This is a genomic window from Micromonospora sp. NPDC049204, from assembly GCF_040647935.1.
Taxonomy (GTDB): Bacteria; Actinomycetota; Actinomycetes; order Mycobacteriales; family Micromonosporaceae; genus Micromonospora.
In genome coordinates this window covers 173015-230685 of record NZ_JBEZDC010000008.1, presented here as the reverse complement: position 1 = coordinate 230685, position 57671 = coordinate 173015, and the positions used below count along the sequence as shown (strand labels likewise).

The 57671-nt window shown below is 71.3% G+C and carries 51 protein-coding genes (1 of these 51 cut by a window edge); 22 read left to right on the top strand and 29 right to left on the bottom strand.

The features are described from left to right. A protein-coding gene (locus tag AB0A90_RS17935) for a carbohydrate ABC transporter permease (RefSeq protein WP_357248588.1) crosses the window boundary here: on the top strand, positions 1-630 show its 3' portion. Its footprint begins 303 nt before the window's first position; the window shows 630 of its 933 coding nt (coding positions 304-933); its start codon lies off the left edge, out of view; the stop codon is at positions 628-630. Positions 631-634: 4 nt separating this feature from the next. Here the strand turns inward: AB0A90_RS17935 and AB0A90_RS17930 are convergent, their stop codons facing one another. Then, positions 635-2332 carry an ABC transporter ATP-binding protein gene (locus AB0A90_RS17930; protein WP_357248800.1) on the bottom strand — a complete coding sequence of 566 codons (1698 nt, stop codon included), beginning with the start codon at positions 2330-2332 and terminating at the stop codon, positions 635-637. A gap of 50 nt (positions 2333-2382) precedes the next feature. Next, positions 2383-4110 carry an ABC transporter ATP-binding protein gene (locus AB0A90_RS17925; protein WP_357248797.1) on the bottom strand — a complete coding sequence of 576 codons (1728 nt, stop codon included), beginning with the start codon at positions 4108-4110 and terminating at the stop codon, positions 2383-2385. Between the two features lie 120 nt (positions 4111-4230). Here AB0A90_RS17925 and AB0A90_RS17920 point away from each other — a divergent pair, with 120 nt between their 5' ends. From AB0A90_RS17920 to AB0A90_RS17905, 4 genes are all read left to right on the top strand, one after another. Further along, on the top strand, positions 4231-5940 hold the full coding sequence (locus tag AB0A90_RS17920) for a bifunctional 3'-5' exonuclease/DNA polymerase (protein WP_357248585.1): 1710 nt from the start codon (positions 4231-4233) through the stop codon (positions 5938-5940). A gap of 147 nt (positions 5941-6087) precedes the next feature. After that, positions 6088-6579, top strand: a complete 492-nt coding sequence (locus AB0A90_RS17915) for a hypothetical protein (protein WP_357248582.1) — start codon at positions 6088-6090, stop codon at positions 6577-6579. A 205-nt stretch (positions 6580-6784) separates the two neighbouring features. Beyond that, positions 6785-7378 carry a nucleotidyltransferase family protein gene (locus AB0A90_RS17910; RefSeq protein WP_357248579.1) on the top strand — a complete coding sequence of 198 codons (594 nt, stop codon included), beginning with the start codon at positions 6785-6787 and terminating at the stop codon, positions 7376-7378. A 57-nt stretch (positions 7379-7435) separates the two neighbouring features. Further along, positions 7436-8194, top strand: coding sequence for a hypothetical protein (locus tag AB0A90_RS17905; protein WP_357248576.1), 759 nt, complete (start codon positions 7436-7438; stop codon positions 8192-8194). 82 nt (positions 8195-8276) lie between these two features. On the opposite strand, the gene AB0A90_RS17900 is transcribed toward AB0A90_RS17905, so the two are convergent. Beyond that, positions 8277-9338 (bottom strand): LacI family DNA-binding transcriptional regulator, encoded by a 1062-nt coding sequence (locus AB0A90_RS17900; protein ID WP_357248573.1) that lies wholly within the window; start codon positions 9336-9338, stop codon positions 8277-8279. Positions 9339-9354: 16 nt separating this feature from the next. Here AB0A90_RS17900 and AB0A90_RS17895 point away from each other — a divergent pair, with 16 nt between their 5' ends. Then, positions 9355-10560 (top strand): MFS transporter, encoded by a 1206-nt coding sequence (locus AB0A90_RS17895; RefSeq protein WP_357248570.1) that lies wholly within the window; start codon positions 9355-9357, stop codon positions 10558-10560. A gap of 40 nt (positions 10561-10600) precedes the next feature. Here the strand turns inward: AB0A90_RS17895 and AB0A90_RS17890 are convergent, their stop codons facing one another. Beyond that, complete coding sequence (locus tag AB0A90_RS17890; RefSeq protein WP_357248567.1) at positions 10601-11248, bottom strand: DJ-1/PfpI family protein; 648 nt, start codon at positions 11246-11248, stop codon at positions 10601-10603. A 42-nt stretch (positions 11249-11290) separates the two neighbouring features. Further along, on the bottom strand, positions 11291-12244 hold the full coding sequence (locus tag AB0A90_RS17885; RefSeq protein ID WP_357248564.1) for a helix-turn-helix domain-containing protein: 954 nt from the start codon (positions 12242-12244) through the stop codon (positions 11291-11293). A gap of 291 nt (positions 12245-12535) precedes the next feature. Between AB0A90_RS17885 and AB0A90_RS17880 the strand changes: the two genes are divergently transcribed. Then, positions 12536-13822, top strand: a complete 1287-nt coding sequence (locus AB0A90_RS17880; RefSeq protein ID WP_357248794.1) for a choice-of-anchor A family protein — start codon at positions 12536-12538, stop codon at positions 13820-13822. A 58-nt stretch (positions 13823-13880) separates the two neighbouring features. Here AB0A90_RS17880 and AB0A90_RS17875 read toward each other — a convergent pair whose 3' ends face one another. The 11 genes from AB0A90_RS17875 to AB0A90_RS17825 all read right to left on the bottom strand — a co-directional run bounded on the left by AB0A90_RS17875 (position 13881) and on the right by AB0A90_RS17825 (position 30156). After that, complete coding sequence (locus tag AB0A90_RS17875) at positions 13881-15290, bottom strand: GH1 family beta-glucosidase (protein ID WP_357248561.1); 1410 nt, start codon at positions 15288-15290, stop codon at positions 13881-13883. Continuing rightward, positions 15287-17518, bottom strand: a complete 2232-nt coding sequence (gene yicI / locus AB0A90_RS17870; protein ID WP_357248558.1) for an alpha-xylosidase — start codon at positions 17516-17518, stop codon at positions 15287-15289. The genes AB0A90_RS17875 and yicI overlap by 4 nt, the downstream gene beginning before the upstream one ends. Then, positions 17515-18399, bottom strand: a complete 885-nt coding sequence (locus AB0A90_RS17865) for a carbohydrate ABC transporter permease (protein WP_357248555.1) — start codon at positions 18397-18399, stop codon at positions 17515-17517. Before AB0A90_RS17865 ends, yicI begins: the two co-directional genes overlap by 4 nt. Position 18400: 1 nt before the next feature. Beyond that, positions 18401-19369: a sugar ABC transporter permease gene (locus AB0A90_RS17860; RefSeq protein ID WP_357248550.1), complete on the bottom strand. Its 969-nt coding sequence runs from the start codon at positions 19367-19369 to the stop codon at positions 18401-18403. Positions 19370-19436: 67 nt separating this feature from the next. Further along, complete coding sequence (locus tag AB0A90_RS17855) at positions 19437-20741, bottom strand: extracellular solute-binding protein (protein ID WP_357248547.1); 1305 nt, start codon at positions 20739-20741, stop codon at positions 19437-19439. Between the two features lie 77 nt (positions 20742-20818). Beyond that, a complete protein-coding gene (locus AB0A90_RS17850) occupies positions 20819-21850 on the bottom strand; it encodes a LacI family DNA-binding transcriptional regulator (RefSeq protein WP_357248791.1) in 1032 nt (343 codons plus the stop codon). Between the two features lie 379 nt (positions 21851-22229). Next, the gene (locus tag AB0A90_RS17845; protein ID WP_357248543.1) at positions 22230-23039 is read right to left on the bottom strand and encodes a metal-dependent hydrolase; all 810 of its coding nucleotides are present in this window, start codon (positions 23037-23039) and stop codon (positions 22230-22232) included. Between the two features lie 103 nt (positions 23040-23142). After that, positions 23143-24777, bottom strand: a complete 1635-nt coding sequence (locus AB0A90_RS17840) for a serine/threonine-protein kinase (RefSeq protein ID WP_357248540.1) — start codon at positions 24775-24777, stop codon at positions 23143-23145. A 119-nt stretch (positions 24778-24896) separates the two neighbouring features. Beyond that, entirely contained in the window at positions 24897-26657 is a 1761-nt protein-coding gene (locus AB0A90_RS17835) for a protein kinase (RefSeq protein ID WP_357248537.1), read from the bottom strand. Between the two features lie 83 nt (positions 26658-26740). Further along, positions 26741-28075 carry a glycosyltransferase family 4 protein gene (locus tag AB0A90_RS17830; RefSeq protein ID WP_357248534.1) on the bottom strand — a complete coding sequence of 445 codons (1335 nt, stop codon included), beginning with the start codon at positions 28073-28075 and terminating at the stop codon, positions 26741-26743. A gap of 137 nt (positions 28076-28212) precedes the next feature. Further along, entirely contained in the window at positions 28213-30156 is a 1944-nt protein-coding gene (locus tag AB0A90_RS17825) for an amylo-alpha-1,6-glucosidase (protein ID WP_357248531.1), read from the bottom strand. An 81-nt stretch (positions 30157-30237) separates the two neighbouring features. On the opposite strand from AB0A90_RS17825, the gene AB0A90_RS17820 reads away from it, so the two are divergent. Continuing rightward, complete coding sequence (locus AB0A90_RS17820; RefSeq protein ID WP_357248528.1) at positions 30238-32904, top strand: glucosidase; 2667 nt, start codon at positions 30238-30240, stop codon at positions 32902-32904. 120 nt (positions 32905-33024) lie between these two features. Here AB0A90_RS17820 and AB0A90_RS17815 read toward each other — a convergent pair whose 3' ends face one another. Then, the gene (locus AB0A90_RS17815) at positions 33025-34077 is read right to left on the bottom strand and encodes an NAD-dependent epimerase/dehydratase family protein (RefSeq protein WP_357248525.1); all 1053 of its coding nucleotides are present in this window, start codon (positions 34075-34077) and stop codon (positions 33025-33027) included. 18 nt (positions 34078-34095) lie between these two features. After that, on the bottom strand, positions 34096-34551 hold the full coding sequence (locus AB0A90_RS17810) for a MerR family transcriptional regulator (RefSeq protein WP_357248523.1): 456 nt from the start codon (positions 34549-34551) through the stop codon (positions 34096-34098). A gap of 242 nt (positions 34552-34793) precedes the next feature. On the opposite strand from AB0A90_RS17810, the gene AB0A90_RS17805 reads away from it, so the two are divergent. Beyond that, the gene (locus AB0A90_RS17805; protein ID WP_357248520.1) at positions 34794-36866 is read left to right on the top strand and encodes an IPT/TIG domain-containing protein; all 2073 of its coding nucleotides are present in this window, start codon (positions 34794-34796) and stop codon (positions 36864-36866) included. Between the two features lie 92 nt (positions 36867-36958). Here the strand turns inward: AB0A90_RS17805 and AB0A90_RS17800 are convergent, their stop codons facing one another. Continuing rightward, entirely contained in the window at positions 36959-37615 is a 657-nt protein-coding gene (locus tag AB0A90_RS17800) for an HAD family hydrolase (protein ID WP_357248517.1), read from the bottom strand. A gap of 86 nt (positions 37616-37701) precedes the next feature. Here AB0A90_RS17800 and AB0A90_RS17795 point away from each other — a divergent pair, with 86 nt between their 5' ends. Both AB0A90_RS17795 and AB0A90_RS17790 read left to right on the top strand, forming a co-directional pair. Next, positions 37702-38505 carry a hypothetical protein gene (locus AB0A90_RS17795; RefSeq protein WP_357248514.1) on the top strand — a complete coding sequence of 268 codons (804 nt, stop codon included), beginning with the start codon at positions 37702-37704 and terminating at the stop codon, positions 38503-38505. Positions 38506-38588: 83 nt separating this feature from the next. Beyond that, complete coding sequence (locus tag AB0A90_RS17790; protein ID WP_357248513.1) at positions 38589-39035, top strand: hypothetical protein; 447 nt, start codon at positions 38589-38591, stop codon at positions 39033-39035. A gap of 181 nt (positions 39036-39216) precedes the next feature. Here AB0A90_RS17790 and AB0A90_RS17785 read toward each other — a convergent pair whose 3' ends face one another. After that, positions 39217-40419: a low temperature requirement protein A gene (locus AB0A90_RS17785; protein WP_357248510.1), complete on the bottom strand. Its 1203-nt coding sequence runs from the start codon at positions 40417-40419 to the stop codon at positions 39217-39219. A gap of 141 nt (positions 40420-40560) precedes the next feature. Between AB0A90_RS17785 and AB0A90_RS17780 the strand changes: the two genes are divergently transcribed. Together AB0A90_RS17780 and AB0A90_RS17775 are read left to right on the top strand one after the other, a co-directional pair. Then, positions 40561-41178: a WHG domain-containing protein gene (locus AB0A90_RS17780; protein ID WP_357248507.1), complete on the top strand. Its 618-nt coding sequence runs from the start codon at positions 40561-40563 to the stop codon at positions 41176-41178. A 68-nt stretch (positions 41179-41246) separates the two neighbouring features. Continuing rightward, the gene (locus tag AB0A90_RS17775) at positions 41247-41825 is read left to right on the top strand and encodes a TetR/AcrR family transcriptional regulator (RefSeq protein ID WP_357248504.1); all 579 of its coding nucleotides are present in this window, start codon (positions 41247-41249) and stop codon (positions 41823-41825) included. A 12-nt stretch (positions 41826-41837) separates the two neighbouring features. On the opposite strand, the gene AB0A90_RS17770 is transcribed toward AB0A90_RS17775, so the two are convergent. Further along, a complete protein-coding gene (locus tag AB0A90_RS17770; RefSeq protein WP_357248501.1) occupies positions 41838-42464 on the bottom strand; it encodes a hypothetical protein in 627 nt (208 codons plus the stop codon). A 168-nt stretch (positions 42465-42632) separates the two neighbouring features. On the opposite strand from AB0A90_RS17770, the gene AB0A90_RS17765 reads away from it, so the two are divergent. Both AB0A90_RS17765 and AB0A90_RS17760 read left to right on the top strand, forming a co-directional pair. After that, the gene (locus AB0A90_RS17765; RefSeq protein WP_357248498.1) at positions 42633-43343 is read left to right on the top strand and encodes an HAD family hydrolase; all 711 of its coding nucleotides are present in this window, start codon (positions 42633-42635) and stop codon (positions 43341-43343) included. Between the two features lie 349 nt (positions 43344-43692). Beyond that, on the top strand, positions 43693-44478 hold the full coding sequence (locus AB0A90_RS17760) for a L,D-transpeptidase family protein (RefSeq protein WP_357248497.1): 786 nt from the start codon (positions 43693-43695) through the stop codon (positions 44476-44478). 13 nt (positions 44479-44491) lie between these two features. Here the strand turns inward: AB0A90_RS17760 and AB0A90_RS17755 are convergent, their stop codons facing one another. From AB0A90_RS17755 to AB0A90_RS17735, 5 genes are all read right to left on the bottom strand, one after another. Continuing rightward, the gene (locus tag AB0A90_RS17755; RefSeq protein WP_357248494.1) at positions 44492-44767 is read right to left on the bottom strand and encodes a hypothetical protein; all 276 of its coding nucleotides are present in this window, start codon (positions 44765-44767) and stop codon (positions 44492-44494) included. A gap of 47 nt (positions 44768-44814) precedes the next feature. After that, positions 44815-45246, bottom strand: coding sequence for a hypothetical protein (locus AB0A90_RS17750; RefSeq protein WP_357248491.1), 432 nt, complete (start codon positions 45244-45246; stop codon positions 44815-44817). A gap of 185 nt (positions 45247-45431) precedes the next feature. Then, the gene (locus AB0A90_RS17745) at positions 45432-46136 is read right to left on the bottom strand and encodes a VOC family protein (protein WP_357248488.1); all 705 of its coding nucleotides are present in this window, start codon (positions 46134-46136) and stop codon (positions 45432-45434) included. 122 nt (positions 46137-46258) lie between these two features. Then, entirely contained in the window at positions 46259-46441 is a 183-nt protein-coding gene (locus AB0A90_RS17740) for a DUF397 domain-containing protein (RefSeq protein ID WP_357248788.1), read from the bottom strand. After that, positions 46435-47235, bottom strand: coding sequence for a helix-turn-helix transcriptional regulator (locus AB0A90_RS17735; RefSeq protein ID WP_357248485.1), 801 nt, complete (start codon positions 47233-47235; stop codon positions 46435-46437). Before AB0A90_RS17735 ends, AB0A90_RS17740 begins: the two co-directional genes overlap by 7 nt. A 277-nt stretch (positions 47236-47512) precedes the next feature. On the opposite strand from AB0A90_RS17735, the gene AB0A90_RS17730 reads away from it, so the two are divergent. After that, entirely contained in the window at positions 47513-47767 is a 255-nt protein-coding gene (locus AB0A90_RS17730) for a flavin reductase (protein ID WP_357248785.1), read from the top strand. 64 nt (positions 47768-47831) lie between these two features. Here the strand turns inward: AB0A90_RS17730 and AB0A90_RS17725 are convergent, their stop codons facing one another. Further along, positions 47832-48527: a hypothetical protein gene (locus tag AB0A90_RS17725; protein WP_357248482.1), complete on the bottom strand. Its 696-nt coding sequence runs from the start codon at positions 48525-48527 to the stop codon at positions 47832-47834. Between the two features lie 3 nt (positions 48528-48530). Next, on the bottom strand, positions 48531-48908 hold the full coding sequence (locus tag AB0A90_RS17720) for a PadR family transcriptional regulator (protein WP_357248480.1): 378 nt from the start codon (positions 48906-48908) through the stop codon (positions 48531-48533). 214 nt (positions 48909-49122) lie between these two features. On the opposite strand from AB0A90_RS17720, the gene AB0A90_RS17715 reads away from it, so the two are divergent. The 5 genes from AB0A90_RS17715 (at position 49123) to malQ (ending at position 55898) form a co-directional block, all read left to right on the top strand. Next, the gene (locus tag AB0A90_RS17715) at positions 49123-50409 is read left to right on the top strand and encodes an ABC transporter substrate-binding protein (protein ID WP_357248477.1); all 1287 of its coding nucleotides are present in this window, start codon (positions 49123-49125) and stop codon (positions 50407-50409) included. Positions 50410-50464: 55 nt separating this feature from the next. Beyond that, complete coding sequence (locus AB0A90_RS17710) at positions 50465-51448, top strand: sugar ABC transporter permease (RefSeq protein ID WP_357248474.1); 984 nt, start codon at positions 50465-50467, stop codon at positions 51446-51448. Position 51449: 1 nt separating this feature from the next. After that, entirely contained in the window at positions 51450-52286 is an 837-nt protein-coding gene (locus AB0A90_RS17705; protein ID WP_357248472.1) for a carbohydrate ABC transporter permease, read from the top strand. A 10-nt stretch (positions 52287-52296) separates the two neighbouring features. After that, complete coding sequence (gene ugpC, locus AB0A90_RS17700; protein ID WP_357248469.1) at positions 52297-53505, top strand: sn-glycerol-3-phosphate ABC transporter ATP-binding protein UgpC; 1209 nt, start codon at positions 52297-52299, stop codon at positions 53503-53505. Between the two features lie 257 nt (positions 53506-53762). Beyond that, entirely contained in the window at positions 53763-55898 is a 2136-nt protein-coding gene (gene malQ, locus AB0A90_RS17695) for a 4-alpha-glucanotransferase (protein ID WP_357248467.1), read from the top strand. 72 nt (positions 55899-55970) lie between these two features. On the opposite strand, the gene AB0A90_RS17690 is transcribed toward malQ, so the two are convergent. Continuing rightward, the gene (locus AB0A90_RS17690; RefSeq protein WP_357248464.1) at positions 55971-57080 is read right to left on the bottom strand and encodes a winged helix DNA-binding domain-containing protein; all 1110 of its coding nucleotides are present in this window, start codon (positions 57078-57080) and stop codon (positions 55971-55973) included. 138 nt (positions 57081-57218) lie between these two features. Between AB0A90_RS17690 and AB0A90_RS17685 the strand changes: the two genes are divergently transcribed. Beyond that, positions 57219-57611 carry a hypothetical protein gene (locus AB0A90_RS17685; protein ID WP_357248461.1) on the top strand — a complete coding sequence of 131 codons (393 nt, stop codon included), beginning with the start codon at positions 57219-57221 and terminating at the stop codon, positions 57609-57611. Positions 57612-57671: the final 60 nt, after the last annotated feature.

Sequence of the window (57671 nt, the reverse complement as noted above, 5' to 3'; positions counted from 1 at the left end):
CTCAACAGCGTGCTCGTGGTCGGGGCGAGCACCTTCTGCACCATGCTCTTCGGCTCGATGGCCGCGTACGTGCTGGCAAGGTACAAGTTCATCGGCAACCGGGCCGTCTACTACCTGTTCGTCTCCGGCCTGGCCTTCCCGGTCTTCCTCGCCCTGGTACCGCTGTTCTTCGTGGTGAAGAACCTGGGTCTGCTCGGCACCCACACCGGGCTGGTGCTGGTCTACACCGCGTACTCGCTGCCGTTCACGGTGTTCTTCCTGGCCGCGTTCTTCAAGACGTTGCCGACCTCGGTGGCCGAGGCCGGGATGATCGACGGCTGCGGGCACACCCGACTGTTCTTCCAGGTCATGATGCCGATGGCGAAGCCGGGCCTGATCAGCGTGGCGATCTTCAACATCATCGGTCAGTGGGCGCAGTACCAGCTACCACTGGTGCTGCTGCCCAGCGGCTACGAGGACAAGTGGGTCCTGACCCAGGGCATCGCGAACATCTCGGTGAACGCCGGCTACGAGGCGGACTGGTCCGGGCTGTTCGCCGCGCTGACCATCGCCATCCTTCCGATGATCATCGTGTACGGGGTCTTCCAACGCCAGATCCAGGCCGGCCTCACGGCAGGCGCCGTCAAGTAACCGGTCACCTCGGGCGCTCGTCGGCCGGACTGTGCCAGGAGTGCCAGAGGGCCGCGTACGCCCCGTCGGCAGCCACGAGGTCGTCGTGGCTGCCGATCTCGGTGATCCGGCCGTCGGCCAGCACGGCGACCCGGTCGGCGTCGTGCGCGGTGTTGAGCCGGTGCGCGATCGCGATGACGGTCCGCCCGACCAGCACGGCGGCCAGCGCCCGTTCGGTGCGGCGGGCCGTGCTCGGGTCGAGCGCGGCGGTCGCCTCGTCGAGGATCAGCGTGTGCGGGTCGGCGAGCACCAGCCGGGCCAGCGCGAGCTGCTGTGCCTCGGCGGCGCCGAGCTGCCGGGCACCGTCGCCGAGCTGGGTGTCCAGCCCGTCGGGCAGCGCGGCACACCAGTCGGCGCCCACGCTCGCCAGCGCGGCGCGCATCTGCTCGTCCGACGCGTCCGGCGCGGCGAAGGAGAGGTTGTCGCGCACCGAGCCGATGAACACGTGGTGTTCCTGCGTGACCAGGGCGATCCGCCGTCGACGTTCGGCGGGGTCGAGGTCGGTGACCGGGCAACCGCCGATGCTGACCACGCCCTGGCGTGGCGCGTCGATCCCGGCCAGGAGCCGGGCCAGGGTGGACTTGCCGGCACCCGACGGACCCACGACCGCCAGCCGCTCACCCGGCTGCACCTCGAGGTCGATGCCGTGCAGCACGTCCGGCCCACCGGAGTAGGAGAACCGCGCCCCGCGGACGACGACCCGTTCGCCCCGTGACGTGGCCGCCCGACCGGGTGGCTCCGGCGGGACCATGCCGACGCCGAGCACCCGGGCGTACGACGCGAAACCGCGCTGCGCCTGCTCGGTCCACTGCAACAGCCGGTCCATCGGGTCGATCGCCTGTTGCAGGTAGAGCGCGGCGGCGACCACCGCGCCGAGGGTGACCACGTCCCGGGAGAGCAGGTAGCCGCCGACGAGCAGGACCAGGGCGATCGGCAGCGGGTAGCTGGCCTCGACGACGGAGAAGTACACCGTACGCAGCGCCAGGGTCGCCCGTCGGGCCTGCCACAGCCGGGCGATCCGGTTGGTGCCGTGCCGGATCCGGTCGTCGGTCAGCCGCAGCGCCTCCACGGTGCGGGCGCCCGCGGCGGTGGTGGTCAGCGCCTCGGTCAACTCGGCTGCCGCCGCGCCCTCGGTGAGGTAGGCGGAACTGGCCCGGCGCAGGTACCAGCGGGTGGTCCCCACGATCGACGGGAGCCCGGCCAGCGCCGCCAGGCCGAGCAGCGGATGCAACAGGAAGATCGCCCCGAACAGCAGGGTCAACTGCACCGAGGCGATGACGATCGTGGGCACCACGTCCCGCACGGTGGTCCCGACCGTCGACACGTCGACCGAGCTGCGGGTGGCCAGGTCGCCCGAGCCGGCGCGCTCGACGACCGAGACCGGCAGGCCGAGGGTCCGGTCGACGAACTCCTCCCGCAGTTCGGCGACGGCCCGTTCACCGAAGCGGTGGCCGGCGTACTGGGCGTAGCGGGACAGCAGCGCGCTGACCAGGACGCAGCCGGCGATGGCCAGCGCCAGCCGGTCCACGGTGGCCGCTCCGGCGCCGGCGGTGACCCGGTCGATGATGGTGCCCAGCAGCCACGGCGGGGCGAGCCCGGCGATCGCGGCCGCGCCGTTGAGCGCCAGCACGACACCGACGGCCCGGCGATGCCGGCTGATCATGGCCCGCAGGGCGCGACGGACGGTGCTCCGGTCGGCCACCGGCAGCCGGCTCACCGGTAGATCTCCTCGGTGTCGGTGGGCCTGTCGAGATCCGCACTGCCCCGGGCCACCAGGTGCCGGTAGCCGGCGTCGGAGTCGAGCAGGTCGGCATGGCTGCCGGTGGCGGTGATCCGGCCGGCGCTCAGGTGTGCGACCAGGTCGGCCCGGCCGAGCAGCAGCGGCGACGTGGCGAGCAGCACGGTGGTCCGCCCGGCCCGGGCGGTCCGCAGCCGCTCGGCGATCCGCGCCTCGGTGTGCGCGTCCACCGCCGACGTCGGGTCGACGAGGATCAGCACCTCCGGTTCGGCGAGGAGCGCCCGGGCCAGTCGGACCCGTTGGCGCTGACCGCCGGAGAGGGTCCGGGCTCGGGCGTCCAGCGGCGTGTCCAGCCCGCCGGGCAGGGCGTCGACGATGTCGTCAGCCGAGGCGGTCCGCAGGGCCGCCCGGATCCGTTGGTCGTCGCCCCCGGGGCACAGCACGTCCCGCAGTGTCCCGGCGAACAGGTACGAGTCGTGGTCGGCGACCAGGATCCGGGAGCGGACCTCGTCCAGGGCGACACCGGCCAACGGCACGCCACCCCAGGTGGTCTCGCTGACGGCGTACCGGCCGAGCCGGTCGGCCAGCGCCACAGCCGCCGCCGGGTCGTCGGCGGCCACCCCGGTCAGCCGCCCGGCGGGCACGGTCAGGCCGGTCTCCGGGTCGTGCAGGTCGGCGGGGCCGACCGGTGCGGCCAGGGCATCCGGCCGGCGGGCGACGGGCACCGAGCCCGACCACCGACGACCCGGGCCACCGACGTCGTCCGGGGTCACGGTGAGCAGGTCGGCGATCCGTCGGGCGGCGACGCGTCCCCGGATCAGCTGGTGGCTGCCCTCCAGCAGGAACCAGACCGGCACGATCAGGGTCGCCACGTAGCCGTAGACGGCGACCAGTTCGCCGATCGTGACGGCGCCGGTCACCGCCATCCGCGCGGTCAGCCACACCACGGCGGCCAGGAACAACCCGGGGATGGCGACGGTCGCCGCGTCGATCCAGCTGTTCACCGCGCCGACGCGGTAGCCCTCGGCGCGCAGGTCCTGGGATCTGGCCGCGTACCGCCGGGCGAACAGGTCCCGGCCACCCACGCCGGCGAGCACCCGCAGCCCCGCCACGATGTCCCCGGAGCGGGCGGTGAGCGCACCCTGCTGCCGGCGGTAGACCGATTCGGCCCGTTCCAGGCGGCGCAGCAGGGGCCCGACGACCAAGCCGACCGCCGGCACTCCCAACAGCACGCAGAGCGCCAGCAGCGGGGAGATCGACCAGAGCACCACGGCGATGATCACGTACGCGACGACCGCGCCGACGCCCGGCCCGGTCAGCGTCAGCACCTGCGCGGCCCAGTCGATGTCGGAGCCGCCGATGGTGGACACCTCGCCCGCGCCAACCCGGCGTGGCAGCACCGCGCCGATCCGGGACAGGTGGCGCAGCAGCACCTCCGCCGAGCGCGCCTTGGCGTCCTCCCGGATGAAGGTCATCGTGCGGTGCCGCATGATGCCGAGGTAGGACAGGGCCACCCCCGCGACGACGATCGCCGCGACCCAGAACACCAGGGCGCGCGTGTCGCCGGTGCGCAGCCCGTCGTCGACGGCGCGGTAGATCAGGTAGGGCCGGGCGGAGAGCCCGACCATCCAGGCCGTGCCGAGCAGACTGCCGCGCAGCACCCGCCAGGGTTGGCACCGGACCAGCCACCACAGGTATCGCATCGGTCCCCGGGTGTCGGGGGTGCCAGGATCGGGATGGGGGATCTGTGGGGGCACCCGACCACGCTACCGAGCGCCTCCGACGCCCGACCGGCCCGACACCGGTGAGGTGCGCCTCCGGTTTTGTCGCAAGGGAGAGGCAGAATCACGTTCGTGCTGGTGGCGGTGGTGTCCGACGAGCGAGGTGGGGGAGTGCTGTGCCCTCTGGGTGCCGGCGGCCAGCCCGCCGGCCCGCCCGAGGTCGTCGTCGACCTGGTCGCCGCGGTCGCCGCCCGCGAGGCCGCCCAGCACCCGCGTTGGGTCTGGTCCACGGCCACCTCCGTCTACCCGCCGCTGCTGCGTGCCGGCGTCCGGGTCGACAGGTGTCACGACGTGGAGTTGACCGAGGCGTTGCTGCTGGGGCAGGCGGGCCGCTGGGGTGAGCCCCGCTCGCTGGCCGCGGCCTGGGCACGGTTGACCGGCGCGCCGGTGCCGCCCGACCCACCGCCGCGCGCCGCCGCGCCCCCCGGGCACGGCCAGGGCGCGCTCTTCGACACGCTGCCCGGCCCGTCGGGGCCGGGCATCGACGCACTGATCCGGGTGTACGCCGACCAGCTCGCCCGCATCGCCGCGACCGAGCACCCCGGCCGGTTCCGGTTGCTGGTGGCCGCCGAGTCGGCCGGCGCGCTGATCGCGGCGGAGATGGGTGCCGCCGGGCTGCCCTGGCGCGCCGACGTGCACAACGAGATCCTGCACGAGCTGCTCGGCGAGGCGTCCCCGGTCGGTGGTCCGCCACGCCGACTCGCCGAGCTGGCCGCCCGGATCGCCGACGCGCTCGGCGTCCGCGGCCTGCACACCGACTCCCCGACGGAGCTGCTGAGGGCGTTCGCCCGCGTCGGGGTGGAGCTGCCCAACACCCGGGCCTGGGTGCTGCGCGGGGTCGACCATCCGGCGGTGCCGCTGGTGTTGGAATACAAGGAGCTCTACCGGATCTGGACGGCGCACGGTTGGGGCTGGCTCGATCAGTGGGTGCGGGGCGGCCGGTTCCAACCGGAGTACGTGCCGGCCGGTGTCGTCTCCGGCCGGTGGGCGACCCGGGGTGGTGGCGCGTTGCAGATCCCCAAGGTGATCCGTCGGGCGGTGGTGGCAGATCCGGGCTGGCGGTTGGTGGTCGCGGACGCCGGTCAGTTGGAGCCGCGGGTGCTGGCGGCGGTGTCCGGCGACGCGCGGCTGGCGGCGGCGGGCGGGGCCGGTGACCTCTATGCCGCGCTGGCGCGCGACTCGTTCGGCGGTGACCGGGCCAAGGCCAAGGTGGCCCTGCTCGGTGCCATGTACGGGCAGACCGGCGGTGCGGCGGTGCCCGCGTTGGCGGTGCTGAAGCGCAGCTACCCGACGGCGTTCGCCTTCGTCGAGGCGGCGGCGCGTACCGGCGAGGCGGGTGGGCTGGTGCGGTCGTGGCTGGGGCGGACGTGTCCGCCCGGTGCCGTGGGGTTCGGTGATCCCGACGACGCGCCCTCCGACCCGGACGCGGCGGCCGATCCGCAGGGTCCCCGGGCGCGGGCCGCGCGGTCGAGGGGTCGTTTCACGCGCAACTTCGTCATCCAGGCGACAGCTGCCGAGTGGGCTTCCACGTTGCTGGCCACGTTGCGGACCGAGTTGGCCGGCACCGACGCGGAGCTGGTCTTCTTCCAGCACGACGAGGTGGTCGTGCATGCGCCCGCCGCGCAGGCGGATGCGGTCGCCGAGGCCGTCAACCGGTGTGGCGAGCAGGCCTCCGCACTGCTCTTCGGTGCGACGCCGGTCCGCTTTCCGCTTGATGTGTCCATCGTGGACTGTTACGCCGACGCGACCTGACCGACCGCGGGGGCGCGGGCCGGCGGTGTCCGGGCCGCCGCCTCCGGACGGATCGGGGCACCGCGCGACAAGGGACCGCGCCGGGGCACCCGCTCGGTTAGCCTCTCTGGCGCGCGTCGTGTAGTTGTCGGAACGGGGAGGTGTGCCGTGATCGCCGGAATCGCCCGTCACCTGGCCGGGATGGCCGTCGCCTGGTTGGTCTTCGTCGCCGAGGCGGTCGTGGGCTACCTCGGTCTGCTGGCGTACGCGGTGGCCACCGGGTCCGACGTGGGTGGTCCGCTGGCCGGGCCGGTGCTCGTGTTGATCGCCGCGGTGCTCGGCGTGGCGCTGATTCCGCTGCTCTTCCTGCCGGCGGTGGCGGTCGGGGAGGCCGCCGGTCGACGGCGGGGGACCGGCCGGGTGGTGGCGGTGGCCGTGCCCGTCGCGGTCGTGCTGGCCGCCGTGTACGCCGTGGCCGGGGCGGTTGCCACGCAGGTGTCCGCCGGGTATGTGCCCCTGGTCGCGGCGATCGCGGCGCTCGTCGTCGTCGCTCCGGTCGTGTCGTACGCGCTGACCGCGCGCGGCGTCGGCTGGGTGGCTCGACGGGTGCCCCGGCGGTGGGGCGGCTCGGCGGCCTCGCTGTCTCCCGAGGTGGGTTGACCGCCGCTCGGCGCTCGGCGTCGCCGTCGCGGCGGACCGCGTCGGGGTGCTGGCAGAGTTGCCGGGCGTGTAACGGTTGTGCTATTTCTCCTTTTCGCCCCGCTACTCCCGGCCTGCCGTCCTCGTTGCAGTGTCCGTAGGAGGGGGCGGATCGGTCGCGGTCGCTCCCATGCTTGAGGGGGCGCAGCTGAACGGGATCGCAGGAATGATCATCGCCGCGGGCGGGGGACGACGGATCGGTGGTCCCGAGGCGCTGCTGCACCACGGCGAGAAGCCGCTGGTCAACCAGATGATCGACACGATGACCGAGGCGGGCTGCGAGCAGATCGTGGTCGTGCTGGGTGCCGCCGCCGAGCAGGTCCGGGAAACCGCCGACCTGGGCCGGGCCACCGTCGTGATCAACAAGGCGTGGGGCACCGGGGTCGGCTCGTCCATCCGGGCCGGCCTGGCCGCCATGGGCGACGAGGGGATCGAGGCGGTGGTGGTGGTCCCGGTCGACATGCCGGGCCTGACCGCCGTCGCGGTCCGACGGGTGGCCGCGCTGCCGTACCCGGACGTGCTGGTCTGCGCCACCTACGACGGCCTGCGCGGGTACCCGATGCTCTTCGGCCGCCGGCACTGGCCCGGCATCGCGACCCTCGCCAGCGCGGACGTGGGTGCCCGACCGTACCTGCTGGCGCACAAGGACCAGATCGTCGACATCGCCTGCGACTCGGTGGCAGACGGCAGCCGGGTCGACACCCCCGAGCTGATGGCGCTGTACGGCCTGACCGTCCCGCCCCAGCGCGTCGGGGTCTGAGGTGGACTGAGTATCCGTACGGATGTGCCGGGCCGCGCAGCGGCGATACTCGTTGCCATGCGTCGACTCGTCACCGCCCTGCTGTGCCTGGCCGTGCTCGTCGGCTGCGCCAGGCCGGGCGAGACGCCCGTGCGGGACGGCCCTCCCGCGGACACCGACTGGAGCACCTACCAGGCCGATGTCACGGCCGTCACGGTCAGCACGGACCCGCGCTCGCTCGTGCTGACCGTGGCGCTGCTGGGTGACGCGGACGGTTGCTCCCGGAACCCACGAGTCGAATACTTCGTCGAGGAGAACAACCTCATCTACGCCAACGTGGTGCAGGATTCGCGCCTGTCCGCGGTGGTCGGGGCCTGCCCCACCCACACACCGGGCGAGACGACGTTGACGGCGCCGGGTCCGATCGCCGGCCGGACCGTCGTGCTCAACCAGGAGCCGTGGAAACTCGACGGCGCGGAGTACCACCGCTGCGACCCGACGTTCGGTTGCGGTCCGATGCCGAAGGACCACTGTGACCACAAGTGGGTCGATGTCGTGGTCCGCGGCATGGACGTGTCCCGGCACTCGGTCGGCTCGGTCGAGGGTTGCGACGGCGCCTGGTTGGTCATGACGGTGCCGTTCGATCCGGTGCCGTGTGGCGTCGAGGCTCGGCCCGGTTGCGACGCGTCGGTAAACGTGCGCCGCTACTTTCTGCGGTGGGCCGGCCCGGGCGGCTGGGAGAGGATCGCCAGCTCGACAGAGGCCGGCTGCGGACGCGTCCACACCACCGCGCCGGCCTTCCCGAGGAAGCTCTGCGCCGACCTGCCCAGGCCGTGATCGGGGTCGGTCCCTCTCCGGTGACTCCGGGCCGAGCCGATCGGCCAACACCCTCCCCACCACTGTCCGGGCACGGCCCGGATCAGGGCTGGCGACGGGTGCTCGCGCGCACCACCACGCGCCAATCGTGGCGTGTCGATGCCGTGGCGGGGCCTCCGAGCGCCGCACGGGCGCAGTGCGCGCCCTGCTCGCGCAGTGACTGCGCCAGGGTGGTCAGGCCGGCGTCCGCGGCCGCGTCCGCGTCGTCCCAGCCCGTCACCGCGACGTCCTCGGGAACGCGCAGCCGGGCGCTCGCCGCGGCGCGCAGGGCGCCCAGGGCGAGTTCGTCGCTCATCGCGGCGATGGCGTCCGGCGGGTCGGTGCCCTGGAGCAGTTCGGCGGCGAAGGTCTCGCCCTCGGCGACGTGGTTGACCGGGCAGACCGCCAGTCGCAGGTCCGCCGCTCGCTGACCCGCGTGTGTCCAGGCGTCCCGGAATCCCTCCCACCGGTGCCGGGTCACCGGGAACCTCACCTCGGGCTCCTGGTCGCCGGTGAGCAGTCGGCGTGCGCGACTGCGGTCGAGCGGAAAGCCGAGCACGAGCGGGCGTCGCGCCTCGGCGAACGCCACCCGTCCGACCGCGGCGGCGGCGGCCCGGTCGTCGATGCCGATCACCGGCAGGTTCCGTCGGTGCGGGCCGGCGTGGACCACCGCGGACAGGCCGGTGTCGGCCACGGCGTCCAGGACCGGATCGTCGTCGCTGGTGGTCCAGACGACGAAGCCGTCCACGGCCGCCTGCGCGACGCGCTGGGCGTCGGAGGGTGCGCCGGTGATCGGTATCAGGGTGAGTCCGACGCCCTCCGCCGCGCACACGTCGGAGACCCCGGCGAGGAAGCGCGCCGCCTGCGGGTCGTCGAAGGCGTAGCTCAACCTCTCACCGAGTACGACGCCGAGCGTGCCCGCGCGCCCGCGTCGCAGCGAGCGGGCGGCCGGGTGCGGCCCGGGGTAGCCCAGCTTCCGCGCCGCCGCGCGCACCTTCGCCGCGGCCTCGGCGGAGACCCTCCCGGGCTGGGAGTACGCGTAGGAAACCGTCATCGGCGAGACGCCGGCGGCGGTGGCCACCTGGCGCAGAGTCGGCCGCTTGGGGTTGTCCGCGGGGCGGTTCATGGCACAGACTCTATCTGTGTATCGATACACAACGCGGCAGCGGCAGACCCCGTCACGACGGCAGACCGAGATCGAGACCTTCGTCCGGGACGCGCCGACCAGGCTGTCGTACGCCGTCCTGGCCTGCTGGACGTTCTGGCTGTACGCCTTCGGCCCGGCGCTGACCCTCCTCCGCGCGGAGTTGGGCTTCTCCTACACGCTGCTCGGCGTCTACGAACTGTTGTGGGCGGGGGGCGCGGCGCTGTCCGCGGTCGGGTTCGTGTGGGCGGCACGCCGCCTGGCCCGGGGTGCGCTGCTGTGGTGCTCGGCCGTCGCCACCGTGGTCGGTGCCGGTCTGTTCACCCTGGGCGGCAGCACAGCGGCCACCCTGCTCGGAGCCGTCGTGTTCGGTCTGGCCGGGACCACGATGCTCACCGTGGTCCAGGCGGTGCTGTCCGACCGGCACGGCGACCGGCGCGACCGGGCGTTGACCGAGGCCAACGTGGGCGCCGGCGCGTCCGCGGTGTTCGCCCCGCTGGTCCTCGGCGCCCTGGCGGCCAGCGCGTTGGGCTGGCGCGCCACCTTCGTGTTGCCGGCCGCCGTCCTCGTGCTGCTGTACCTGCGCTACCGCCGCCAGCCGCTACCGGCGGCGCCGCGACCCGCCACCGCGAAGAAGGCCGGGGGCCTGCCGCTGGCCTGCTGGCTGTTCGCCATGCTGACCGCTGTCAGTTCGGCGATCGAGTTCTGCCTGGTGTACTTCGGTCCCCAGTTGCTCATCCACGCCGGCATGTCCGCCGCTGCGGCCAGCACCGCGCTGAGCAGCAACTACCTCGGCATCCTGATCGGACGCCTGCTCGGCGCGCGGCTCACCCGCCGCCCCGGTCGCGCGGTGGTGCTGCTGTACGCCTCGCTGGCGGTCACCGGCCCCAGCTTCGTGCTGTTCTGGCTGACCGACAAGCCGGCCCTCGCCGTCCTCGGGCTGTTCCTCTGCGGGGTGGGCGTCGCCAACCTCTATCCGCTCGCGCTCTCGCTCACCCTCGGCGCGGCCGGCGGACAGGAGGACCGGGCCAACGCCCGTTCGCAACTGATCCTCGGCGTGGTCGCCGGCGTGTCCCCCTTCCTGCTCGGCGGCCTGGCGGACCGGTACGGGCTGGTCACCGCCTTCGCCCTGGAACCGGTGCTGATCGGCTGCTGCGTGCTGCTGCTGTGGGGTGGGCTCCGTGCCCGCCGCCCCAGCACGTGAGTCGAACGCCCGCCGCCCGACAACCCGCGCGCCCGACCGGTCACCTGGCCATTCTGGCCGCGCTGTCGTACGCCGCCGCTCGGGCGAGCACCTCGGGGGTCGCACGGGACGGGTGGCCGCTGTCGAACGGCGGTTGTGGGTCGTACTCCATCCAGAGCTGGATGGCCTCCGCGGTCGTCCGGTCGGTGAGGAGTTCGACGAGTCTCAGTCCCATGTCGATGCCGCTCGACACACCGGCCGCCGTGATGATGTGGGCGTCCGGTTCTTCGACGACTCGCTGGTCCGTCGGCTCGGCACCGAAGCGGGCCAACTCCTGGACGGCGCGGTAGTGACTGGTGCCCCGTCGACCCCGAAGCAGCCCGGCGGCCCCCAGCAGGATCGATCCGGAGCACACGGAGGTCGTGAGCGTCGTCGTCTCGTGGATGCGTCTGATCCAGCCCGGCAGCGGCCCGCTGAGAGCCTGAACGGTCCCTGGTCCTCCCGGGACGACGAGAACGCCGGCCGCCCGCACGTCTTCGAGCGCGATCTCGGCCACCAGGGAGACCATCCCGCAGTCGTCCCTGACGGGACCGGGGTGTTCGGCGACCAGGACCACGTCGATGCCCGGGGTGAGGGCCAGTGGTTGGTAGACGCCGATGACGTCCAGCGCGGTGAAACGCTCGTACAGAGGGATGACGACGTGGGTCACCGGAGGTCCCTTCGGTTGACAGTGCTGGGCCGTCGAACGCGGTCAGAGCATCGAGAAGCGTGCGCGGTAGGCGCCCGGGGTCGTGCCGAGCCGTTCACCGAAGACACGTCGGAGCGACTCGGCGGACCCGAGCCCCGACCTGGCCGCCACCACGTCGAGGGCGAGATCGGACTGCACCAGAAGGCGTTTGGCGGCCTCCAGGCGAAGCTCGCTGAGATACCGCCCGACGGTGAGCCCGGTCTCACGGACGAAGAGACGTTGAAAGTGCCGGGGCGACAGGGCGAGCCGCGCGGCAAGGTCGTCGACGCGGTGTTTCGCGGCCGGGTTGGCGTCGAGGGCACGCTGCACGGCAGCCACCCGTTTCTCCGTGGCACGTTCCAACCACACCGGGCCGGAGAACTGCGCCTGTTGGCCGGGCCGGTGCAGGAACATCACGAGCCAGCGGGCGATCTCCTGGGCGACTCGTGCTCCGTGGTCGGCCGCCACGACGGCCAGCGCCAGATCGATTCCGGACGTGACACCACCCGACGTCCAGACCGGGCCGTCGTGCACGTAGAGGGCGTCGTGGTCGACGGTGAGGTCGGTGAATCGCTGACCGAGGTCCCCCGACAGGGACCAGTGGGTGGCCACCCTACGACCGCTGAGCAACCCGGCCCGCGCGCACAGGAACGCCCCGGAACAGATCGACAACAATCGGGTGGGGCGGCACTCTCGCAACCAGGCGACGAGGTCGGCGTGCCCATCCCGGGCTGCCGTTCGGCCGCCGGGCACCACGAGGGTGCCGGCCCGGACCGGCTCTCCAAGCGCGTCGGCCAGCAGGACGAGGCCGCTCTCGGTCACCACCTCGGCCTCCGCGCCCGCCAGCCTCAGGTCGTACGCGTGGCGCTCACCATGTGCTGTCCGGTACCGGTTCGCCCCCGCCAGCACCTCCCACGGCCCGGTGACGTCGAGGGACTGCATGCCCGCGAAGGCGACGACGGTGACGCGCTCAACCATGCCCTGAGTCTGTCGGCGGAGTCGTCGTGGCGCCATGACGCCGTACCCACGGAAAATGACACGGCCCGTGACGTCTCGATCGAGACGGCCGGTGAGAAACGAGCCGCCGGTGCAGGTGATTTAGGCGATAAAGCACCTTTTGGGGGATTTCGTGGATCGGGCGTCCCCTGCGGTCGTGCGGCTCGTTACCCGTTCGTGACAATTGGTGAGACAGTGCATGTGGGATCGCGTACCAGCGTGGGCGTACGACGCCTGCTCCTGCCCGTGGTGGGAGGGGCGACCGTCGCCGTCCTGGCCCTGCTGGCGACCACCTCCGAGGCTCAGCCCCGACAACCGGTCGATCCGGTGGCCGGCACGCAGGGCTTCCTGGTCATGACCGCCGGAGACGCGCGGCTGCTCGGTGCCGAGAACGAGGGGACCATCGCGGTCGGGGGCAACCTCAGCTTCGGCAACTACCAGGTCGCCGGGCAGAGCGCCGGGACTTTCGTGGTGCCGCCGGACAGCAATCCGACGGCACTCGTGGTGGGCGGCCGGGTCGACTTCGCCGCCAGCGTCCCCGGGTCGCGGTTGCAGGTGTTGCAGAACGGCTACGTGAAGATCGGCGACCTGACCGGTACGTTCGTCCGCGACACCGACAACAACGCCGCAGCGGTCAACACCCGGGTCCTGCCGGTTAACGACTACGAGGCATCACCCCGGGTCGAGCTCGTGACCCGGCAACCCGTGGCGAGTGTCGGACCCTCCTCGCCACTGGATTTCGTCGGCGCGTTCGAGGGTTTCCGCGCGACCGCCACCAGCCTGGCCACCTGTCAGCAGAACGTCGTACTGACCACCCCGGAGGGTGCGCCGTTGCCCCGGCCCGTTCCCCCGGGCAGCAACGCGGTGGTCAACCTCGCCCCGGGTGTCACGAACGTGCTCAACCTGTCGGCCAGCGACCTTGCCAACATCTCGGTGCTCACCTTCGCCGACCAGCCCACGGCCGACACGCCACTGCTTGTCAACGTGGACACCAGCGGAGTCGGTGACGCGTTCGTCTGGCGGGCGCCGAACTTCGCCGGAATCGGCGGAGAACAGGCCAGATACATCCTGTTCAACCTCCCGACCGCCACCTCGGTCACGCTCACCGACGACAGCGCGACGATCGAGGGCACGATCTACGCGCCCAACGCCGCCCTGAACGCCGCGACGAACGCCAACATCGAGGGAAGCGTCATCAGTCGGACTCTGACGCACGACGGCGGGGAGATCCACGACTTCCCGTTCTCGTCGCTGCTGAACTGCTCCCAGCCGTCGCCGACGCCCACAGCGTCGACACCGACACCCACACCGACGACACCGACACCCACACCGACGGGGCCGACGCCGACACCGACGCTGCCCACGCCGACACCTACCGGGCCGACCTCGGCACCGACGACCCAGCCGCCGGTGAGCCCGACGGGCTACCCGACCAAGCACCCGTTGCCGGTCACCGGTACCTCAACCTGGCCGATGCTGGGGATAGGGAGCGCCGGAGTCGGCCTCGGTGTGGCCCTGCTACTGCTGGCCCGACTGAGACTGCGACGTAGCGAAAACTGAGACCGGTGATGGTGGGTCCAGGGCAAGGCCCTGGGCCCACCATCGACGTGCGGTCGAGTCAGTCCTGCGCCTGGTCCAGCTTGCCGGTGGCGGCGAGCCGCTGGTACCAGTGGGCGCTGTCCTTCCAGGTGCGGACCTGGGTGTCGTAGTCGACCCGGATGATCCCGAAGCGACGGTCGTAGCCGTAGCCCCACTCGAAGTTGTCCAGCAGCGACCAGACGAAGTAACCGCGTACGTCCGCGCCCTGGGCGCGGGCGTCGGCCATGGCACCGATGTGCCGACGGAGGTAGTCGATCCGGCGGTCGTCGTGGATCCGGCCGTCGGCCGACACCACGTCGTCGAACGCCGCGCCGTTCTCGGTGATCATCATCGGCTGGCTGGGGTATTCGCGGTGCAGGCGCAGCAGCAACTCGGTCAGGGCCGGCGGGTCGATGTTCCAACCCATCGCCGTGTACGGGCCGGGCTGCGGAAGGAAGTCGACGGTGTCGGCGGCGACCCACGGCGTCGAGGTCGACGCACCGTGCCCGTCGGCGTCGGAGCGGGCCGACACGCCGTCCCAGGCCCGGACCAGGGTGCTGGAGTAGTAGTTGACCCCGAGCACGTCCAGCGGCACCGCGATCTGCTTCTCGTCACCCGCGCGGACGAACGACCAGTCGGTGACGGACGCGGTGTCGGCCAGCAGGTCGGCCGGGTACTCCCCGTCCAGCATCGGGCCGAGGAACGCGCGGTTGGCCAGGGCGTCGATCCGCCGTACCGCGTCCCGGTCCGCCTCCGAGTCGGACGCCCCCCGGATGACGTGCAGGTTCAACGTCACCGACAGCTCGGCGGCGGGAGCCAGCTCCCGGACCACCCGACCGGCCAGCCCGTGCGCGAGGTTGAGGTGGTGCACCGCGGCCAGGGCCGCCGCCGGCTCCGTGCGACCCGGAGCGTGTACGCCGGAGGCGTAGCCCAGGTACGCCGAGCACCACGGCTCGTTGAGCGTCGTCCAGGTGTGCACCCGGTCGCCCAGCGCACCGACGATGCCGGCCGCGTACTCCTGGAAGCGCAGCGCGGTCTCCCGCGCCGCCCAGCCGCCGGCGTCCTCCAGCTCCTGCGGCAGGTCCCAGTGGTACATGGTGGCCACCGGACGGATGCCCCGTTCCAGCAGACCGTCCACCAGCCGCGCGTAGAAGTCGATGCCGGCCTGGTTGAAGCGGCCCGAGCCGCCCGGCTGCACCCGCGGCCACGAGACGGAGAACCGGTACGCGCTGAGCCCCAGGTCAGCGATGTGACCGAGGTCGTCGGCCCACCTGTGGTAGTGGTCGGCGGCCACGTCGCCGGTGTCGCCGTTCAACGTCCGACCCGGTGTGTGGCTGTAGGTGTCCCAGATGGACGGTCCGCGGCCGTCCTCCGTGACCGCACCCTCGATCTGGTACGCCGCCGTCGCCGACCCCCAGACGAAGCTCTCCGGGAAGTGGTGTCGCGTCATCGTTCCGTCCCCTGGATCTCGCAGCTGTAGCCCGTCGAGGTACCGGCGACCAGTTCGACACTGGCCGTCGCGGCCTCGTAGCGCACGTCGAACTCGGCGCCCGGCCCGTCCCCGGGTGACGGTACCCGTACCCGGGTCCGCTGCCCCTCGGCCGGTGCGTACAGCCGCAGCCGTACGTCGTCGGCCCACTCGTAGTCCGGTCGGTCGGTGCGGGAGCCGAACGGGATGACCGCGCCGGGCCGGGCCAACACCGGCAGGCTGTCGACCGCGTGCTTCTCGGTGACCCACGCCGGGCCGGTGACCTGAGCGCCGCTGACCAGGTGCGTCCAGGTGCCGGCGGGCACGTAGTAGGTGACGGTGCCGTCGGCGCTGAACACCGGCGCGACGAGCACGTCCGGGCCGAGCATGTACTGCCGGTCCAGGTGCGCCGTGGCCGGATCGTCCGGGAACTCCAGGAACATCGGGCGCATCACCGGCGTACCGTCGCGGTGCGCCTCCTGTGCGGCGGCCGCCAGGTACGGCATCAGGCCGAGCTTGAGCCGGGTGAAGTGCCGCAGCACGTCCACGGACTCCTCGTCGTACGCCCACGGCACCCGGTACGAGCCGGAGCCGTGCAGCCGCGAGTGCGAGGAGAGCAGCCCGAAGGCGACCCACCGCTTGAACACCGCCGGATCGGGGGTGCCCTCGAAGCCGCCGATGTCGTGGCTCCAGTAGCCGAAGCCGGACGCGGCCAGGGACAGCCCCCCGCGCAGCGACTCGGCCATCGCGACGAACGTCGACTCGCAGTCGCCACCCCAGTGCACCGGGAACTGCTGCCCGCCGGTGGTGGCCGAGCGGGCGAACAACACCGCCTCGCCCTTGCCCCGTTCGGCCTCCAGCAGCTCGAAGACCGCCTTGTTGTAGAGGTAGGAGTAGTAGTTGTGCATCCGCTGCGGGTCCGAACCGTCGTGCCACACCACGTCGGTCGGGATGCGCTCCCCGAAGTCGGTCTTGAAGCAGTCGACGCCCATGTCCAGCAGCGCCTTGAGCTTGCCGGTGAACCAGCGCACGGCGTCCGGGTTGGTGAAGTCGACGAGCGCCATGCCGGCCTGCCACCTGTCCCACTGCCAGACCGAACCGTCCGGGTTACGCACCAGGTAACCGGCCTCGCGGCCCTCCTCGAAGAGGTACGACCGCTGCGCGATGTACGGGTTGATCCAGACGCACACCTTCAGGTCACGCTCGTGCAGCCGGCGCAGCATCCCCTCCGGATCCGGGAAGGTCGCCGGGTCCCAGACGAAGTCGACCCAGTGGAACTGGCGCATCCAGAAGCAGTCGAAGTGGAACACCGACAGCGGCAGCCCGCGCTCGGCCATCCCGTCGACGAACTCGGTCACCGTCTTCTCGTCGTACGAGGTGGTGAACGAGGTGGACAGCCACAACCCGTACGACCACGCGGGGATCCGGGCCGGGCGGCCGGTGAGCGCGGTGTAGCGGCGCAGCACGTCCTTCGGGGTGGGGCCGTCGATGACGTAGTAGGTGAGCGACTGCCCCTCGACGCTGAACTGGGTCTGCGTGACCACCTCGGAGCCGACCTCGAACGACACGTGCTCCGGGTGGTCGACGAACACCCCGTAGCCGGCGCTGCTGAGATAGAACGGCACGTTCTTGTACGCCTGCTCGCTGGCGGTGCCGCCGTCGGCGTTCCAGATGTCGACGGTCTGCCCGTTCTTCACGAACGGGCCGAAGCGCTCACCCAACCCGTACACTGTCTCGCCGACGCCGAGGGCGAGCCGTTCGTGCACGTGCCGGCGGCCCTCGGCGTCGGTGACGACGCCGATGCTGCGCGCGGTGGACGCGGTGACCAGCCGGTCGCCGTGCAGGAACTCGACCCGCCACCCGTCGACGAGCGCGACCCGCGCGGTCAGCTCACCGGTGGTCAGCGTCGCGCTGAGCCCGGTGACGTCGACGGTGAGCGGGTGCGTCTCGTCGGTGCTCAGCCCGAAGTGCGGCTCGCGGGGCAGCCCACCGGTGTGGTGGGCGATGGTCACCCCGATGACGCCGGGGGCGGGGGAGAAGAACCGGACGGTGACCACGGGCCGGTTCAGGGTGTCGCCGCGACCGGTGACCTGGCCGGTCGGCGCGAAGACGGTGAAGCCGCGCTGGTCCGGCTCGACCGACTCGACGACGCCGGGGCGTAGGACGCTGACACCGGGGCGCAGTTGCCAGTACCCGTCGGTGAACTTCACTTCTCGGCTCCTGCCGTGATGCCGCGCGCCAGGGTGCGCTGGAAGATGAGGAAGAAGAGGATGGCCGGCACCAGGCTGATCAGGGCGCCGGCGTTCGTGGTCGGAGCGTCCATCAGCCGGTCACCCTGAAGCGACGCGAGCGCCACCGGGATGGTCTGCGTCTGGTTGTCGATCAGCATGACCAGCGGGATGAGGAACTCGTTCCAGGTCCAGATGAAGAAGAAGATGAGCAGCACCGAGAGGGTGGGGCGCAGGTTGGGGAAGACCACCCGCCACAGCACCGTCCACTTGCCGGCGCCGTCCAGCGCCGCCGCCTCCAACAGCGAGCGGGGGAACGTCCCCAGCACCGAGGCGAGCAGGTAGGTGCCGAACGCGCTCTGGATCACCGTGAAGATGATGATCACGGCGAGTCGGGTGTTGTAGAGCCCGACCTCCTTGGCCGCGTAGTACAGCGGGTAGATCAACGCCTCCTGCGGCAGCATGTTGGCCAGCAGGAACAACCCGACGATCCAGAGCCGGCCGCGGACCCGGCCGATGCCCAGGGCGTACGCGTTGAGCAGTGACACGGCGACGCCGAGCACGGCCACCGAACCGGCGATGAGCGCCGAGTTCCAGAGCTTGAGCGGGAAGTTCACCTCGGTCCAGTACGTGCGCAGGCCCCTGGTGTAGAACTCGCTCGGCCAGCTCAGCGGGCCACCCGACGAGTAGTCACCGGGCGACTTGAACGCGTTGAGCAGCATGAACGCGAACGGAACGAGCATGACCAGCGCGCCGACGACGACCAGGACGAGCACCACCCAACGGCTGACGCCGCGGTGGTGGCGATCGGGTACGGGCCGGCGTGGCGTCACCGGGGCCACGGTCGGAGTGATGACGGCCATCTCAGAACCCCCGGTCCCGGCGCTCGCTGCGGGCCTGCATCCAGATGAAGACCACGGCCACGACGACGATGATCAACGTCAGCACCGTGGAGATCGCGGAGCCGTAGCCGACCTGCAGCTTCTTGAAGAACGTGTAGTAGGCGAAGTACGACGGGACGTTCGTCGCGTTGTCCGGGCCGCCCCGGGTCAGGGCGAAGATCGGCCCGAACACCTTCAGCGCGGCGATGGTGCAGGTCAGCGCCACCACGAACGTCTCCGGCCGGATCTGCGGGAGGGTGATCGCCCGGAACCGGTGCAGCCAGTTCGCGCCGTCGACCTCGGCCGCCTCGTACAACTCGGGGTCGACCCGCTGCAACGCCGCCATGAAGACGACCACCGGGTAGCCGATCTGCACCCAGATCATCACCGCCATCACGGCCGGCAGGGCGGTGCCCGGGTCACCGAGCCAGTCGTGGCGCAGCGCGCCGAGACCGACCGCGTCGAGCAGGCTGTTGAACGCCCCGTCCGGGCGCAGGATCCAGCCCCAGACGATGCCGGCCACCACGACGGGCAGCACCTGCGGAAGGTAGAACGCGGCCCGCAGCGCGGCGGCGGTGCGCGGCTTGAACCGGCGGCCGATGACGTCGAAGAGCACCGCGGCGAGCAGCAGCCCGAGCACGGTGGGCACCACCACCATCGCGACGAGCATCCAGACGGTGTTGCGGAACGACGCCCAGAACACGTCGTCCTGCAGCAACTGCCGGTAGTTGTCCAGGCCGACCCACCGGGGGTCGCCGATGCCGGACCACTTGGTCAGCGACAGGTAGAGGGTGCCGATCAGCGGCGCGCCGATCACCAGGACGAAGAGCGTCGCTCCGGGGAGCAGGTAGAGCCAGTACGCCGCGTTGCGGCCGCGGCGTCTGCGGCTGGGCGCGGGCGGGGTGGGCGTCGCGGCCGGTGGTGTGGCGGCGACGGTCTCGGAGACTGCCATGGAAGATCCTTCCCGGCGGGGCGGGCGGGCGCGCCGGTCGTGCCGGTCACGCCCGCCGCTCGCCGTGTCACTTGCCGGTGATCTCCTTGACGCCATCGGCGTACGGCTTGGCGATCGTGTCGAGGACCTGGTCGGGCGACTTGGACCCGTTGATCAGGCCCTGGAAACCGGAGACCAGCACGTCGTAGTAGCCGGGGACCGGCCAGTCTGGGTAGAAGGCGAGCCCGTCGGCCTTGCTGACCGTGTTGAAGTCCTCGATCAGCTTGCGGTCCTTCGGGTCGCTGATCTTCGACGCGTCGGCGGCGACCGGCACACCACCGTTGTTGCCGATCAGGTCCTGGATTTCCGGACGCAGGGTGATGTCGATGAAGTCGTACGCCAGGCTCTTGGCCTTGCTGTTCTCCGGGACGACCCAGAGGTTGCCGGAGGAGCCGGCCTGCAGGGTGTTGCCGGGGAAGAGGAAGGTGTCCCAGTTGGCCTTCATCTCGGTCTTGAACCGGCCGTACCACCAGCTACCCGAGACGATCATCGGAACCTTGCCGCCGATGAAGGCGGTGCCCATGTCCTCGGCCTTGAGGCTTGCCGAGTTCTTCGCGACGTAGCCCTTCTGCACCCACTGGGCGAAGGTGTCCGCGCCGTACTTGAGCGGGTCGGCCTTGAAGTCCACCGGGTTCTTGTAGAGCTGGTAGTTGTCGACGAACTGCCGGTCGCCCTTGGAGAGGGCGAGCTGGTAGAAGAGCTGCCCGGCCGGGTACTCCGCGCCGGCCATGCCCAGCGGGGTGATGCCCTTGCCGACGAAGGTGTCCATCGCGGCGGTCATCTCGGCCATGCTGGTCGGCACCTTGACGCCGTTGCTCTGGAACAGGTCCTTGTTGTAGTAGACCGTGACGTACTCGCCGTAGTTCGGCACACCGAACCACTTGCCCGAGCCCATCACACCCTTGTCGCTGTACCGGGCGGTGGTCTGCAGGCTGGGGCTGAGCTTGCCGGCCCAGCCGCGCTTGTCGGCCTCGCCGCTCAGGTCGGTGAGGAGGCCCTGGGTGGAGAGCAGGCCCGCGGTCGCGTTGCCCTTGTTGTACTCCATGATGTCCGGGCCCTCGGACGAGTTGATGATCATGCCGGCGTTCTGCTGGATCTGCTCGAACGCCTTACGCTCGAAGCGCACCTCGACGCCCGGGTGCTCGGTCTTGAAGAGTTCGATGGCCCGGTTCCAACCGACGCCCATGGCGCTGTTCTCGCTCTCGTAGTGCCAGAGCTTGAGAACCTTGGCGTCGCTGTCGTCCCCGTTGTCGCCACCGCCGCAGGCGGCCACGGTGGTCGTCGCGGTCGCCGCCAGGGCGAGCGCGGCGACGATCCGGCGGAATCGCTGCATTACTATCCTCCTCGTTGAGTATCTAGCGGTACTGCATCGGGCCCGTCGTCGCGTTGCCGCGCGGCGGCGGGCCGTTTCTACTGGTCAGCCCCCATGAGTTGACGGCTTCGTGGTGCGGCTGTCGAACCCCGGATCTCCAGCGAGCACGGCAGCAGTTGTTGGTGGAGCCGATTGCCAGCGCCGTCCAGGTGGCGCACCAGCGCCTCGATCGCCATCCGGCCCAGCGCCGAACCGGGCGACGTCATCGCGGTCAGCGCCGGCGTCGCCAGTTCGGCCACCTGCGGCGAGGTGACCATCGAGACGACGGAGACGTCGTCGGGCACCGACAACCCACGACCGGTCAACTCGCCGAGAATGCCGAAGATCGCGGTCTCGTTCATGGCGAGCACGGCGGTCAGCTCCGGGGCCTGCGCGAACGCGTCGGCCAGGGCCGCACGACCGCCGGCGGCGCTGTCCTCGGCCGTGATCATCAGCGGGTCGAGACCGTGTCCGGTCATCGCCGCGACAAAAGCATCCCGGGTACGCAGCGCGGGGCCGTATCCGCTGGCCAGCGTCGCGGCCGAGTGGTTGACGTAGACGATCCGCCGGTGCCCCAGACCCACCAGGTGCGCGACGGCCTCCCGGACGGTCTGGTCGAAGTCGATGTCGACGTAGGAGAGCGCGCTGGTGTCGCCGGTCCGACCGATCAACACCAGCGGCACGCCGGCCTCCTGAAGCACGGTGACCCGCTCGTCGGCGAGCTGGACCTCCATCAGCACGACGCCGTCGAGCATCCGCTGGGTGGCCAGCCGCCGCAGGTCGTCGAGGTCGCCACCGCCGACCGGCGACAGTACGAGGTGGTAGCCGGCCGCGCTGGCCGCCGAGGCGGCGCCGGTGACGAAGGCGGTTTCGGTGGCGCCGAGGCCACGCTCGTCCATCGGCATCAGCAGGCCGAGGATCCGGCTGCGCCGGCTGGCCAGACCACGGGCCATCGCGTTGGGCTGGTAGTCGAGCTCCGCCATCGCGGCGAGCACCCTGTCCCGGGTGGCCTGGGAGATCGGCCGGGCGCCGGTGAGCACGTACGAGACGGTGCTGACCGAGACCTGCGCGAGGCGGGCGACGTCGTGCATGGTGGCCACGCGTACCTCCTCAGCCGGGGGTTGGGATCGCTCCCACCTGCGCGTCGAAGCGGTTCGACGAAGCGGTTCGACAGGACGCTAGGCCACCTGTTACGGCGACGTCAATAGCGGATGTCGAAAAGACTTCAGCGGTCACGCGAGTCCCCGCGCCCGTCCCTCCACCGCGCCGCACGCCCCGCTGGTGGGTCCCGGAGGGGGCGCTCCTCAAGATCGCACTCGATCCTGGTTGTAGTCCCCTCAGCCCGCACCGAGGCCACTACAACAAGGATCGAGCACGATCTTGCAAGGGCAAGGGCAAGGGCAAGGGCAAGGGCAAGGGCAAGGGCAAGGGCGCGGCATCACCGCCGCGCAGTGTGCGGGGCCGGGTTGGTCAGAGATCGATGTCGAACCGGCTCAGCACCGAGGGCGCGATCAGGCCGACGGTGGCGAGCGCCGAGACGACGGTCAGTGCGATGCGCATCCCGACCACCTCGGCCTTGCTGCCGACCCGCAGGGCGATGCTGTTCGGTAGGCCGACCATCATCCACATCCGCCGCTTGATCGGGATCGGCCAGAGGATCGGCACGCCCGCCCTGGTGATCATGTCACCGAGGATGTGCACGAAGCAGCCCACGCCCAGGGCCGTGCCGATCAGCGGATAGCCGCGACCTCCCGGCAGGTTGGCGAAGGTGAACCAGGCGGCCCCGGCCGATGCGAGCGTGATGATCACCCATCCGGCGCGTTCGGCCCACTCGTCGAACAGTCCACGTAGCGCCAGGCCGAACATGAAGAACAGGATGGTGATGACGGCCCACTTGCCGTACGCGGCGCAGAGCGCGGTGGTGCCCCAGCCGACCAGCAGGGTGAACGGCAGCGTATGGGTCAGCGTCCGGTGCCCGTTGTTGCGGCGGGGGTCCCTGCTGAGCTTCGTGGCGTAGTAGACCCCGAGCGAGATCTTCTCCATCACCTCGGCGGCGAAGAGCGAGAAGACGCCGAAGGTGCGAGCCACTGTGGCACCACCCTGGTTCTTGGTCACCTTGCCGGACATGTCGAGGTCGGGAAAGAGCGCGCCGCCGGCACACACCGCGGTGCCCACCGCCAACGCGAGCGGCGACTGGTGATAGTCGGCGAACTGGTCCAGTGCCCAGGACCCCGCCAACCACGCCGCCGCGCCGGACAACGCGTGCTGTGGTCCCATCATGTCGGCTCACCCTCCCCAGGGATCTTGAGCGCCCAAAACTACGCCACTGTAGTCAGCGTCGGCGTCGCAGGGGCATCACCCGGAGGGTCCACATCGGACGACGTCAGAGAGCTGGGGTGAAGCTCTGCCGGATCATCGGCAAGTATGCCGCGTTGACCTGCCAGTCGAACTCTTTTGTCATCCACGAGACGGTGTAGGAGCGGTCGGCCGAGGTGTTGGCCAGTAACCGGAAACTGTGCAGCTGTTCACCTGCGGCGTTCCTCCAGCCGCACTCCCAGGCCGCCCCGCCCTCGAAGATGTCCATCGCGGAGATGTCCACCCGGACGTAGCCGTTCAGCAGCGCGTCGCCGGTGGTGAGTCGCGCCTCCTCGGCCTTCCAGTACGCCACCGGGTCGGCCCGCGCCGGCCCTGCCTCGACGCTGAGCACCCGGGCGCCGTCGTGCTCCCGGAAGCAGGTCACCGCCCCCTCGGTCCAGCGTGTCCAGCCCACCGGCACGGCAATCCGAAACCCGGCCGGGTCGTCGTGCCAGGTCCAGCCCACGCGCAGTTGGTACGGCGCGTCCGCCGGGCGTGACTTCGAGGCCACCGGAGTGGCCGTCGGCGGTGGCGTCGCGCAGGCGAACGCGGTCGGCCGGGGGGTCGGCGGGGCGGTCGGCGCGCCGCCTCCGGACCCCGACGGTGGTGTGCGCTCGGTGTTGTGGTCGACAAGTGCCAGCGTCACACCCGCGGCGACGAGCAGGGCGGTGGCCGCTCCGCCCAGGACGAGCAGACGCCGCCGCCCGGGGCGGGTGCCCGTCGTGCGGGTCGGTGTCGGCGCATCGTCGGGTGCGGAGTCCGGGTCGACCCGGTCGGGCAGGACGGCCCGGCCCGCGCTGCGTACCGCGGTCACCGCCGAGGACGGCGTTGGCCCGACCGGCCGGTCGTGGGCCGCCGCGGCGCTGCGGAGCAGCGGCTCCACCTCGGTGGCGGTCAACCGCCGCCAGGGGTCACGTTGCAGCAGGCCGTTGAGCGCGGGACGCAGCGGGCCGGCGCGGCGCATCGGGTCCGGTGGGTCGGTGGCCAGCGCGCTGAGGGTCGCCATCGCGCTGGACCGGGCGTACGGCGACTGCCCCTCGACCGTCGCGTAGAGCGTCGCGCCCAACGACCACAGGTCGGTACGCGGATCCGACACCCCTTCGCGGGCCCGCTCCGGCGCGACGAACTGCGGTGAGCCGAGCACCGTGCCCGGCCCGGTCATCGCGCCCTCGCCACCGTCGAAGGTGGCCAGCCCGAAGTCGGTGAGTACCACCCGCCCGTCGTCGGCGACCAGCACGTTGTGGGGTTTCACGTCGCGGTGCAGCACCCCGGCGGCGTGTGCGGCCCGCAGCGCGGCGAGCACCGCCAACCCGATCTGGGCGGTGCGTTGCGGGCTCAGGGGTCCCTCGTCGCTGATGATCTGCTGCACCGACCGGGACGGCACGTACTCCATCACGATCCAGGGGCTCTCCCGGTCGTGCACCACGTCGTAGATCCGGACCACATTGGGGTGATTGAGCCGGGCAGCGGTGCGGGCCTCGCGCAGCGTCCGCAGCCGCGACTCCTCGCGTTCGGCCTCGGCCAGCCAGGACGGCGGCACGACCTCCTTCACGGCGACGTCGCGGTGCAGCATCTCGTCGCGAGCAAGCCACACCCGACCCATCCCGCCGGTGCCGACCAGGTCGAGCAGCCGGTACCGACCCGCGATCAGCAACTGATGCACGGTCGCTCCCCCTTGGTCACCCCGGGTTACACGATAGCCACAGGTGCCGGCATTCTCATCCGCTGAGCGGCCTCGATCCACGCCGGACGGTGGTCCGGATCATGGCCGTACGGTGCAGGTCAGCGGGGTGGTCGGAAACTCTTTCGCACCACTGACCAGTCGGTGTCGCCCGCCGCCCAGTCCTCGTCGGCGGTGATCCAGCCCAGCGTCCAGGGGGCGGCGCCGACGACGAGTTGTCGGGCGTGCAGCAGTGGGCCGTCAGGTGCCCGCCAGCGGCACTCCCACTCGGCGCCATCGTCGCGCGGGGCGAGAAGGATCTCGTCGTACTCCGGTAGTGCCCCGCCCCCGGCCGCCGCGTCCCGGGCCGCCTGCAGCGCGGCCAGCGGATCGGCGGCACCATCCGCGGCGACGCTGAACGTCCGGCCGGTCGCCGGGTCCTGGAAGCAGGCCACCTCACCGTCGCGGGAGTAGTGCCAGGTCGCCGGCACGGAGACCCGGAAGCCGGTGGTGTCGGCGTGCCAGACCCAGCCGGGCGGCGGGCGGAACCGTTCGCCGGGAGCCGGTGCGCGGGCCGTCACCGGCGCACCGCCGATGTCCGGGCGCACGCAGGCGAACGGTGGTGGGGCCACGTCGCGCCCGCCGGGTGGCGGTCGGTGCCGGTCGGGGCCGGGACCGTACGGGCCGTCCCGGCCGCCGCCGTTCGGCGGGGCGTACGGCGGTGGGTCGGAGGGCCGGGCGACGGTGTCGGTGGGCTGGTCAGCGGTGACGGCCAGCGCGGTGCCGACACCGGCGGCCACGGCCACCAGGAGTGACACGGCGACCAGCGCGACCCGCCGTGACGTGCGGCGCCCCTTCGATTCGCCGGGCACCGCAACCGCATCACCCGCGGCCCGGCCGGGCTGGGGTGGCGCGCTGGTCGACTCCTGATCGGCCGACCCGTCGGCCCCGGCGGTCGCGTCTCCCGTCGGCGACCCGAGCCGGCCCGCCGACCCCGGCCCCGCCGCCGACCCCGGCCCCGGCCCTGAACCCAGCCCCGACCTTGACCCCGGGGCCGACACCGGCGGCGGATCGGGGTGGCCGGTCGTCGCCCGGACCAGCAACCGGCGGGCCGCCTGGTGGTCGAGGCGATCGCGCGGGTCGCGGCGCAACAACCCCGCGAGTACCGGCGCGAGCGCCCCGGCGTGCGGGGCCGGGTCCGGCGGTCCGGCGGCCAGCGCGCTCAGGGTCGCCATCGCGGTGCTGCGGGCGTACGGGGAGCGGCCCTCAACCGCGGCGTGCAGGGTCGCTCCGAGGGACCACAGGTCGGCGGCGACCGTGGACGCCCCCTCGGCGGCTCGCTCCGGGGCGACGTACTGCGGGGAGCCGAGGACCATGCCGGGGCGGGTCGTCACGCCGTCGCCGCCGTCGAAGGTGGCCAGCCCGAAGTCGGTGAGCATCACCCGTCCGTCGTGCGCCACCAGCACGTTCTGGGGTTTGATGTCGCGGTGCAGCACCCCGGCGGTGTGCGCGGCGTGCAGCGCGTCGAGGACGGCGAGGCCGATCCGGGCGGCGCGGGAGGGCTCCAGTGGCCCTTCGGCGTCGACCACGTCCTGGAGTGTGCGGGACGGGACGTACTCCATCACGATCCACGGGTTGTCGTCGACCGGGATGACGTCGTAGAGCCGGACCACAGCGGGGTGGTTGAGCCGGGCCGCGGCGCGCGCCTCCCGCAGGGTGCGCGAGCGCACCTCGGCCCGTTCGTGGTCGGCCAGCCACGTGGGCGGCACGATCTCCTTGACGGCGACCTCGCGGTGCAGCATCTCGTCGCGGGCCAGCCACACCCGGCCCATGCCCCCGCGACCCACCAGGTCGAGCAGCCGGTACCGACCGGCGATCAGCACCTGCGCACGCTCCTCCTCAGCCGCTGTCCGGGCTACACCCTAACCAGCGGATCGGAAGTCACCTATCGGTAGTCCGACTCGGCTCAGCAGGCGGCGTGGTCGACGCGCGCCAGCAGATTGCCCTCGGGGATGGCGATCCGGGCACGTCCACCAGCCAGTCGGGCGGAGGCACGCCGGGCCTGGAGCGGATCGTGCTCGCGGCGGGCCGCGGCGTAGCTGGCGGCCGTGCGGGCGGCGATCGTGGCCCACCCGTACTGTTCGCCGACCATGGTGCGGGCCCGGCGCGCCACCCGCCGGGCGAAGACCTCGTCGTCGAGCAGTTGACCGACCGCGCCGGCGAGCGCATCGGGGTCGCTGTGCGGGAACGTCACCCCGGTCACGCCGGACTCCACGATCTCGGCGAGGCCGCCGGTACGGGCCACCGCCAGTGGCGCCCCGGCGGCTGCCGCCTCCAGCGCCACCATGCCGAACGGCTCGTAGAGGCTGGGCACCACTGTCGCGTCGGTGGCGCCGAGCATCGCCGGCAGTTGGGTGGAGTCGAGGAAACCGGTGAACCGGACGGTCGAGCCGAGCGCCAGCCGTCGAGCCTGGGCTTCCAGCTCGGGTCGGTACGGGCCGTCACCGGCGATCACCACGCGCAGACCCGGGTGCCGCTCGCGCAGCCGGGGCACCGCGTGCACCAGGTGCTGGACGCCCTTCTCGTAGACCAGCCGTCCGGCGTACCCGATCAACGGGCCGTCCCCGGCGAACCGTGCCCGGGCCGACGCGACCGCGCGTGGGCGGGCCCGCCAGGCCCGGCCGTCGACCCCGTTGGGCACCACGTCGACCTGGGTGGCCGGGACGTCGAACAGGGCCTTCACCTGCTCACGCATGTACCCGGAGCAGACGATCACTCGGCCGGACTCGTTGCTGAGCCACTGCTCGACGCCGTGGATGGTGCGGTTCATCTCCTCCGGCAGCCAGCCCTGGTGCCGTCCGGCCTCGGTGGCGTGCATGGTGGTGACCAGGGGCAGGTCCAGGTGCTCGGCCAGGGAGACGGCGGTGTGGGCGACGAGCCAGTCGTGGGCGTGGATGACGTCGTACGAACCGGCCTGGGTGGCGCGTAGTGCGGTGCGGGTGAGGGTGTGGTTGAAGGCCATGGTCCAGGCCAGCAGGGAGCTGGTGGCCAGGGGGAAGGCGACCGGGTCCTCGGGGGCGCGCAGGATGCGGACGCCGTCGGCGTACTCCTCCATGGGTGCGCCGTCGGTGTGGCGGGTGACGACGGTGACCTCGTGGCCGGCGGCGGCAAGGGCGACGGAGAGGGCGTGCACGTGGCGGCCGAGGCCGCCGACGAGCACCGGCGGGTATTCCCAGGACAGCATCAGCACCCGGAGTTGCCGGGCGGCGTGAATGTCGATCACGTGGGCGTCGGGTGACATGCGGCCCCCTTTGAGTTGTCCCCGGGCGCGCGCCGACCGACACCGGAAGTGATGTCGCCGTCGCGTCTGGATCGGGGCCAATCCTGCCGGGATCGAGATAACCGGCGGCGACACCACCGTTGCGGTCGTGTAAAGCGCTACTGGCCCTTTCGGCGCACCCGCAGCAGCTCGGCCACCGACCACGCCTGGAATGGGCAGCCGGTCGCGGCGTGCGGCGCGAGGCCGTCGGCCGTCTCGCTTACCGAGCCTAATCCATATTCGGTCAGATGAGACTCAATCCCAACGAACGTGTCATCGACTGACATCTTGCCCCGGCGGGCGGCGTCGACGTACGGGCCGAGCAGCCACGGCCACACCGTGCCCTGGTGGTAGCCCCCGTCGCGCTCGGCGGGGCCACCCCGGTGCCGGCCCACGAACTCCGGCGAATCCGGGGCGAGGCTGCGCGGCCCGAGCGGGGTGAGCAGCCCGTCCGCGACGCGGCGCAACGTCGCCTCGTCCGGTTCCAACGGCGCGAACGGCAGCGACCAGGCCAGCAACTGGTTGGGACGCAGCGCGTCGTCGTCGTGCAGGGCGGCCCCACCCAGCGGGTACGCCGGCGCGGGCGCGTCCAGCACGTCGTGCAACCAGCCGGTCGGCGACGGGAAACGCTCCCGGAACGAGGCGGTCGCCTGCCCGTGCCGTCGCCACAGCTCGTCCGCGTCCTGCCCGGCCAGCTCGGTCAGCTCCGCGAGCCCAGCCAGCCCGTTGATCCACAACGCGTTGACCTCGACCGGCTTGCCGGTACGTGGGGTGACCGGCACCCCGTACACCCGGGCGTCCATCCAGGTCAGGGCGGTGCCGGCGGCGCCCTGGCTGAGCAGGCCGTCGGCCGGGTCGACGGCGATCCCGTACCGGGTGCCCGCCACGTGGGCGTCGATCACCCCGCGCAGCGCGGGCAGCAACTCGTCGCCGAGATCGGTGTCACCGGTGACCGTGACGTGCCGGCTCACCGCGTGCAGGAACCACAGCGTGCCATCGACGGTGTTGTACTCCACCCGACCGGTGTCGGCCGTGTTGGCCAGCATCCCCTCGGACAGCGTCGCCGCGTACGACCGCAGCAGCTCGCGCCCCTCAGCGGCCCGGCCCGTGCAGAGGAACAACCCCTCGTACGAGATCATCGTGTCCCGGGACCAGGCCCCGAACCACGGGTAGCCGGCGACCACGTCCGCTGCCGCGTCGTTGGTGCGCACCACGAACGCGTCGGCGGCCAGCACCAGGGTGGCCTCCACGTCGTCGGCCGGCTTCGCCGCCGCCACCACGTGTCGGTTGCGCCGCCGGGCCGTCGCCACGATGTCCTCCGCCGCCATGGGCTCCAGGTCGAGCGGATCGGCCCAGGCCCGCACCGACACCGTGTCGCCGGGGCTCGTCAACTCGCCGACGAAACGCCCCGCGTACCAGAGATCCTCGTCCGGGTGCAGACCCCGGTTGGCCTCCTCGCGGTGGTGCACGCCCAGCCACCACTGCCCCTCGGGCGTCCAGCCCGGCCCGGCCAGCCGGTACGCGCCCTCGACCACCGCGCCGCCGGCCACCGACTCGACCTGCGGGATCGGGCCGTCCGCCCGCCGCTCGCCGTGCGCGTCGCGCCAGGTGCAGGCGGCGGACAACTCCAGCCGGACGGGACCGCCGGCGACCAGCCGGTGCACCACCGCGACGCAGGAGCGGCCGGGCAGCATGGCCACCTCCCGCTCGATCACCACCGACCCGATCCGCCACCGCCACCGGGGCAGCCCGTCGACCAGGTCGAAGCGTTCCAACAGCTCGAAGCCACGCGGGTCCACGTCGCCGGAGGACCACTCGTGCGCGCCGAGCCGCACCCGAGCCCCGGACGGCAGGGTGACCGCCGGATCGAGACTCACCAGTCCCACCTGACGAGACGCCGGGGTTTCGCCGGGAACCACCAGCAGACCGTGGTAGCGGCGGGTCCGCAGCCCGGCGACGGTGCCCATCGCATAGCCGCCGAGACCGTCCGGAACCAGCCACTCCCGGCTGGCCGCGCTGGTCAGATCGCCGCAGACCTGCGGGCCGAAGTGAATGTCAATCAACTTTCCTCCACCGGCGGCAAGGTGTAACACGCCACGACGAGAATGGCCGCTGTGGTCAAGTACCGCGGCGACGTCAAAGATATGCACGTGATCACTGACCGATCGTCCTCCGACGCCTCGCCACCCGACGCCGAGCGGCTCCGGCTCGCCCAGGCGGACTCGGGGGAGCAGGACTGGCGCGCATGGGGTCCCTATCTGTCCGAACGGGCGTGGGGGACGGTACGGGAGGACTACAGCGAGCACGGAACGGCCTGGGACTACTTCCCACATGACCACGCGCGGTCCAGAGCTTACCGGTGGAACGAAGACGGGATGGCGGGCGTCTGCGACGAACGACAGACGTTCGCGTTCGCTCTCGCGCTGTGGAACGGCAAGGACCCGATCCTCAAGGAACGGATGTTCGGCCTCGGCGGCGACACCGGCAACCACGGCGAGGACGTCAAAGAATATTGGTGGTACGAGGACTCCACGCCCACCCACTCCTGGATGCGCTGGCGCTACCACTACCCGCAGGCCGCCTTCCCGTACGACGAACTCGTCGCGGTGAACGCGTTGCGCGGCCGCGACGACACCGAGTACGAGCTGGTCGACACCGGGATCTTCGACGACGACAGGTACTGGGCGGTGACCGTCGACTACGCCAAGGCGTCCCCGACCGACCTGTGCATGGTGATCACCGTGGCCAACCGGGGCGACCGGGCGGCGACCCTGCACGTGCTGCCCACCCTGTGGTTCCGCAACACGTGGGCCTGGGGCCTCCCCGGTGGTGACCGCATCCCGACCCTGACCGGGCAGGGCACCCGGCTCGTCGGCGAGCACCGCGTGCTCGGCCAACTGCTGCTGGAGGGTGACGGCGGCCCGGTGCCGCTGGTCTGCGACAACGACACGAACGCCGAGCGGCTCTGGGGCCTGCCCGGCCGTTCGCCGTACCCGAAGGACGGCATCAACGACCACGTGGTCAACGGCGCGGCCACCGTCAACCCCGCGCGGGAGGGCACCAAGGGCGCGCTGCACTACGTACTCGACGTGCCGGCCGGTGGGCAGCGCCAGATCCGGCTGCGGCTGACCCGTACCGCGTCGCCGCCGGCCGCCGCGCCGCCGCCCCCGGCCGACCTCAGCGAGGGCTTCGAGGCCGTGGTGTGGGCACGGCGGGCCGAGGCGAACCGGTTCTTCGCCGGGGTGATCCCACCGGCCGCCACCGCCGACGAGGCGCTGGTGGCCCGGCAGGCGATCGCCGGGCTGATGTGGGGCAAGCAGTTCTACCACTTCGACGTCAAACGCTGGCTCGAAGGCGACCCGGGCTCGACGCCGCCGGCCGGGCGTCGACACGGGCGCAACAGCGCCTGGTGGCACATGACCAGCTTCGACGTCATCTCCATGCCCGACCCCTGGGAATATCCCTGGTACGCGGCCTGGGACCTGGCCTTCCACTGCGTGAGCATCGCCCGGGTCGACCCGGGCTTCGCCAAGGAGCAGATCCTGCTCCTGCTCCGCGAGTGGTACCTGCACCCCAACGGGCAGATCCCGGCGTACGAGTGGGCGTTCGGTGACGTGAACCCGCCGGTGCACGCCTGGGCCGCGCTGAAGGTGTTCGAGATCGACGGAGGGCGGGACTACGAGTTCCTGGCCCGGGTGATGCACAAGCTGCTGCTCAACTTCACCTGGTGGGTCAACCGCAAGGACACCGGCGGCAACAACGTCTTCGAGGGCGGCTTCCTCGGGCTGGACAACGTCGGACCGTTCGACAGGTCGGCGGCGCTGCCGGTGGCGGGCGTGCTGGAGCAGTCCGACGGCACCGGCTGGATGGCCATGTACGCGCTCAACCTGCTGGACATGGCGGTCGTCCTCGCCGAGCACGACCGGACCTGGGTGGACACCGCCACCAAGTTCTTCGAACACTTCCTCTACATCGCCGCCGCCGCGTACGAGCAGGGGTTGTGGGACGACGAGGACGCGTTCTTCTACGACGTGCTGCGCCTCGCCGACGGCACGAAGGTGCCGCTGAAGGTCCGTTCCGTGGTCGGGCTGCTGCCGTTGGCCGCGACCACCCGGCTCACCGCGAAGACCCTGCACCGCCTACCGGAGTTGGGCGCGCGGTTGCGCTGGTTCCTCACCAACCGCCCGGAGTACGCGCAGGTGATCGGCACCCGCCGCCTCGGCCCGGACGGCCGACAGCAGCGACTGCTGTCCATGGTCGGTCAGGAGCAGGTGGTCCGGCTGCTCGCCCGGATGCTCGACCCCGACGAGTTCCTCTCCGACTTCGGCCTGCGGACGCTGTCCCGCGCGCACCTGGACAAGCCGTTCTCGGTCACCCTCGGCGGGCTGGAGTTCTCCGTCGGCTACGAGCCGGCCGAGTCGACGAGCGGCCTGTTCGGCGGCAACTCGAACTGGCGCGGACCGATCTGGATGCCGACGAACTTCCTCCTGATCAGCGCCCTGCGGGACTACGCCGCGTTCTTCGGCGACGACCTCCAGGTGGAATATCCGACCCGCTCCGGGGTGAAACGCAGCCTCGACGAGATCGCCGACGATCTGTCCGCGCGGCTGATCTCACTCTTCACCCAGGACGACTGGGGCCGGCGGCCCATCTACGGCGCGTGTCAGCTCTTCCAGACCCACCCCGACTGGCGAGACCTGGTGGCCTTCCCCGAGTACTTCCACGGCGACAACGGTGCCGGCCTGGGCGCCTGGCACCAGACCGGCTGGACCGCGCTGGTGGCCGATCTGATCCTCACGCTGCGCCGCTGACGTCCCCCCCGCGGGGGCGCCTCCGGCATGATCGCGCTCGATCCATGTCGTAGTGGTGTCCCTGGCACTGGGAGGCCACTCGATCCTGGATCGAGCACGATCATGCGGCCGGCAGGGCCCTCAGCCGGTGACGAGGCCGAACTTGATCAGGCTGTCGGCGGTGTCGGTGATGGTCGTCTCCACCGGGCGAGGCCGCCAGCCGAGGACGTTGCGGGCCTTGTCGTTGCTGATCACCGGAATCTGTCCGCGCAAGGCGGCAGCGTCGCGTAGGGCGGGCTCGGTCTTCGCGGCCTCCCGGACCTCCTCGTCGGTCAACTCCCGGGCCGGCACGCGGTCGGCCAGGCTGGGCAGGTGCCGAGCCAACATCTTCGCCATGTCGAAGAAGCTGATCGACGGGCCGCCGACACCGATGAACCGCCCGCCGGCGGCGGCCGGGTGCAGCATCGCGCGTAGGTGCAGGTCGACCACGTCCCGGACGTCGACCACCCCGAAGTACATCCGGGGTACGACCGGCATCGCCCCCTGGAGGAACGCCTGCACCAGCCCGGTCGACGCGGACACCCGCGGCCCCAGCAGCGGCCCGAAGATGCCGGTCGGATTGACGACGCTCAGCTCGACTCCACCGTTTTCCCGGACGTAGTCCCAGGCCGCACGCTCGGCGAGCGTCTTCGAGCGGTGGTACGCCGGGATGTCGTCGTCGACGTTCGTCCAGTCCGCCTCGCTGTACCGCCCGTCGGGCTTGACCGTGTAACCCACCGCCGCGTACGACGAGGTCAGCACCACCCTGCGCACCCCGGAATCGCGGGCGGCCCGTAGGACGCGCAGCGCCCCGTCGCGGGCCGGCCGGATCACCTCGTCGTCGTTCTTGGGCGGGGTGAACGGGAACGGTGATGCGTGGTGCAGCACGTACCGCGCCCCGTCGACGGCCTCGGCCCAGCCCTCGTCGGCGGACAGGGCCGCGGTCCGGAACTCGACCCGGCCGTCCGGGTTCGTGCCGGCCTGCCGAATCCGGTCGAGCACGTCGTTGCCCTGGCCCGGCTCGCGCACGGAGACCCGCACCCGGTAACCCTCGTCCAGCAGTCGCGCGACGGAGTACCCGCCGACGTGCCCGGTGGCGCCGGTCACGAGGACGAGGCTGTCGTCGGTCGCCCCCAGGGGGATGTCGTTCTGCATGATCTTTCCCATCGTTGCTCAGAAATCCTGAAGAGCGCGCTCGACCTGCTCGACCGCGCGGGCCTCGGCAGCGGCGTCGCCTCGGTACCGGGCGGCCCACATGTCTGCCTTGCCGCACATGTACGCCTGGCGTACCCGTAGGCGCTCGATCTCCCCGGACAGCCGGTCGGCGTGCCGGGCGAAGAGGGCGTGCTGCTCGGCGGCGGCTGCCCGGTCGCCCTCGTCGAGCAGCGTCAGGTATCGGCGCATCTCCGCGACGCTCATCCCGGACGATCGCAGGCAGGCCAGGGCGTCGATCCGCTCGGCCAGCGCGGCGTCGTACCTGCGGTGGCCGCTGCTGTCGTCGCGCGCCACCACGCCGAGCAGGCCGACCTTCTCGTAGTACCGCAGCGTGGGCTCGCTGAAGCCCGACCGCTGGGCCATCTCCTGGATGGTCAGGGGCGCCTGTTCCTGACCCGGCTTCTTCGCTGCCATGACCGAAGCGTCCCCAACCTCAAGCGCTTCAAGTCAAGTGATGTGACGCGGGGGACGCCAAGCAGTGCGGGCGTGTCGTACCAAATGCGGCTAATGCCATAACTTGTCCCGTTTCTTGTCGTTCAGTCGTTGACGGGTGTCGACCGCCGAGCACGCCCGTCAGTCGAAGTGAACGGGGGAAATTGGTGAGCTCTGTCCTGCGAAGAATCACGACCGCATCCACGGCGATCCTTGTCGTCGGGGTGGCAACCCTGGGAGCGGGGACGCCGGCCTGGGCGGCGCCTGGTGACGCGAGTGCCCGAGGTGTGGTCGTCGACCTGTCCGCGGAGGTGCTCGGCACGCCCGTGATCAGCGCCGACGCGACAATCGGTACGGCCACCGCCCCGCCCGCCGGTGGCACCGACACCGACAACCAGGCCGTCTCGCTGCCCGGGTCGATCGGCATGACCGCCACCGGCACCGTCGAGGTGTCCGCCACCCGGGCGGTCGCCTCCTCGTCGGCGTCCGCCCGCGTCACCGACTTCAACCTGGGCGTGCTCAGCGTCGATGTGCTGGGTCTGACCGAGGCCACCGCCACCGCGACCTGCCCGCAGGTCGGTGCGACAAGCGCCGCCACCACACTTGTCGGGCTGGAGCTCTTCGGCTCGGCGGCGACGCCGGAGCCGAATGGCCCTCCGGTCGTGGCGAGCGTGCCAGTGGTGGTGCCGGGGCTGGTGGGCGCGAGCCTGAGCGCCTCGTTGACCCGGACCGAAACGACGACAGCCGACGGTGCCGCCGCGGTCGCCCTCCGGGCCGCCCTCACCCTGTCGGGCCTCCTCCTCGGCGAACAGACGACCATCCCGGTCGGGACCGTGATCGTGGCCGAGGCCACCTGCGCGCGTCCGCCGGCGGCACCCACCGCCGCGACGATCAGCCCGGACGAGGGCCCGCAGTCGGGCGGTCAGACCGTGACGATCACCGGTACGGGCTTCATCCAGGGTGGCACCACGGTCACCATCGACGGTGTGCCGGCGACCGGTGTCACGGTGGCGCCGAACGGCACGTCCCTCACGGCGGTCACCCCGGCCGGCGCGGTCGGCCCCGCATCGGTGGTGATCAGCACGGTGAACGGCACGGCGCCGCCGCTGGGCTACACGTACCTGGCCGGTGGAGGTGTGGTCACCGGTCTCTCGCCGACCTCCGGGCCGACCGTCGGTGGCACGACGGTGACGATCACCGGGACCGGCCTCACCGGCGCGACCGGCGTGACCTTCGGTGGCACACCGGGCACGAACCTCGTCGTCGACCCGAACGGCACGTCGCTGACCGTGGTCACACCGCCGGGGCCGGCCGGGCTGGTGGACGTCACCGTCCTCCTCCCGGGTGGGAACGTGGACGCGCCGGACGGCTTCACGTACGTGGCCGCCGCTCCGACCGCCGGGACGATCGCGCCGAACCAGGGGCCGCAGTCGGGCGGCCAGACCGTGACGATCACCGGTACGGGCTTCGTGCCGGGGAGCACGACTGTCACGTTCGACGGTGCTCCGGCCACCGATGTCACGGTCAACCCGCAGGGCACGTCGTTGACGGCGGTCACACCGCCCGGCGCCGTCGGCCCGGCGGCCGTGGTGGTGAGCACCGGCGGTGGTACGTCCGCGCCGCTGGACTACTCGTACCTGGCCGGCGGCGGTAACGCCACCGTGACCGGGCTGACCCCGACGACCGGGCCGACCTCGGGTGGCACCACGGTGACGATCACCGGGACCGGCCTCACCGGCGCGACCGGTGTGAGCTTCGACGGGGTGCCCGGCACCGGGTTCACCGTCAACCCGGCCGGCACCACGATCACCGTGGTCACCCCGCCCGGCCTGCCCGGCCCGGTGGACGTGACCGTGCAGGTGCCCGGTGACGACGTCGTCCGGCCGGACGGCTTCACGTACCGGCTCGCCCCACCGGTCATCGACGCGCTGACCCCGTCCGAGGGACCGGCCGCCGGCGGTAGCACCGTGACGGTCCGGGGCTCCGGCTTCGTTCCCGGTCGGACCGTGGTCACCATCTGCGGTCAGACCATCCCGGCGAGCGGGGTCACCGTGGCGTCGGGCGGGCGTTCGTTGACCTTCCGTACGCCCGCCTGCGCGGCCGGGAACACCACGGTCACCGTACGCACCGACGGCGGGGTGTCCGGTGGGACCGCCTTCCGCTACCTACCGCGGAGCCTGCCGGTGACCGGTGACGCCATCGACGTACCGCTGACTGTCGGCGCGGTGCTGGCTCTTGCCGGCCTGGTCCTCGTGCTGGTGGCCCGACGTAGGCAGCCCACGCAGGTGATCGACTGACCGGCGGTCCCGGTCAGGACCCGGTTCGGGTCCTGACCGGGACGCACGGCACCGAGAGGCCGACCAACAGGTGTGCCGGTGGCGCTCCGGGTCTAACCGCCTGCCGCGTTGTGGCCTGCGACCAGGCCCGGCAGTTCGTCGAGCGAGTCGATGCGGAACAGGCACTGCGCGGCCACGTCGGGCAGGTCGAGGATGTGACCCCACGGGCCGCGCCGGATCAGGCACGTCGGCATCCCGACCTCCTGGGCCGGGCGTACGTCGTTGTCGGGCCGGTCACCGACGTACAGGATCGACGACGCGTCGCCGCCACCCGCCTCGACGACCCGCTCGAAGAAGGCCGGTGACGGCTTCGCCACGCCCCACCCGTGCGAGGTCCCGATCACGTCCACGGGGAGGTCGAGGGCGTGCAGGGTCGCCTCGGCGTGCGCCGGCTGGTTGCCGGCCAGGCCCACGAGCAGGCCCTGTTCCTTCAGGGAGGTCAGGCAGGCCCGCGCGTCGGGGTAGAGATCCTCCTCGCCGAACGACTCCGCCCTGCCCGCGGCGGCCCGGCGCTTCAGTTCGGTGTCGAGGTCGAAGTCGGGCCGGAAGGCCCGGAACGTCTCCTGGTAGTCCAGGCCCCTGGCGATCACCGAACCCAGAACCGCCGAGAGCGTGTGCCGTGGCACGCCGAACCAGTCGGCCCAGGTCGCGAACTCACGGGACTCGTCGAGAATCGTCCCACCGACATCGAAGAAAACCGCGTTGATCACTGTGCCCCCCGGTCACGGTCGTGCTGTCGGTGGAGCATAGACGCGGGCGTCGCTTGTGGACACGGGCGACGGCGTACCGTGTGCGGGTGCATGTCCTTGACGATCCGACGGTGTCCGCCCGGGTGGCTCGTTTCCTTGGCACGCACGGGGAGCGCTGGCCGCGCACGTCGGCCGAGCGGATCCGGCGGTCGGCGAGTGCGGACGGACCCGACGGGCCGCTGGCCGTGGTGCCCGACGAGCTGGTCGCGGTCGCCGTCGCGTTCGAGGAGCGCTACGGCGGGCTCGCCTACCGGCTCAAGACAGACGGCAACCACATGGAGTACGGACTGGAGGGCCCGGCGTACTTTCGCTGGACCTCCGACCTCGGGTGGATGTTCCCGGCAGCCCTCGACGGGGCCTGGACGTGGGGCGTCGATGTCCTGCTCGACGGGCGCACCGCCATGGCCCCGGGCGACTGGCCGTACCGGCTGATCGACCGCACCGTCGAGCAGCGGCTCGAGAAACACGCGCTCCTGGCGGAGGTGCAGCGCTGGCCGCACGTCACGCTCACCTACGAGACCGCGACCCTGGTGTCGCCGACGGTCACCCTGAGCGGTGTCCCGGAGGTGCGCGAAGCCACCGGCCCGGCCGATCGTTGGTGGTACGACGGCGCGGTGGCGGCGTGCCTCTCGCTTCGTGGCTGGCCCGCCGGGAGGGACCGCTGGGTGTTGCGGTGCTTCTCCCGAACGAGACCCGGGTTGTCCGGCGTGCTCGACCAGCTCAGTGAGATCGGCGAGCGCGACGAATGGTGCGGGATCTGCGGCCGCGCCCTGGGGCCGTCGATGCCGTCCTACGTCCCGCAGGGCGGCGAACCGGGCCTCTGTCTACCCTCGCCCTCGAATCGCCGGTAGCCCACTGACGCGTGTGCTGCCCAGGCTCCCGGCGCTCCGTTGACGGCGGCTAACGTGTCGCTCCTTCACTATCCTGATCGTCCATGGGGGCGGATCCGGTGGGTGAGGTGCTCGTGCTCGGGCAGTCGCGGGTCTGGCCCGCCGTCGCGGTGCCGGTCGCGATCGTGGTCGGCCTGATCGTCACCGCGGTGCTGCTCGACTGGGTGAGCTGGTTCGGGTTGGTGCTCGGTGCCGCGTCGATAGTCCTCGCGTTCGTCCGCTGGCGGAACGCGGTGTTGGCTGACGACACCGGGCTGCTGGTACGCGACCGTGGCGGCTTGCGGCGCTCGTACGCGTGGTCGGAGATCGAGCGGATGGGCTGGCAGGGGAATTCCCTGGTGGTCTATCCCCGCGGCGGCCCCTACGACGTACCAGGACCCAACGCGTCGGTCACCGTGGCACGCATCTCGCAACCGAGACGCGCGCACCTCGCCGACCCGATGCCGGCGCTGCTCCAGACACACGGCATCAAGGCGCTGAGCGAGCCCTGATCCGCTCAAGATCGTCGACCACGGTCAGTCGCAGCGTCCGAGCGGCGGTGGGTGCGAAGCCCACCGCCCGGTAGATGGACTCCCCGTCCTCGCTGGCCCTCAACTGCCGCCCGCTACCGCATCCACCCCCACGGAGGTGACCGACAGTCACCGCCGGCCGCCGACACCTCCGCGCCGCACGCTAGTAGGGCGGGGTGGGCTTTTCCGGCCCGCGCCGACGTGAGCGTCGGGAGTCCGCGACAGCCACCGCGAGCAGCACCACGGCGGCGGCGGCACCGGCGGTGAGCGGATCGAGGCGCATCGTCGCCGGCACCAGGAGGCCGAGGGCCAGTAGGCCCGCCAGCCGGGAGCGGGAGACCCGGGCGAAGACCTGGTATTCGAGGGCCGATCGTCCGGCGAGGAAGACGACGGGGCCGCCGAGGATGGCGATGAGCCACGCCGCTGGCAGGTGCCCGAGCGGTTCGGTGATGAGCAGTTCGAAACCGACGCCGGTGAGGACGATCCCGGCGATCATGACCAGGTGGGCGAACGCCATCTCGGTCGCGAGCCGATCGGCGTGGCGCGAGCGGCTGACGGCGGTGTCCAGCACCTTCCCCGCGAGGTGGAAGTAGATCCGCCAGAGCAGGACCGTGGTCGCCAGTGCCAGGACGAAGCCGGCCGTCTGGTCGGCCCGGAAGTCGCTGCCGCTGAACGCCAACCCGATGACGAAGATCGCCTCACCGATGGCGATGAGGAGGAACTGTTGGTACCGCTCGGCCAGGTGCCCGGCCGCGATTGCCCGGCCGCCGATGCGTTGCGCGCCGATGCGGGGGGTCGGCCACCCGAGGTAGAGCCCGGTGTAGTCGATCAGCACGGCGATGATCCAGAGTGGTCCTCTGATCGCGCCGTCGTCGGCCAGACCACCGATGACCCAGAGCGGTGCGCTCAGACCGAACCAGACCAGGACCCGGAGGGTTTGCCGGGGATCGGGCCGGCCGTGCCCCGCGACGTGGAAGTAGACCACCCGGCCGATCTGCAGGCTCACGTAGGTGATGGCGAACAGGGGTGCCCGCGCGCCGAATCCGTCGGGTACCGCGACCGCCATTGTCATCGCGCCGACCGCCGTCATCACGATGACGATCTGGACGATCGGTGCCTCCGGATCCAGCCAACTTGTCGACCAGACGGTCAACGACCAGACCGCCCAGAGCGCCAGGAACAGCAGGAGGGCCTGACCGAGGCCCGCGACCACGCCGCGGCCACCGTCGGTGAAGTCACTGATCACCCGTGCCGAGATCCGGGTGAGGGCGAAGACGAAGACCAGGTCGAGGAAGAGTTCCAGAAACGTGGCTCGTTGCCGACTGTCGGCGTCGCGCACCAGCCCTTCGTGCCGCTGCTCGCTCATCCGTCCGCCACGGGCCGGTGCCGTCGAACGACCACGTGCCCTCCCGTCGTGGTGATCCCTTCACCTAACGACGGACGGTCGGCGGTGGCACGCGGGGACGCAGGAACGGACTCGTTCGCCTTACGGCTGTAAGGTCATGAGGTGACCACACCGAGAGCGCGGGCTCGCAACAAGCGCGGCGAAGGTGCCCAGTTGCGCGAGGAGATCGTCAGTGCCGCCGGCACGCTGCTGGACGGTGGCGACCCGCAGAGCGTGACGCTGCGGGCGGTGGCGCGGGAGGCCGGCATCTCGGCACCGTCGATCTACGCGCACTTTCCGGACCTGGACTCGATTCTGCTGGTGGTCGCCCAGCGCGCGTTCGCCGCCCTGGAGCAGGAGTTGGCCGGGCCGGACGACCCGGATCCGGCCGAGCGGCTGCGGGCGATCAGTGCGGCCTACCTGACCTTCGCCGAGCGTCAGCCCCACCGGTACCGGTTGATGTTCGGGTCGGTCTGGGATGCCAGCCAGGCCCGCGATCGGACGCCGGCGCTGGCGGACGATCTCGCCGTGCTCGGCATGGGAGCCTTCGAGGTCATCCATCGCACCGTCGCCGAGTGTGCCGCGAAGGGCCTCTCGACCAGCGCGGATCCCTTCGCCGACGCGACGGCGCTCTGGGTCGGGCTACACGGGTTGGCCCAGCTCCGGGTGGCGACGCCACTCTTTCCCTGGCCACCCCACCTGCGGGAGGCCCTCATCGGCCGGCTGGCACTGCTGGTCTGACCGGCCCAGACAGTCGCCAATCCGTCACCGGACGACTGCGGTCGGTGTCCGCCCGTACGCTCAACGACGTGCCCGGACCTGCCGAGAAGGCCACCGAACAGGACCGGCGTGACCTCATCGTCACGGTCGCGCGCGAGCTGGCCGAGGCGGAGGGCTGGGCGGGGGTGAGCACCCGACGGCTCGCCGAGCGGACCGAGATCGACGTCGGTGACCTCTACCGGCATTTCGCGGATCTGGACGCACTCCTCGCCGCCGTGGCCGTCTGCGCCTTCGCCGACCTGGCCGCCGATCTGGCCGAGGCGCACGCGGAGGCGACCAGCAGCCCCGAGGGGGCCTGGCCGGCGGTCGCCAGCGCGTACCTCGACTTCGCGTACACGAATCCGGAGGTCTATGACGCGATGCTCGCGCTGACCCCCGACCTGGCCCTCGGCGTCGATGGCGTCCCGGACGCGCCGCGCGCGGTGTTCGCCGAACTGCGCGCGGCCCTGACCCCGTTGGCCGAGGGGCGCGACCCGGACACCCTCGCCGAGGTGGGGTGGAGCCTGCTGCACGGCGTGGTGATGCTCACCCGGGGCGGACGGCTCCGACCCGAGGGGCAGGAGGAACGCGAGGTGTTGATCGCCCAGCGGTTGCTCCGGTGGCCGTGACAGGCGGCGTGGTCAGTTGAGGGGCTCGCGGTCGAACGGCCCCTTGTCGACGAACCGGAACGTGCTGTCCAGCGGCGCGTCGCTCAACTCCTTGAGGATCAGGCCGTTGCCGACGGCGTGCAGAAGGAACCGGGTCTCACTGCCGATCGCGTACGTGTCGGGGCCCATGGCGGTGATGCTGAACCGCTGGATCGGGTTGTCCACGTCGCAGACGGCGGCCTCGACGGTCAGCTCGGGCTCGATGTCCAGACCGTTCACCTGCCAGCAGGACGGATCGTCGTTGGCGGGGTGATCGTCCTTCGTGCCGAAAGCCTTGATCACGTACTGGTCGCCGCCGATCGGCGTCGGAACGAACAGGACGCGTCCGCCGGTGTCGCCGCCCTCCTCGAGACGACCGCTGAGTTCCAGTGCGTTCCCTGGTCCCTGCACCCGCGCAATCGTGACCTCGCGCTTGCCGGACAGCAGGGGGTCGGCCGCGAGTCCCGGTGACGGCGTTCCCGCCGGGGCCGCCACTTCGCCCGACGGCGTCGGCGTGCCCGCCTTGGGCGTCGGCGCCTTGTCGGCGTCGCTCCCGCACGCCACAAGCGCGCCGGTGCACGCCAGCAGTGCCGCGCCGGCAACCCACTTCATCGTGATCACGTCGTACTCCTCATGAGCTGTCCCGACCTCTCGGCCGCCGGGAATTCTCCCACCCCCCAGACGAACGCCAGGCCGAGACGGTTCACGGAAAAGTCCGAAAATCAGAGCGGATCTCCCGCCTATCCTGTCCCTTCGACGGGGGCGGCGAAGACATGGGGAGGGGACGGGATGACGGACGGGGCGGCGGCACGGCGGCAGGCGCAGGTGCTGATCTTCGATGCGGACGACACGTTGTGGGAGAACAACGTCGTCTTCGAGCAGGTGATCGACGACTTTCTCGAGTGGCTCGACCATCCCACGATGGACCGCACCGAGATCCGAACGATCCTCGACGACATCGAGCGGGCCAACACGGTGGCGCACGGGTACGGCAGCAAGGTCTTCCTGCGCAGCCTGGCGGAGTGCCTGGAGCGGCTGCGCGAACGGCCGGCCACCGACTCCGAGCGCCAGGAGATCGAGCGCCTGGCGGTCGCCCTCGTCGAGCACCAGGTGGAGCTGATGCCCGGGGTGGCCGACGCGCTCGACGAGCTGGCCGGCCGACACGAGCTGCTGTTGCTCACCAAGGGCGACCAGGCGGATCAGCAGCGCAAGCTGGACGCGTGCGGGCTGCTGCACCACTTCCGGGCCGCGCACATCGTGGCCGAGAAGGACGTCGAGACGTACCGGTGGTTGGTCCGGGAACACCGCTTCGACCCGGCCCGCGCCTGGATGATCGGCAACTCCCCGAAGTCGGACATCCTGCCGGCCCGCGCGGCCGGACTGAACGCGGTCTTCATCCCGAACGAGAACACGTGGGTGCTGGAGCACGACGAACTGGACCCCACCGACTCCGGGGTGCTGCGGCTCGCCGCGTTCCCCGATCTGCTGCGGCACTTCTGAGCGCGTCGAAAGCGAACAGCGTCAGCGATCATGGTCGCGTTACGCCGCATTGTCTGATTTTCACCCTGAGATCAGTCACGCCGTCGGTCGCCCGACGCGGCTTGTCCGCCCCGTCCGGGCCGGCCTAGCCTGGCCCGGCGCTCACGGCCTTCGGGGTGTCGGCCGGGAGCGCGTCGGCGTTCGGCGGCTGGCACCGTGGAGCTGAGTGCCGGAGCTGTCCGCTCCCATCCGGACGGCCGAGCGTCAGGGCCGGGTAGTTGCGGACCCGGCCCTGACCCGGCCACGGATCGATCGATCGCACCGGCGAACGGGGCAGACCGCACGCCGGTTGGACTGTCAGGATGACGGGATGAACCGCAGAGCCCTTCTGTTCGGCGCTGCCGCGGGTCTGGCGGCACCGGCCCTGCTCGCCCCGACAGCGCCCGCGCTCGGCGCGCCCCGCCCGACGCCGCCGTGGGGCACCACACCGCGGCCCCGCCGCCCCGGATCGAGCACCCCGCGCCGCAACCTGGCCGCCCGCCTGACCACCCTGCCGACGGAGACTCGGCAGGTGATCGTCGTCGGCGCCGCCAGCTACACGACCACCTACGCCACGCTTGAGGCGTACGTGCGGATCAGGGGCCGCTGGAGGCCGGCCTCGTCGGCGTTGCCCGCCCGACTCGGCTCCAAGGGATTCAGCGACAACCACGTGGAGGGCGTGCCGACCACACCCACCGGTGTCTACTCCATCGGCCCCACCATGTACGGCATCGCCGCCAACCCGGGAGTGCGATACCCCTACCACCGGTTGGTCAGCGGCGACTGGTGGAACGAGAATCCGTCGTCTTCGCGCTACAACACCTTCCAGCAGAGCGCGACCAACCCGGGTGGGGCCAGCGAGGCGTTGTGGCAGGAGACCCCCTCGTACACGCACTTCGCGGTGATCACCTACAACATGCCACCGAACGTGGCGACCCCGATCCCCAACGCGGGCAGCGGCATCTTCCTGCACCAGTTCCGGGTCAGCGGCGGCAACGCCACGGCCGGCTGTGTCTCGCTCGCCCACGACCACCTGGTCCGCGTACTCAACTGGCTGGACCCGGCGCTCTCACCGCGCATCGTGCTCAGCCCGTACGCCCAGCTCGACAGGTACTGAGAAAGACTGCCGCTCAGGAGGCCCCGCCCCGGACGATCGACACCGCCACCCGGCAGAACTCGTCCATGTCCGGGTTGAACCCGGCCGCGATGTCGGGATGCAACCCGGAGCGGGTCTCCTCCAACAGTCGCTGGCAGACCTGCTCGACCGGCTCGCCACCGTAGTGGGAGCGGACCCGGTCGGTGGCAGCCTGAAGCGCCGAGGTCAGTTGCTCCTCCAGCGGGCCGCGCAGCTTCTGCTGCACAGGGTCGAGCCCGCGTGGGTCGAGCGTGACATGTGGCTCCGACATCGGTGCTCCCTTCGTCGGCGTCCGCGATACCCCACCGCGGTCGTCCGTCAAACCCCGTCCGGCACGGCGGCGACCCGCACCTCGTACGAGAATTCCTCGGCCGGCTTCTCCTGGTACGACAATCGGCGAATCTGTCGGTCGTCGTGGTAGAGCGCGACGTCCACAAGCACACCGAGGTGGGTGAGGCCGATGGATGACACCCGCTTCTTGTCCTGCAACACGGCGCAGACGCCGCCGAGCAGGGTGCTGGCGTCGCCCGTGCGGTGCCCGGGCGGACACCGCAGGACCAGCTCCACCTCGATGGGTCCGGCCAACGGCGTCCAGCCGGTGCGCTGAGCCGCCGCGAGGGCGGCCTGGAGCAGGGTGCGGACCCTCGTCGCCTGCCGGTGCCCGGCCGCGAAGATGGACAACGCTTCGGTCTTGACCGGTGGCAGGCCGCTCACCTCGAACGTCAGGGCGAGAGCGCGGGTGTCCTGCACGACGGCACCTCCTCGTTGGGACGATCCTGCCGAACCGGGGGAGCGGCGGTGGGACGTTCCCGCGATTACCAACCGATCGGGCAGGCAGGGGGCGGCCGGAGGCGTGTCGACGGCGGCGGCGAACGCGCCGGCGGCGGCGCTAGGAAAACGCTAGCCGACGTCGCCCGCCCCCGGTAGTCGGCCAGTCACCCGATGGGGCGCGGCGGAAAGGCGCAGAACTCGTTGCCCTCCGGGTCGGCCAGCACCCACCACCAGTGCGCCGCGTCGAGCGGCTCCCGCACAAGCGTCGCGCCGGCCGCGATCAGCGCCATCGGCTCCGGGTCGACCAGGTCGACGTCCCAGTGCAGCCGGTTCTTGACCGTCTTGGGCTCGGGCACCCCGGCGAAGACCCAGTGGTCCCAGGGGAACCCGGCCGCGCCGGCGATGCCCGCGTGGGTCGACTCGTCCTCGACGGTGCCGCCGACCACACCGGCCCACCAGGTCGCCTGCGCGAGTGGGTCGGTCGAGTCGACGACCAGCTCGAACGGTCCCGGCCGGGCGCCCTCGCGAGCCGGGAAGGCGCAGAACTCGTTGCCCTCCGGGTCGACGAGGACCCACCAGGTGGCCTCGCCGGCCGGCTCGCGGACCAGCCGTGCGCCGGCCGCGAGCAGCGCCGCCGGGTCGGCGTCGGCCAACCGCAGATCCAGGTGTACGCGGGTCTTGCCCACCCGCGGTTCGGGAACCTTGTTCACCCAGATCGACTCGGCGTTCGAGCGCGCGGAGCGGGGGTCCACTCGGGTGTCGTCGTCGCCGGCATCGGCCACGTCACCGTCGAGCATCCGTGCCCAGAAGGCACCGAGTGCGAGCGGGTCCGCAGCGTCGAGACAGAGATCCTTGAAGCGTGCGATCACGGTGCCAGCATGCCTGATTCCGGGCGGATGTGTCCGCCGCGTTGCCGCCGGCCCGGGTAGATCTTGGACAGTTTCCGTTCTGCGTGGGACGGTAACTGTCCAAGATCTCCAGGAGGTCTGGTTCAGTGTTGCTTGGCGTACGCGACGAAGGTCTTCCAGGCCGTGGGGTCGACGTGCAGGGTGCCGCCGTCGCGGTCCTTGGTGTCGCGCACCAGCACCACGCTCGGCAGGTTGTCGGCGACCTCCACGCAGGCTCCGCCGTTGCCGCCGGACCTGGTCGACTTGCGCCACTGTGGGGTCAGCATGTCCATGACTTCGCCACTTCCTTGATCAGCTCGGTTGACTGCCGGCGGGGGAGCGCCTCGTTTCGCACGATCTCCCACGTCTTCGCCAGCTTAGCGACGTCGGTCGGCGCATCGACGATCTGCGCCGTGAGTTGGTTGTCCGCATAGGTCACCCGCTCGCCGTCGGGCATCTCGGCGATGATGAACTGCCCGCCCATCCCCAGATACATCCCCGCGTCCACCGGCACGACGTGCACCTGGATGTGCTCCGCCGTCGCCAACTGCGCCAGGTGCTCGCACTGCTCGACCATGAGCCCCGGCTGGTCGAGCACCGGCCGGCGCAGCACCGCCTCGTCCAGGACGGCGATGAGCTGCGGCGGGCGCGGGCGTTGCAGGATCGCCTGCCGCTCCAGTCGGGAGGCGACGATCCGGTCCACGTCCTCGGCGTCGAACCGACCACCGGCCAGTGTGGCCCGCGCGTACCGCTCGGTCTGGAGCAGACCCGGCACGTACGCCAACTCGAACCAGCGCAGCGTGGTCGCCTCCCGCTCGAACTCGATCCACTCGCGCAGCCAGGCCGGCTCGGCGTCGAGCCGGGCCAGCCTCTCCAACATCCGCTGGAAGCGTCCAGCGGTCGGGTGATGGGTGTCGATGGCCCGCATGTACTCCTTGGTGGGCGCCCGTCCGCCGGTCTCCACCGAGCTGACGTGTGAGCCCGAATAGCCGATGCCCCGGCCGAAGTCGTCCTGACTGAGCCCGAGCCCCGTACGGAACAGGCGCAGCTCCTCCAACACGTAGTCGGTGACGTTGCCCATCGAATCCCCAATCCCTGCCCAACCTGCACCGGCGTGTCCTTCGCAGCTGCTCGACCAGGCCGCTGAGCTGCACGGATGGCGCGAGCACGTATCGACCGTAGTCGGGTCCTCGCAAACTGTCACCAGTGGCGGGCTCGCTGGTGGCCGGAATGGCGGCGGCGGGCCCTGCCCCGGGGTCGCTCCCGCCTCCCCCTTGCGGGAGCGGCCCCCTTCCCCGCCCCGAGGAGGTCACTGTGCTGAGCCCGACAGAGCACCACGACGAAACGCGGTGGCGGTGATGGTGGTCCGGCCGCCCGTCCCGCACGTCGCCATGCGTCCCCTGTGGCGGTGCCGCAACTGTGGCCGGAACTGGCCCTGCCAGCCGGCCAAGCTCGCCCTGCTGTCGGAGTACCGGACCAACAGGGTCGCGCTGCTCATCTACCTCGGCACCCTCATGAACGAGGCGACGGGCCAGCTCACCCAACTCCACCCGGACCACCCGCCGGCTCGGATGACCGAGCGCTTCCTCTCTTGGGCGAGAGCCCGGAGCTGACCGCTCAATACCGCGAGGCGGCCTCCCCGAGTGGGCGAGTGTTTGGGCGGGTGTGCTCGTACCGTCAGGCGGGTTTGACCGTGGTGGCGTCCGGGCGCGAGGTGTCGGAGGCGGGCCGGCGCCCGCGTAGCGACAGGCGACGGGCCACCATCGTGGCGCCCGCGAGCGCGGCCAGGACCATGGCGATCTCCATGATCACCACTGTCGGTGCGGTGCTGTAGTCGGTGGCCCAGGCGAAGCCGACGGTGATCGGCGTGACGACGATGCCGGCCGCCGGCAGGAGGACACTCATCAGCCGAGCCGTCCGCCGGATCTCGGGGAGGTGGCGGAGCCGGATCCGCACCGCGATGACCGCTCCCGCGGCGACCACCGCGGCCGGTACGCCGTAGGCGACGGCCACGGCGAGCTGGATCGGTACGTCGATCGAGCGGCGGATGTCGAGCAGGTGGACGAACATCGGATAGACAGCCATCAGGATGGCGTAGCCGACCACGGCACCGAGCACCGCGCCGACCAGTGCGGTGTTGACCACCCGGCCGTAGTCTTCGCGCACCCGTCGGACGCCGGCCTCGTCGGCGAGCCGCCGTGCGAAGCCGGCCACGTCTCCGCCGAGCAACTGCGCGGGGTCGCCCCCGTCGGAGGCCGCGGCCCGCAGGTCGAGGCGCAGGTCAGCGGCGAGTGTCGCCCGATCGGCGGTGCCGACCCCGTACCCGCGCCACGCCTGGTCGGCTTCGCCCAGAAGGCGGTCGATGGTGTCCATGGGTCAACTCCTCGTGGGGTGCTGGTCGAGCGGGCTGAGAACGGCGTCGACGGTGTCGGTGAAGCGGTCCCACTGTTTCTGCCAGGCGTCCAGGTGGGTCCGACCGGACCCGGTCAGCGCGTAGACCTTTCGGGGCGGGCCGCTTGGGCTGAACTGCTGCTCGTCGGCGACGAGGCCGAGTCGGCGCATCCGCGTCAGCAGCGGATAGATGGTGCCGTAGCTGATGGCACCGAAGCCGGCCGTCTCCATCCGCCGCACCAGCTCGTAGCCGTGCGCCGGCTCGCGTGCCAGCAGCGCCAGCAGGCACATGTCCAGCGCGCCTCGCAGGAGTTGGGTCTGCCGGTCGTTGTCGTCAGCGGACTGGCTCTCCGGCGCTACCATGCGACACATACTACCTTGCTAGTTGGTCTCGCGATATACCGAAACGAACTTCCGCTGTGACGGCCAGGTTTCACGACTTCGCGGGTGGGGCAGAGTAGCCGCACAGAGCATCCGGGCCGGGCGTTTTCGCAGCTCGTCAGACCTGGACACGACTCGCCGTGCGCCGGGGCACGGATGCCCTCCCCGGTCTTTCGCCGAGGAGAGGGGGAGGGCGATGACGGACCCCGAAACGGCTCGACACCGACGCCGGCCGATTGTGCGGCTGGGCGCGGCGGCGGCCGCGTTGGCGCTTGTCGCACCGCTCGCCGCGTGCGGCGCGGACGACGATGGCGGCCCACCGACGCTCAACCTGTACTACCCGCCCGAGCAGAACCTGCAAAAGGTCGTCGACGACTGCAACGTGCAGGCGCAGGGACGGTACGAGATCGCCTACCAGGTGCTGCCCCGGCAGGCCGACGACCAGCGGGTGCAGATGGTGCGCCGGCTGGCCGCCCAGGACAGCGGAATGGACCTGCTCGGGCTGGACGTGACCTGGACCCAGGAATTCGCCAGCGCCGACTGGATCCGCGAGTGGACCGGCCAGGACAAGGCCGAGGTCGAGCAGGGCACCCTCGCCGGGCCGCTGTCCACCGCCCGCTACGAGGACAAGCTGTACGCGGCGCCGAAGAACACGAACGTCCAGTTGCTCTGGTACCGCAAGGACCTGGTGCCGCAGCCGCCGACCACCTGGGACCAGATGATCAGCGCGGCCCAGCAGCTCAAGGACCAGGGAAAGCCGTACCAGGTGCTCACCATGGGCGCCCAGTACGAGGGCCTGGTCGTCCTCTACAACACCCTGGCCGAGAGCGCCGGAGGAAAGATCCTCAACGACGACGGCACCCAGGCCGTGATGGACGACGGCACGGTCCGGGCGCTGGAGCAGCTCAAGAAGTTCGCCACGTCGGGCGTGACCTCGCCGTCGTTCAGCAACGCCACCGAGGACCCGGTCCGGCTGGAGTTCCAGTCCGGCTCGGGCGCGTTCCAGGTGAACTGGCCGTTCGTCTACCCGGCCCTTCAGGAGGCCAACCCGGACCTGGCCAAGCAGGTCGGCTGGGCCCGGATCCCCGGCGTCGACGAGGGCACCCCCAGCAAGGTCACCATCGGCGGGGTCAACCTGGCCGTCAGCTCCTACTCCAAGCACCCGGAGCTGTCCTTCGAGGCGGCCCGGTGCATCCGCAGCGCCGAGCACCAGAAGTTCTCCGCCATCAACGACGGCGTGCCACCCACCATCGAGGCGGTCTTCGACGACCCGGAGATGACCGAGGCGTACCCGATGAAGGACACCATCCTGGAAGAGCTGAAGGAACCGGCGACCCGTCCCCTGACGCCGGCCTACCAGAGCATCTCCACCGTGATGTCGGCGATCCTGTCGCCGCCGTCGGCGATCCGTCCACAGCAGACCGCCGACGAGTTGCGCGGTGCCATCGCCGACGCCCTCCAATCCAAGGGGGTCCTGCCGTGAGCGCGAGGAGTGAGCCGTTCCTGCGAGCCCCGAAGTCGCGAAAGAAGGTGGCACCGTGAGCATCAACGCCACGCCGACTGGCGCGGACGTCGCCGCGGAGGAGACCCGTGCGCCCGCCGCCGTGCCCACCCAACGCGGCGGTGGCCGTAAGCCGCCGTTGAGCGCGAACAAGAAATCCGAGCGCAGGCTGGGCTGGTTGCTCTGCGCCCCCGCCGCCCTGGTCATGATCCTGGTGACCGCGTACCCGATCCTCTACTCGGTCTGGCTGTCGTTGCAGCGCTACGACCTGCGCTTTCCCGACCAGCGTGAGTTCATCGGCCTGGAAAACTACGTCACGGTGCTCACCAACGAGTTCTGGTGGACCGCGTTCGGGGTGACCGCGCTGATCACGGTGGTCACCGTGGCCGTCGAGCTGGTGCTCGGCATGGGTCTGGCGATCATCATGCACCGCACGCTTGTCGGGCGGGGCATCGTCCGCACCTCCGCGCTCATCCCGTACGGGATCGTCACGGTGGTCGCGGCGTTCTCCTGGCGGTACGCCTGGACGCCCGGCACCGGCTACCTGGCCGACGTGTTCAGTGACGGCGCACCCCTCACCGAGCGGGCCAGCTCGCTGGCGATCATCATGCTCGCGGAGATCTGGAAGACCACCCCGTTCATGGCGCTGCTGCTGATGGCCGGGCTGGCGCTGGTGCCGGAGGACCTGCTCAAGGCGGCCTCCACCGACGGTGCCACCGCCTGGCAGAAGTTCACCAAGGTGATGCTGCCGGTGATGAAGCCGGCGATCCTGGTCGCGCTGCTGTTCCGCACCCTGGACGCGTTCCGCGTCTTCGACAACATCTTCGTGTTGACCGCCGGGGGCAACGAGACCTCGTCGGTGTCGATGCTCGCCTACAACAACCTGATCCGGGGCCTGAACCTCGGCATCGGCTCGACGATGTCGGTGCTGATCTTCATCGCCGTGGCGATCATCGCGTTCGTCTTCGTGAAGCTGTTCGGCACCGCTGCCCCCGGCAGCGACGACGGGGAGAGGCGCTGACATGGCCGTCGAAACCACCACCCGAGCGAAGCTGCGCTGGGGTCTGCTGGACGTCGTCGTGGTCGTCTTCGCGCTCGTCCCGGTGCTGTGGATCGCGTCGCTGTCGTTCAAGACGCCGGCCACCCTCACCGACGGGAACTTCATCCCTCGGGAGTGGACGCTCGACAACTACAAGACGATCTTCGACACCGACCAGTTCGTCCGGGCACTCGTCAACTCGATCGGCATCGCCCTGATCGCCACGCTGATCGCGGTGGTGCTCGGCGCGATGGCCGCGTACGCGATCAGTCGGCTGGACTTCCCCGGCAAGAAGGTGCTGGTCGGCGTCTCCCTGCTGATCGCGATGTTCCCGCAGGTGTCGCTGGTGTCACCGCTGTTCGAGATCGAGCGGACGATCGGCATCTTCGACACCTGGCTCGGGCTGATCACGCCGTACATCACCTTCGCGCTGCCGCTGGCGATCTACACGCTGTCGGCGTTCTTCAAGCAGATCCCGTGGGACCTGGAGAAGGCGGCGAAGATGGACGGCGCCACGCAGGCCCAGGCGTTCCGTCGGGTGATCGCCCCGCTGGCCGCGCCCGGGTTGTTCACCACGGCGATCCTGGTGTTCATCTTCTGCTGGAACGACTTCCTGTTCGCCATCTCGCTGACCTCCACCGAGCGGTCCCGCACGGTGCCGGCCGCGCTGTCGTTCTTCACCGGCGCTTCGCAGTTCGAGGACCCCACCGGGGCGATCTGCGCCGCCGCCGTCGTCATCACCGTTCCGATCATCCTGTTCGTCCTCTTCTTCCAGCGCCGCATCGTGTCCGGCCTGACCTCCGGCGCAGTCAAGGGATAGGTGAGTAGTCATGGCTGACATCGTGCTCGACAAGGTGAGCAAGAGTTTCCCGGACGGGACCGTCGCCGTGCAGGACGTCGACCTGGAGATCGCCGACGGCGAGTTCGTGATCCTGGTCGGCCCCTCGGGCTGCGGCAAGTCCACCACCCTCAACATGATCGCCGGCCTGGAGGACATCAGCTCCGGCGAGCTGCGCATCGGCGGCCAGCGGGTCAACGACAAGGCTCCCCGGGACCGGGACATCGCCATGGTCTTCCAGTCGTACGCCCTGTACCCGAACATGACCGTGCGGGAGAACATGGCGTTCCCGCTGCGGCTGGCGAAGCTGGACAAGGAGACCATCAACCAGAAGGTCGACGAGGCGGCCAAGGTGCTGGAGCTGACCACCCTGCTGGACCGCAAGCCGGCCAACCTCTCCGGCGGGCAGCGGCAGCGGGTGGCGATGGGCCGGGCGATCGTCCGCCAGCCGAAGGCGTTCCTGATGGACGAGCCGCTGTCCAACCTCGACGCCAAACTGCGGGTGCAGATGCGCACGGTGGTGTCCCGGTTGCAGAAGCAGCTCGGCACGACCACCGTCTACGTCACCCACGACCAGACCGAGGCGATGACCCTCGGCGACCGCGTGGTGATCATGCGCGGCGGCGCGGTGCAGCAGGTCGGCCCTCCCCAGGAGCTGTACGACCACCCGCGCAACCTCTTCGTGGCCGGCTTCATCGGCTCTCCGTCGATGAACTTCCTGCACGCCGCCGTACAGGACGGCAGCCTGCACACGGCCCTGGGTGACGTGCCGCTCGGCGACCGGGTCCGCCGCGAGCTGGAGGCGGCCGACGCACCTCGGGAGCTGATCCTCGGCATCCGCCCCGAGCACTTCGAGGACGCCGAACTTGTCGACGACGACACCCGCCGCCGGGGCATGGAGTTCGAGGCGCCTGTCGACATCGTCGAGTCGATGGGCTCGGACAAGTACGTCTACTTCACCGTGGAGGGCGAGAAGGCCAGCGCCGCCGAACTGGAGGAGTTGGCCGCCGACGCGGGTGCCGCCGACTTCGCCGGTGCGGGTGGCAACCTGGTGACCCGGCTGTCCGCGGAGTCACCGGTGGCCGAGGGACAGTCCCGCCGGGTCTGGTTCAACCTGGAGAAGATCCATCTGTTCGACCCGGCGACCGGCCGCAACCTGACCCTCCACGAGGGCCGAGCAGCCGGCGCGCTCGCCGACTGACAAGGTCCTCTGCGTGTAGGCCCGTCCGGCCCGGGGCAGGCCGGACGTGTCGATCATGGAGTTGTGGTGCCGGGTCCGGGGGCTTACGGGCGTTTTGTTACCCACCACAACTCCTTGATCGGCGAGGCGAGGCTAGGCGAGGCGAGGCTAGGCGAGGCGAGGCGGCGCGGCTGGCGGCGGGGGTGGTCCCGCCCGCCCTGCGCCGCGCCGCCGGTCGTGGGAAGGTGTTTGGGTCGCTTTGTGAGGCGGGGGGCGGAATGGACCGACGATTGACCGCGCTGGCCAAGGCGCACGGCGTGTCCACCTGGTACGAGGACTGGCGACACCGTCGCGTCGAGGTCGCACCGGAAACCGTCGTGGGCGTGCTCGGACTGCTCGGCGTGGACGCCACCAGCCCGACCGCGGTGGCCGACGCGCTCGCCGCCGCCCGCGCGGTCGACCGGAGCGCGCTGCCGGCGACCGTGGTGCTCACCCACGGCGCGACCCGGGCGCTGCCCGGCCCGGGTGTGGTGACCCTGGAGGACGGCGGCCGGCGTGCCGTCGACAGTGAGCTGCCGGGGGACCTGCCGCTGGGCTGGCACCGGTTGAGCTGCGCCGGCCGGGAGGTGACGCTGGTCGTGGTGCCCCGTCGGCTGCCCGTACCGCCGCACACCTGGGGTTGGATGCTCCAGCTCTACGCGCTCAGCTCGGAACGCTCCTGGGGCATGGGCGACCTCGGCGACCTCGCCGACTTCACCGGCTGGGCCGGGGCCACCGGCGCCGGGCTGGTGCTGCTCAACCCCCTGCACGCGGTCGGGCCGGCGCACCCGGTCGCCGCATCCCCCTACTCGCCGGCCAGCCGCCGCTTCGTCAACCCGCTCTACCTGCGCGTCAGCGACACCGCCGCGTACACCGCGGCGGACCCGGCGACCCGGGCCGTGGTCGACGCCCTGCGCCCCGACCGTGGGGACCTGATCGACTACGACCAGGTGTGGACGGCCAAGCGGCACGCCCTGGAGCTGCTGCACCCGTACGCCCAGCCGGTCGACCTCGACGCGGACCCGGCGCTGGCGAGCTTCGCCACCTGGTGCGCCCTGGCCGAGCGGCACGGCAACGACTGGCGGGCCTGGCCGGCGGAGCTGCACCACCCGGACGCCCCGGCGGTCGCCGAGCAGCGCCGCCAGCTCGCCGACCGGGTGGCCTTCCACGCCTGGCTGCAACACCTGTGCGACGAGCAGCTCGACGCCGTCACGGCGGCGGCTCGCGCCGCCGGGATGCCGGTCGGCGTGGTGCACGACCTGGCCGTCGGCATCGACCCGGGCGGCGCGGACGGCTGGCAGCTCGCCGATGTGCTGGCCCAGGGCGTCCGGGTCGGCGCGCCGCCGGACGACTTCAACCAGCTCGGCCAGGACTGGGGGCTCGCCGCGTGGCGCCCGGACCGGCTGGCCGCGACCGGGTACGCCGCGTACCGGGACATGTTGCGCCGGACCCTGCGACACGCGGGCGGCCTGCGGGTCGACCATGTCGCCGGCCTGTGGCGGTTGTGGTGGGTGCCGCCGGGCGGCGGGGCCGCCGAGGGCACCTACGTGCGCTACGACGCCGAGGCCATGCTCGGCATCCTCGCGCTGGAGGCGCACCGTGCCGGCGCCGTGGTGGTCGGCGAGGATCTGGGTACGGTCCAACCGGCGGTGACCCGTGGCCTGCGCGGGCGCAACATGCTCGGCTCGACGGTGCTGTGGTTCGCCCGCGACGACCAGGGTGACTTCGTCCCACCGGCCCGGTGGCCGCGCAACGCTCTCGCCACGATCTCCACCCACGACCTGCCGACCGCGCCGGGCTTCCTCACCGGCGAGCACGTGCGGGTACGCGACGACTTGAAGCTGCTCGACACCGACGTGGCGGTGGAGCGGGCTCGCGCCGTCGCCGACCGGGAGCGCCTGCTCACGATGCTGCGGACCGAGCGCCTCCTGCCCGACCCGGCCACGGCACCCGACCCGGCCACGGCACCCGACCCGGCCACGGCGCCCGACCCGACCACGGCACCCGACCCGGCCGCGGCACCCGACCCGGCCGCGACCTCCGATCCGGCGCTGGACCGGCAGGCCCCAACAGCCCACGACGGCGAGGTGGTGGTGGCGATGCACGCCGCGCTCGCGGCAAGCCCGTCCCGGCTGCTCGGCGTCTCCCTCTACGACGTGCTGGGCGAGGTACGCCAGCCCAACCTGCCGGGCACTGTCGACGAATACCCGAACTGGCGGTTGCCGTTGCCCTCCGGCGTGGCGCAGATCCGCGCGGACCCCCGGGTGGCCCGGGTCGTCGACCTGCTCAACACGGCGCGTCCACGACCGGGTGACGCGCGGCCGGCACGCCCACGATCGGGTGACGAACTACCGGCGCGCCCGGCCGAGGACTGACGCCCCCGACCGGACCGGACCGGCCAAGCCGGACCAGGCAAAGCCGGCCAGACGGACCGGGGTGAGCAGTGCTCAGGTCGGCCAGTCGAAGCGGGGCGGCAGCCCGAGGTAGTCGGCGTACCGCTGTAGTGCCTGCTCGACGCGTGCCCGCTCGTCGGCCGCCATCGGGGTCAGCGGCTGGACCGTGATGGTGACGGCGGCCCGGCCCACCTTGCGCTTCCACACGCCCACCACCCGGCCGGCGCGGACCACGGTCGCCTGGAAGATGCCGTTGTTGCCCGGCACCACGGCCGCCTGGTGCGCCGGGTCGAGCATCAGCGTGCGATCCCGGTAGCCGAGCAGGTACTCGTCGAAGCCCGGCAGCGCCAGCACGTCATCGGGTGGGGTGCGCGGCGCACCGGCCAGCGCCGCGTCGATGTGCATCGGTGCGCCGTCGATTCGTACCGTGCTCAGCAGGTCGCCGGCCGCGGCCAGGCCGCGCCGGGCGTCGGTCAGGGTGAGGCCGGTCCAGCCGGCGAACTCGCGGTCGGTGACCGGCCCGTGCCCCCGGACGTAGCGGTGGGCGAGCAGGGCCAGCGCCTCGTCCCGCTCCAGCCGACGTTGCTCCGGCGCCCACTCGTCGAGCAGGGCGAAGGTCTGGTCGGTGCCGACGTTCGGTGCCACACAGGTCACTCCGCGCACACTCGCGTACCAGAGCAGGTGGTAGCCGCGTTGTCCGTCGGTGCCCAGGCCGGCCTCGCGTAGGGTCGCCAGGCACTGTGTACGGGTGAGCCGGCCGCCGCCGGTCAACGCGGTGCCGAGGACATCCACCGCCCGATCCGCGTCGGCCTCGGTGAGCCCGAGCTGTGCCCGGCGGGTCGCCGCTCCGGCCAGCGAACGAACGCCGGTCAGCTCCAGCATCCAGCGGGCGTCGGCGGGTGGGACGAGGTGCACGGTGCCCCGCATCGGCCAGGTGCGCAGCGCCTCGCGCCGCTCCAGGGCCGCCTGCACGTCCGCGACGGTCCGGCCAGCCAGCCGCGCGCCCAGTGACCACAGCCCACTGGCCAGGTCCTGTGCCTGCATCGCGCCGAACCACTCGACGACATCGGCGACACCAGCGGGTCGGGTGCTCGGATGCGGGCGCAGCAGCAGGCTGGTCATCCGCAGACCGAGCGCCTCGGATGCGGTGAGCTCCCCGGTCATCGGGCTCCTTCCCCGGAGGTTGCCGCGTCAGGGTAGGCCACCCCACCGACAGCACCACCTCGGGTGGCATAACCGCAGGTCCAGAGGGAAGGCGGCCGACCGGAAGTACGCGAGCCGCGCGTACGAAAGGGGAGTCTCATGACTGCCGCAAGCGAACCGGCACGGGGTGCCGGCGTATCGACCGGGTCCCGGGCACACCGGGCGTCCACCGACGCCAAGACCAGCGCGGCCGCCACCTTCGCACTGGTCTTCGGGGTGGCCGGCCTGTTCAGTGTGTTGACCGCGATCCTCGCCTGGCTGGGGCTGGTGCTCGGCATCATCGGGATCATCCTCGGCATCGTCGGCCTCAAGATGGCACGCCGACCAGGGGTGACCGGCCGCGGCGTGTCGATCGGCGGTCTGGTGCTCAGCATCCTGGCGGTGCTGATCGGTCTGGGCCTCGCCGCGGGCATCACCACCTTCGTCAACAACGAGAACGCGGTGGACCGCCTGCAGACCCAGGTCGACAAGCTGCGCGACAAGATCGACTGACCGCGCGTCCCGGTCTGGGGCGGCCCGCCACCCGTCCCGGCCGGTCCCAGTAGGGTGGGC

Coding starts and splice junctions, on each gene's coding strand:
- AB0A90_RS17930 (WP_357248800.1), bottom strand. CDS start 2,332: ATGATCAGCCGGCATCGCCGGGCCGTCGGTGTCGTGCTGGCGCTCAAC.
- AB0A90_RS17925 (WP_357248797.1), bottom strand. CDS start 4,110: ATGCGATACCTGTGGTGGCTGGTCCGGTGCCAACCCTGGCGGGTGCTG.
- AB0A90_RS17910 (WP_357248579.1), top strand. CDS start 6,785: ATGATCATCGCCGCGGGCGGGGGACGACGGATCGGTGGTCCCGAGGCG.
- AB0A90_RS17905 (WP_357248576.1), top strand. CDS start 7,436: ATGCGTCGACTCGTCACCGCCCTGCTGTGCCTGGCCGTGCTCGTCGGC.
- AB0A90_RS17900 (WP_357248573.1), bottom strand. CDS start 9,338: ATGAACCGCCCCGCGGACAACCCCAAGCGGCCGACTCTGCGCCAGGTG.
- AB0A90_RS17885 (WP_357248564.1), bottom strand. CDS start 12,244: ATGGTTGAGCGCGTCACCGTCGTCGCCTTCGCGGGCATGCAGTCCCTC.
- AB0A90_RS17875 (WP_357248561.1), bottom strand. CDS start 15,290: ATGACGCGACACCACTTCCCGGAGAGCTTCGTCTGGGGGTCGGCGACG.
- AB0A90_RS17865 (WP_357248555.1), bottom strand. CDS start 18,399: ATGGCCGTCATCACTCCGACCGTGGCCCCGGTGACGCCACGCCGGCCC.
- AB0A90_RS17860 (WP_357248550.1), bottom strand. CDS start 19,369: ATGGCAGTCTCCGAGACCGTCGCCGCCACACCACCGGCCGCGACGCCC.
- AB0A90_RS17855 (WP_357248547.1), bottom strand. CDS start 20,741: ATGCAGCGATTCCGCCGGATCGTCGCCGCGCTCGCCCTGGCGGCGACC.
- AB0A90_RS17850 (WP_357248791.1), bottom strand. CDS start 21,850: ATGCACGACGTCGCCCGCCTCGCGCAGGTCTCGGTCAGCACCGTCTCG.
- AB0A90_RS17845 (WP_357248543.1), bottom strand. CDS start 23,039: ATGATGGGACCACAGCACGCGTTGTCCGGCGCGGCGGCGTGGTTGGCG.
- AB0A90_RS17830 (WP_357248534.1), bottom strand. CDS start 28,075: ATGTCACCCGACGCCCACGTGATCGACATTCACGCCGCCCGGCAACTC.
- AB0A90_RS17820 (WP_357248528.1), top strand. CDS start 30,238: ATGCACGTGATCACTGACCGATCGTCCTCCGACGCCTCGCCACCCGAC.
- AB0A90_RS17815 (WP_357248525.1), bottom strand. CDS start 34,077: ATGCAGAACGACATCCCCCTGGGGGCGACCGACGACAGCCTCGTCCTC.
- AB0A90_RS17810 (WP_357248523.1), bottom strand. CDS start 34,551: ATGGCAGCGAAGAAGCCGGGTCAGGAACAGGCGCCCCTGACCATCCAG.
- AB0A90_RS17790 (WP_357248513.1), top strand. CDS start 38,589: ATGGGGGCGGATCCGGTGGGTGAGGTGCTCGTGCTCGGGCAGTCGCGG.
- AB0A90_RS17785 (WP_357248510.1), bottom strand. CDS start 40,419: ATGAGCGAGCAGCGGCACGAAGGGCTGGTGCGCGACGCCGACAGTCGG.
- AB0A90_RS17765 (WP_357248498.1), top strand. CDS start 42,633: ATGACGGACGGGGCGGCGGCACGGCGGCAGGCGCAGGTGCTGATCTTC.
- AB0A90_RS17760 (WP_357248497.1), top strand. CDS start 43,693: ATGAACCGCAGAGCCCTTCTGTTCGGCGCTGCCGCGGGTCTGGCGGCA.
- AB0A90_RS17755 (WP_357248494.1), bottom strand. CDS start 44,767: ATGTCGGAGCCACATGTCACGCTCGACCCACGCGGGCTCGACCCTGTG.
- AB0A90_RS17740 (WP_357248788.1), bottom strand. CDS start 46,441: ATGCTGACCCCACAGTGGCGCAAGTCGACCAGGTCCGGCGGCAACGGC.
- AB0A90_RS17735 (WP_357248485.1), bottom strand. CDS start 47,235: ATGGGCAACGTCACCGACTACGTGTTGGAGGAGCTGCGCCTGTTCCGT.
- AB0A90_RS17730 (WP_357248785.1), top strand. CDS start 47,513: ATGGTGGTCCGGCCGCCCGTCCCGCACGTCGCCATGCGTCCCCTGTGG.
- AB0A90_RS17725 (WP_357248482.1), bottom strand. CDS start 48,527: ATGGACACCATCGACCGCCTTCTGGGCGAAGCCGACCAGGCGTGGCGC.
- AB0A90_RS17720 (WP_357248480.1), bottom strand. CDS start 48,908: ATGGTAGCGCCGGAGAGCCAGTCCGCTGACGACAACGACCGGCAGACC.
- AB0A90_RS17715 (WP_357248477.1), top strand. CDS start 49,123: ATGACGGACCCCGAAACGGCTCGACACCGACGCCGGCCGATTGTGCGG.
- AB0A90_RS17705 (WP_357248472.1), top strand. CDS start 51,450: ATGGCCGTCGAAACCACCACCCGAGCGAAGCTGCGCTGGGGTCTGCTG.
- ugpC (WP_357248469.1), top strand. CDS start 52,297: ATGGCTGACATCGTGCTCGACAAGGTGAGCAAGAGTTTCCCGGACGGG.
- malQ (WP_357248467.1), top strand. CDS start 53,763: ATGGACCGACGATTGACCGCGCTGGCCAAGGCGCACGGCGTGTCCACC.
- AB0A90_RS17690 (WP_357248464.1), bottom strand. CDS start 57,080: ATGACCGGGGAGCTCACCGCATCCGAGGCGCTCGGTCTGCGGATGACC.
- AB0A90_RS17685 (WP_357248461.1), top strand. CDS start 57,219: ATGACTGCCGCAAGCGAACCGGCACGGGGTGCCGGCGTATCGACCGGG.